We start from the raw sequence: 57,671 nt of genomic DNA on the forward strand, positions 1-57,671 counted from the left end.
TTCAGTTGCTAACTCCAGAATAGATGTCGGTAGTACTAAATTGCCTTCTTCATCCAGACCGCGCAAGAGCGATTCATATCCAAAAATTTGCGATGTATCGTTAATTGAAACAATTGGTTGAAAGTAACTGGTGAATCGTTCTGTTGCCAGCATATCAATTAACCAATCTGATTGGTTTAACTTAATGAAGCGTTGTAATGAGGCTATGTCACTAAAATCATGGAGTTGAGGTTGGATAGTGCCTTGCATGAAAAGAACTTGCGTCTCTTTTAATTCTCTTGGTGCAAGTAGTTTGGCCAGATTACGAGCAATTTCTAGAGACTGTCCGGGTTTACACTCCAAACTCAAACCTGGTCGCTCGTGCATCAGTTCATACTTAAGGGAAAACTGCTGTAGGTAGGAGATGACTTTTATCAGGGTATGTGAAACGGGGAACCAGAGAAAGAGCCTACCTGCTTCCTTAGTCCGGCAGCGTGCAATATTGCGACAAGCACAGGTTTTGGAGATAGGACATATTTGGCTCATAGCTAAATAATTTGAATTTGCTCAATCCGATTTATTCTATTATTCCCACTATTTTTACTGTAAAAGATAAACTATACTTCAAATACATAAAGATTTGATGATTTAAATAAACCGAATAATGTAGATGAGTAAGCAACTTAGCAGCACATACTAAAATTTATACTGAGGACTCAAGTAATTGCCGACATATTTTGTGCAATTAAACAACAAATAAGGAGTTTGTTCAACAATTGAAGTTACAAAAAAAGGCAAAATCAGCCAGATTAAGAACAGCTTTTAGCTAGATTAATTCAGAGTAAATATATCTTTTTGAAGAATCAATCTGCCTAAATAAACAACAAAATCTTTGAAAAAAGTCAATAAACTAAGCCATGAATCAATGAGCTTTCATCCTAAATCCCTCTCCCAATTTTGGGAGAGGGAATTTGAAATTGGCTCCCCTATACTTATAGCGGCTCTCGGTTGAGTGAGGTACAAGAACCCCTCCCCGCTCTTCGAGCTACGGTGTACACACAAGTCGAAAAATCCTCTACAGTGAAACTGTCACGCCCACCCATATCCCGCCCAGAACTGAAGTTCTGGGCTGATAGCGAAACTCCACTGAAAGTGGACTAAATAATTAATTCAGTCCACTTTCAGTGGACTTGGGCTATGAGACTCGGAATTCATTCCGAGGCGGGATCAAAACACAGTGCGAGATTCATTAATAAAGAAAGATATAGACTTGTGTGTACACCGTAGGCAAGCGAGGAGGGAGGCTAAGATGTACCTCATGTGATTAGGAAACGCTATAGACATGCCCACTTCTAGCAATTAGAGTTGCAATTTCCTTAATTAATTCCTCTGGTTCGACGGGTTTGGACAGATGCTTTTGAAACCCTGATTCCAGTGCTTGTTGCTGATTGATTTCTCCGGCATAAGCGGTTAAAGCGATCGCCGGAATTTGTTTGGCTTGGTTTACCTGCAATGCTTTAACTTGGCGCATCAGCATATAGCCATCCATATCTGGCATCCCAATATCACTGAGCAGCATATCTGGTTCTGACTGTGCCAAAATTTGTAATGCTTCTTTTGCTGATGTCACTGCTGTCACCATTGCTCCAGCCTGTTCTAGTACAAATGTGTGGAAGTCACGGGTATCATCGTCATCATCTACAACTAAGATTTGGATACCTGCCAGAATTTCAGCCGGAGGAGAAGGATTTAATGCAGCAACATCTATATCTTGTTTTGGGGTTAAATCTTTTTTAATTAGTGGTAGCCTAACTCGAAAAATAGCTCCTTGCCCTTCACCTAAACTTTCTGCCTGAATCGTACCACCATGTAATTCGATCAAATGTCGCACAATTGCTAACCCTAACCCCAATCCACCAAATTTTCGGGTTGTCGTGCCATCAGCCTGACGAAAATATTCAAACACATAAGGCAGAAACTCAGAGCTGATTCCCTTACCTGTGTCGCTGACGGTAATCTGAGCTTGAGCGTCAACGAACTCTAGTTGAATATCAATTTTTCCTCCTTCAGGAGTGAATTTAACGGCATTCGATAAGAGATTCCAAATAACTTGTTGTAAACGACCAGAATCACCCAAAACCTGCCCGAAAGAAGCATCCAGCATCGTCTGAATTTGAATATTTTTAGCTTCTGCTGCCAAACGGACTGTTTCCAATCCCGCCTCAATCACAAGTACTAGATTGACAGGTAACATCTTCAGGTTGAGCTTGCCTTGTAAGATCCGAGAGACATCAAGCAAATCTTCAATTAGTTGAGCTTGTAATTGAGCATTCCGCTCGATAGTTGCGATCGCTTTCTTCAGCCCTGCGGCGTCAAACTCACGAGTCTGCAAGAGTTTCGCCCAACCAAGAATCGGATTCAGAGGCGATCGCAATTCATGGGAAAGTACCGCCAGAAACTCATCTTTAATTCGGTTGGCTCTTTCGGCTTCAGTTCTGGCAACTTGCTCAAGTTCCAGGAGGCGATCGCGTTCGGCTTCTGCGGCTTTGCGATCGCTAATGTCTGTAACAAAAATGCTTACCCCTTCAGCAAAAGGGTAGACGCGGTTCTCAAACCAGCGCTGCCAAGCTGGATAAAAGTATTCAAACTGAACAACGGTGTTTTGGGCGATCGCTCGATGAACCTGGGTATCAAACTCGCTTTTAACCATATCGGGAAAAACTTCCCAAAATCTCTTACCTAGCAACTCTTCCTTGGGGATGCCAACAATTTCGGCTACCTGTTCATTGACAAAGCTATAACGCCACTCTCGATCCAACACAAAGAACTGGTCTTGAATACCAGCGATAACAGTCTCTAGGTGTGCTTTGGCGACCTCAGCTTCAATTCGCAACCCTTGCTCGCGTTCCATTGCCTCTTGGCGAAGACGAGCCATTTTTAAGGCTGCTTCTACTCGCGCCAACAATTCACGGGCAGAGAAAGGTTTAATCAGATAATCATCGGCTCCCGCTTCTAACCCTTCCACCCGTGCCTCTTCCCCTGCCCGTGCTGACAACAGAATGATGGGAACTTTTTGCGTCTGCGGATCGGCTCGTAATGCTTGCAGCAGTCCAAAGCCATCTAATCCAGGCATCATCACATCTGTCAGTACCAAGTCTGGAACACGCTCACGAGCAGAATCCAAAGCAGCTAAACCGTCTGGCACTGCTTCCACTTCATACTGTTGACTTAATAGCCGATTGACATAATCACGCATATCTGCGTTATCATCGGCCAGAAGAATTCGAGCAGAAGGAGCAGAAGGGCACAGAGGCAGAAGGGAAAATACTTCCTTCTCCCCTGCTCCCCTGCTCCCCTGCTCCCCTGCTTCTTCCGGTAGCCACCGCAGGGCTTCTTCTAAATAAGGTGTTGCACCTAATGCAGTTGAAGCTAAAGTTCGCGGGGCACTAATCCGGTCTGGGGGCAAATGAGCATATCCGGTTGGAATTGACACAGTAAAGCAACTGCCTACTCCGAGAAGACTGGTAACATCAACTGTTCCACCATGCATTTGCACCAATTCTTGCACCAGTGACAATCCAATTCCTGACCCTTCAAAAGTTCGTCCTTGCGCCCCTTTGACGCGGTGGAATCGTTCAAAAAGGTGGGGGATTTCTGCGGCTGGAATACCGATTCCTGTGTCTTTGACTGCAAACTCGATACGGTCATTTGACCACTGTAAACTGACCGCAATTTCTCCAGCCATCGTGAACTTAAAGGCATTCGAGAGCAGGTTAAGAACAATTTTTTCCCACATCTCTCGATCTACATACACTGGTGCTGGCAGGGAAGGACAATTAACTGATAACTGCATCCCTGCCCGTTCTACCGCCGAACGAAAGACACTAGCTAGTTCTGCTGTGAAGGTGGCAAGGTTGGTGGGTTCATAAGAGGCTTGAACCCTTCCGGCTTCAATGCGTGAAAAATCTAGCAAGCTATTGACCAGTTTCAGCAGCCGAAGTCCGTTGCGTTGCACCATTTCTAACTGCTCTCGTTCTTTGGCTGGAAGCAGGGTGGCACAATTGGTTAAGGTGTCTTCTAATGGCCCCAACATTAAAGTAAGTGGGGTACGGAACTCGTGGCTGACGTTGCTGAAAAAGACGGTTTTGGCGCGATCAATTTCTGCCAAGGCTTCAGCGCGTTTGCGTTCTTCCTCGTAAGCTTGGGCGTTAGCGATACTGGCGGCAATTTGAGCCGCAACTAAATCGATGAATCCTTGATAATTGTCGTCGAATAGCCTGAAGGGGTTCAAACCAGCAATTAATATACCAGCTTTTCCGGTTTGACCGGATGCAGCAATGGGTACTGCGATCGCTTGATGGGGCGATCGCTGCCAAACGCCACAAGGTAGACTATCAAAAGACATTTCCAAATCGGAAATCAGTTTGGTTTGATGTGTTCCGATCACTTCCGCAAAGGGCCAAACCCCATCAGCATCAAGAGAAACTGTTTCTGGAACTGCTACGTGGTTTTGCTCAATGCGGCACGTTCCAGCCAGAAAAACTTCCTGCTTATCGGGATCGACCAGATAAATCATTGCGAAAGGGAGATCGTAAGGGTTGCTCTCCAGGCAACTCGCACTTAGCGTACAGGCTTCATCAAATGTCCGCGCGTCTGCTGTCCTCGCCGCTAGTTCGCGCAACAGTGCCAATTGACGCTCGCTGATAATTCGCTGCGTGTCCTCTGTGTTAGCGCAGATGATCCCACCTGTGTCGCCTTGGTCATTAGGAACCGGGCTATATGAAAAAGTATAATAGGTTTCTTCTGGGTAGCCGTTGCGCTCCATAATTAGCAGTAGCGCTTCGTCGTAAGTACCCTCATTCTTCAGCATTGCTGATTCGGCGCGAGGCCCAACCTGATCCCATATTTCCCGCCACACGTAGGAAGCCTGCTGTCCAAGCGCTGCTGGATGTTTGCCGCCGATAATAGTTTTATAAGCGTCATTGTAAAGGTTAATTAGTTCCTCACCCCACCAAACAAACATGGGTTGACGGCAAGTTAGCACAATTCGCACGGCAGTCTTCAAACTCTGCGGCCACTGCTGTGTCGGGCCAAGGGATGTTTTTGACCAATCGTATTCTCGCATCCTAGCCCCCATTTCACCTCCACCGATCAGGAAATTTACGTTGGCATTGCTTGCTAACGTTGACTCGTTCTTCATTAATTCCTCTCGATTGGTCATGTGTTGGTTACAGGCTACATCGGTGGTTGTCTTTTAGGAGAAATCCTCTATAAATTAGACCTTGACGCTTCTAAACAGTCATTTTAAAGGATATTCAAAAGCGTATACAGCTTGAGATGTCAACTTTGCTGTGACTTTTCAAAGCATTGAAATTGCCTTTTCGGGGCAAGTTTTTACTTTGGCTATTTTTATTGTCTCCTTTATATCATCGATATTTCAAGCTACCAAGGGCGATTATTATTAGACATCTCCGAAGAAAGGCAGGAGACAGTCTCTATAAAACAAGCGTTTGGCACGCTGTAAGTCAAGCAAACGGGACTTCCCGAATTTCTCACAAGTGAGAAAAAAATGCTTAGGTTAGCCACCCGCATTTCTCACAAGCAGTAAAAATCAATTTACATTACCTGATGTAAGATATTTTTTTGATACATCATCATTTCAAATTTAAGTAGGCAAAATAATTAAGTATAAAATCAGACTGAAAAATATAAAATAGTTACTAAATTTATTTGAGTACGCAAATATAAAAACTCTGTTCATAAAATAAGCATTTCAAAACTAGACTTGGTTTTATCCAAGTCCTAAATATTCCTCAGCGATCGCTTTATGGTATGAGTAGTGGTTAAATAAATTTAATATATGTATGCCAGCTAAAGATATATTTCATAATAAAGTCATGCCAAAAATCGCTCAAATAGTCAGACAGAAGTCAAATTGTTATTTGATACTGAACGCGATCGCTATCAAGTTATGAACATTGGTTGGCAAGAGCTAACGCGAATATTTGGTTGTATTATTTATGTAGAAATTAAAGATGGCAAAATTTGGATCGAACGCGATGGAACCGAAATCGGAGTGGCGAATGAATTAGTAGAAGCTGGAGTTCCTAAACAAGATATAGTTTTGGCTTTTAAAGCCCCATACAAACGAAAATTTACTGACTTTGCTGCTAGTTGAAGCACATAGGAGTTAGTAAATCTATATACTTATTTTATCTAGTCAAACTCTTTACTGACACTATTTTTTCAGCTTCATCTACCATAATTTGCGCTAGCCCAAACTGTTCAATAACTGCTGCATTCGTCGTCAAATGCCTACTCACTTCAGCCACCCGATAATGACTTTCTTGCGAAGCTAAAGCAGCCGGCAATAATAACTGATCTGCTAAATGTTCATCCACTGGTGCGCCCGTGTAATGAAACTCAAGCAGTTGCTGACAAGCAATCTCTGCAACTGTTTCCGCCGACAATCGCAAACGCCCAAATCCACCAAAGCCAGTTAAGCTATTCTGATACTCAGCAGTTAAAAAAATACCCGCCCCAGGTGCTACACCTCTTTCTCGTAAAGTCTGTACAGCAACTTTTAAATGGGCTGACCGTAACAAATTCTCCGCACGATTAGCCATCCGTTGCGGAATATGGGAAGGCAATTCCGTCACCACTGCTAGTCCTCGCACCTGTTGTAAATCGCCCCGTTCCAACAAGTCGATCCCACCGAGTTTACCACCGCCATCCACCTGTAACTCTACCTCACCCCCACCTTGGGGATACCACCCCCAAGCGCCTAACTTGACTTGGGCTTCTACACCCATGCGTTGCAGTATAGGCAGATAAACTTGCTCAATGTACGTCGCTGTCGGGCTAAAGTTCACATGAGTTCCACCCTTTAGTGTCACCAGGGAATTGCCAGATGCTAATGCCAAAGGTAAGAGAATTGTTTGAAGAACTAGAGCGATCGCACCCGCAGAACCACCTTGTTGTGCTTTACTAACATCAAAGGTATAAATTCCAGCTTGCACAGCACTACCTGGGATGAATTCCAGCAGCATTGAACCCAAAGCATCACCCCGTAGTTGGGCATTACAAATTCTCGCCGCCGCCCGAACTGCTGTTAAATGTTGTGCTGCTAATCCTGGCTTTTTGCGTCCAGCGCGAATGCCTGTAATTCGTATGGGTTCGCCGGTAATGGCGGCTAGACTTAAGGAAGTGCGAAGAACTTGTCCGCCTCCCTCTCCGTAGGAACCGTCAATTTCAATCATGGGCGATTATTGGAATGTTGGATTTTGGGTTATCCCCACGGCTCTTAAAATCAAACCACAAATTATAAACGCCCAGCAACTAGCTTTTTGGAGCTAAGTTACACAAATATACAGAGAAATTTCTGATATGTGTTTCTGTAGTTTGCTAATTTTGAGTATGGAATTGAATAACCTTGCTTTTACCGGGGTTCATCAACCCATAAGGATCGACTATTTCTTTAAATTTTAACTGTTCAGGATCGATAACTTTTCTACCGCCGTCTTCAATAATATACGTATGAGGATTGGCAATACTCACACCCTGTTCTTCGTGATAGCGGATAATTTCATTGAGGCGTTCTTCTGTGGTGTAACGCACAAGTTGCAAAGCGCCAGGAACTACGACACCATTCACCCGAAAAAATTCTAAATGCATCATTACCTCATCACCGAAGTAATTATACATCTGCTCTACTACTTGCAAATTGCCATCATTAGGAAAGAGACTCTGTAAGTATGTAATACCAGCATCTACACTCCGGGCAAGCAAGGTAGTGTGGTTCCAGCTAAATTCTGCTAAATGTGTACCTTTGGCTGCTTCCTCAGCTGATTTTTTATATGTAATCTGGCCGCCGTATTGCTGCACCAAAGTCGGTAAGAATTCCAAACTTGGTTCAGAAATTATCAAAAATACTGAGTGAGTTCCTTCAAGAATATACTCTTGTACTGCGTGAAAATATTGGGAAATTGGGGATGCAAAAACAGAAATCAACTTCTTAATCATGCCATCAGCATTGCCAATTGCCTGACCAAACTTTGCTGCTGTCATAAAGTCGTCAAAGGTGACAATGACTTCTGCCCAAGGATAAGCTGGCCCTAAAGGAATTTCCACTTCAGTGATGATGCCATTAATTCCCCAAGCATGATTTACCTTTTGGACATCATCGCCGCGTAATGCGATCGCACGGGGTTCATCTTCTACAGTGATCACTCGCAATGCTAAGATATTACCGCGATCGCCTAGTAACCCATATTGAATCGAGCCAATACCCCCACTTCCCCCAGCAATAAATCCGCCAATTGTCGCTGTGCGGTATGTAGAAGGAGCCATACGGATTTCCCAGCCGATTTCTCGTGTTTTTTTATCCAAAGCTGCCAACTTCACCCCAGCTTCTACCCGCGCCACTCCCGGTTTTACCCAAAGAATCTCTTGCAACCGCGTCATATCTAAAATTACGCCACCATGCAACGGTACACATTGCCCATAATTCCCAGTTCCCGCACCTCGCACAGTTACAGGTATACGATGTTTTGCACAGGCAGCTGCAACTTTTAAAACCTCTGCTTCATTAGCGGGACGCACTACGATATCCCCAACTTTTCCCTCTAATTTCGACACTAACACAGGGCTAAAAGTGTGATAATCCTGGGATAATTTTGCGACTTGGATAGAGTCGGTAATAATTTCTATGCCTTCTAGAGAATTAATCAGAGCGTCTAATTTTGTCATCATATCAATACCTTATTTTTTAACGCAGAGGAACGCAAAGAATTCACTCCTCTGCGAACCTTTGCGCTTCCCTCAGCGCCCCTCTGCGTTTTAAAATCCTCTCATCTTTCACAGAACTTTCATGCCACTTACTCAAAAAGTCAGATAGCGCAAAGCAGACAAAAATCAATACTTAGTTTCCTCTGTCTGTGCGTCAATAATTACACTCCAGTCATCGTTTTTCACAGCAGCTTCAAGTTGACGCTGACGTTCGGCTTCACTCGCATCTATTGTTTCTAACTCTTTAGAAAGAGTTGTATCAGCCATTGCTTTCCGCAGTTTTAGCTTTTTCTCCTCGTAGGCTTGAAGTTGGGCTTCTGACATTACCGCCTTAGTCGCTTCACCTACCGTACTAGCCCACATTCCGCCATCATTTGCATTACCAGGTGGCATACTTTCGAGTTCTGCTATCCACGCATCTCGCAAATCTTCCATTTCTTGACGTTTGGGAAATTTGAATGCTTGCACACGTACAAAAGCACACCTTTGCTCGCCATTTTGGCGAAGATGGCTGTTTAAGGAAAGCAACACATTCCGAGAATAGCCAATGTACTGCGTGCGGCGTTCTGCATCTAATACTGCGTAAACTCCGGCAATTTTAGCGTTCTGAGCAGCTACACTCCAAGCCTCAAACTCAATGATTTCAGTACCATTGTTTGCCAGTTCAGGAGTTATACTCACCTCAATGGCGGTGTGTTCGTTGTCAGAACTATACAAAAAATCATGCAGTCCACGGTGGTTTATGGGGACATTTTGATGTTCAATTGGCGGATTGTGCTGAGTTTCCATTGCAGTTTCTCCGAGTTATTAATTAGCGATGTCTACGACGAACTTCTCTATGAGAGGCGACGCCAATGCTTACACAAGCAAATAATGCCCTTAAAATATTGAAGCTTAAATCTACTCACATCTCCAAATTCTTATTCTGACAAAGCAAAAACAACTATTAAACTTCTTATGAATCAATTGATACCTAAAAATTGGATGTTCATCAAACAACGGCTTACCCCTTATTTATTTTTATTACCCGCCCTAGTTCTTTTAGGGTTAACTGTCTTTTGGCCTGCACTGCAAGCCTTTTACCTCAGTTTTACCAGTTATGAAGACATTGCCCAGCCGCCACAATGGATAGGTTTAGCCAACTTTCTCAAGCTTTGGAAGGATGCAGTTTTTTGGAAAACCTTGGAAAACACTTTTTTATATCTTGTAGGTGTAGTACCAATTTTAGTAATTGCTCCCTTAGTACTGGCAATTTTGGTAAATCAGAAATTGCGGGGAATGAATTGGTTTAGAGCAGCGTACTACACTCCAGTGGTAATTTCAATGGTGGTTGCGGGAATAGCTTGGAAATGGCTGTATGCAGAAAACGGATTACTGAATCAGTTATTTAAAGCTTTAGGTCTTTTTCCAGAAGGTATTCCTTGGCTAACTAGCCCAGCAAAAATCTTAGGCATTGTACCAATTTCTCTTGCCAGTGTCATGGCTGTCACCGTGTGGAAAGGATTAGGCTACTACATGGTGATTTATTTAGCAGGGTTGCAATCAATTCCCGCTGATGTGTACGAAGCCGCAGCCATTGATGGCTCTGATGGTATCAGCAAACATTGGGATATTACCATACCTTTAATGAAGCCATATTTAGCCTTAGTGGCAGTAATTTCGGCTATTTCTGCAACCAAAGTGTTTGAAGAAGTCTACATTATGACTCAAGGAGGCCCACTCAGTAGTTCGAAGACGATTGTTTATTATTTATATGAGCAAGCCTTTAATAACTTGGAAATTAGCTATGCTTGCACGATTGGTCTGGTGCTATTTTTGATAATTTTAGGATTGTCAGTTTTGCGATTAACTATTAATCAGCAAGGTGATGATATCACAATTTAATATAGACTTAATTTAAATATATTAAATTTAGAAAAATCATCCGATTCGATAACTTTTTTGTTTGCTCTAACCAAAGTAATACGATGTGTCATGATCGGCTTTCCATTCAGGTTTATAGGTGCTAAGAGAGCGCATATACTGGGCACGTTCAAAGGCGCTAGGATTTGGGCAATGCTTTTGACTCATACTTCCTTGCATTTGTTGTACTGATTCGTATTCGTGTTGTTGCATCCATTCGCGCATTTCCTGCTCAATGACTCGAATCTGGTTGATCCCATGTCGTAGCAGTACCGAGCAAAGCATCGTAATCTTGGCACCAGCCATGAGCATTTTTAAAGCATCATCGCCTCGATGAATACCGCTAGTTGCAGCCAAATCAGCATGAATGCAACCATAGAGAATCGCAATCCATCGCAGAGGTAATCGCATTGATTGCGGTGTACTTAACAGCACATTGGGTTCAACATCGAGGAGATTGAGGTTAATATCCGGCTGGTAAAAGCGGTTAAATAGTACCAAAGCATCAGCACCCGCCTCATTCAAACGTTTTGCCATATTTGCCATATTGGTAAAATAGGGGCTGAGTTTGACTGCTACAGGGATAATTACTGCTGCTTTAACTGCACGAAGAATATCAATATAAGTCTGCTCAATTTCATTACTCGTTAGTTCCATATCGGTAGGAACATAGTAAATATTCAATTCGAGTGCGTCTGCTCCCGCTTGCTGAATTTGTTTGGCATAGTTTGTCCATCCACCAACGGATGAGCCATTGAGACTGGCAATAATCGGAATGCCTACCTTCTGCTTGGCTTTGTAGATATGCTCTAAATAAGTTTCTGGCCCCACCCGAAAGTTGATTGAATCAGGGAAGTAAGTCAAGGCTTCAGGAAAACTTTCAGTACCGTGAGTGAGGTGATGATGGAGTTCATAACGTTCTAAGTGCAACTGTTCCTCAAATAGTGAATGCATCACCACTGCTGCTGCACCTGCGTCTTCCATTCGCTGAATGTTATCAATATCCTCAGAGAGAGGTGATGCAGAGGGAACAAGAGGCGATCGCAATTTCATCCCCAAATAAGTTGTAGTCAAATCCATAACAACCTCGATAAAAAAGTGCTAAGTTCTGAGTACTAAGTCAGCATTCTATAGTTGCCGTGCTGCCAAATATTCATACATTTGCCAACGGGTTTTCACATCTGCTTGAGCTTCTTTAAGTAACTGCTGTGCTACTTCTTCGTTACTCTTAGTCAACATTTTGAAGCGATTTTCTAGATACATATATTGCTCTAGCGGTAACTTTGGTGTGCGTGAATCAAGTTGTAGTGGGTTTTCTCCTTGTTTGATGCGGTCTGGATTAAATCGATACAGTAACCATTGACCTGAATCGACAGCAGCTTTTTGATTCTGCATTGCTGTACTCATGTTGATACCGTGGGCAATACAATGGCTGTAGGCAATAATTAGCGATGGTCCTTCATAAGCCTCAGCTTCTAGGAATGCCTTAAGAGTGTGTTCATCCCGTGCGCCCATTGCGACGCTGGCAATATAGACATTGCCGTAAGTCATCGCCATTAAACCCAAGTCTTTTTTAGGTGCAACTTTACCCCCAGACGCAAATTTGGCTACAGCTGCTTTGGGTGTGGCTTTAGACATTTGTCCACCCGTATTAGAATAAACCTCAGTATCAAGAATGAGAATATTAACGTTGTGTCCACTGGCTAAGACGTGATCTAGTCCACCAAATCCAATATCATAACCCCAGCCATCACCACCGATAATCCAGACACTCTTTTTTATTAAGTAATCAGCAATACTTAAGAGTTGCTTTGCTTTGTTTGTCAGTGGTGATTGACTACTGATAATTGTTTCTAACTGTTGCTTCAGGATAACAATTCGTTCGCGTTGTTCCCAAATATCAGCTTCATCTTTTTGTTCGGCATTGAGGATACCATTTACCAGTTCTTCACCCACATCTGTGGTTAGTTGTTTGAGTAATTCAGCGGCAAATTCTGCTTGCTTATCAATCGAAATGCGAAAACCAAGTCCAAATTCAGCGTTATCTTCAAATAACGAATTTGACCAAGCTGGGCCGCGTCCTTCGGTATTGTGCGTCCAGGGGGTAGTGGGTAAATTCCCGCCATAAATAGAAGAACAACCAGTGGCGTTGGCGACAATCATGCGATCGCCAAACAACTGTGTTGCTAATTTAATATAAGGTGTCTCGCCACACCCAGCGCAAGCCCCAGAAAATTCAAACAATGGCTCCTGCATTTGCTGCTGGTTAATATGAGTCAGTTTCAGATGACTTCTATCTGGATTGGGAATATTCAAAAAGAAATCCCAATTTTCCCGTTCTGGTTCCCGTAATAGTAATTGCGGTTCCATGTTAATCGCTTTACGGCGTAGTTCTGATTTATTCTTCGCCGGACAAACATCTACGCAAATACCGCAGCCAGTACAATCTTCTGCTGCCACTTGGATAGTATATTTCAAACCTGTCCAATCGTGGTCTTTGGCATTGGCACTCTTAAACGTCGATGGTGCGTTTTCTAACTGCTGCGGTTCGTAAACCTTACTGCGGATGACACTGTGAGGACACACCATCACGCACTTACCACACTGAATGCAGACATCTGTATTCCAAACGGGTATTTCTTGGGCAATGTTGCGTTTTTCCCATTTTGCTGTACCTGTAGGATAAGTACCGTCTGCTGGTAAAGCACTAACTGGCAGTTCATCTCCTTGACGGGCAATCATTTTACTTAAAACATCACGGACAAAAGCAGGTGCAGCATCAGGAATTGAAGATTGTTTTTCTTTCCCATTCCCTATACTTCGACTCCTTTCGACTTCTCTACGAGACGCTACGCGAACGCTCAAGGCAAGTCGCTCAGTACAAGTTCCCAATTCCCTATTCTCTACCTCATACAAATTATCCAATGTAGTATCTACCGCTTTGATGTTCATCTGCACAATTTCGTCGCCCTTCTTGCTATAAGTCTTGCGGATGGAGTTTTTGATGTAGGCGATTGCTTTTTCTCGTGGCAATACACCTGATAAGGCGAAGAAACAAACCTGCATTACTGTGTTGATTCTTCCTACCATGCCTGCTTGATGAGCGACTTTATAGGCATTAATTACATAAAATTTCAGATGTTTGTGAATAATTTTCTCTTGTACTGATGGCGGCAGATGATCCCAAACTTCATCCTTTTCATAAGGAGAATTTACCAAAAATGTACCATCTGGTATGATGTCTTTCAATATCGGAAATTTTTCAATAAATTCCCATTGATGACAGGCAACAAAGTTAGCTTTACTGATTAAATAGGTCGAGCGAATCGGTTGTGAACCAAAGCGTAGATGAGAAACTGTGACCGAACCTGATTTCTTGGAATCGTAAACAAAATAGCCTTGAGCGTAATTGTTTGTTTCTTCTCCAATAATTTTGATTGAGTTTTTATTAGCACCGACTGTACCATCAGCACCCAAACCATAAAAAATAGCTCTTATTATATTGTCTGGTTCAATGCTAAAGTCAGGATCATAATTCAAGCTGGTGTGGGTGACATCATCGTTAATACCGATAGTAAAATGATTTTTTGGTTCAGCCGTAGCCAGATTATCAAAAATGGCTTTAATCATCGCTGGTGTGAATTCTTTGGAAGATAAACCGTAGCGACCACCAAGAATTTTGGGCGGAGGGGCAGAGGGGCAGAGGGGCAGGGGGGAATTTAACTCTAATTTCTCCTCTACTCCCCTGCTCCCCTGCTCCCATGCTTCATGGATAGCAGCGACTACATCCAAATACAATGGCTCACCAGATGCGCCTGGCTCTTTGGTGCGGTCTAAAACTGCGATGGTACGGATAGTTTCTGGCAAGGCGGCGACAAATCGCATAGCATCAAATGGGCGATATAGTCTTGCTTTCAAAACGCCGACTTTCTCACCACGGGCGTTGAGGTAATCTACTGTTTCATGTACAGCTTCGCAACCGGAACCCATCAGCACAATAACTCGTTCGGCTGCTGGGTCGCCGTGGTATTCAAATAGTTGGTACTGTCGCCCAGTCATGGCGGCAAATTCATCCATGACTTTCTGAGTGATGTCTGGACAAGCTAGATAGTAAGGATTGACAGTTTCCCTGGCTTGGAAGTAGACATCAGGGTTTTGTGTTGTACCGCGCAAAACTGGTTTGTCGGGAGTGAGGGCGCGTGACCGATGAGCGAATACTAATTCATCGGGAATGAATTCTCGCAGGTCATCTTCTGTTAAAGTTTCTACTTTGTTAATTTCGTGGGAGGTACGAAAGCCATCAAAAAAGTGCAGAAAGGGTATCCGTGATTCTAGGGTTGCTCGTGTTGCTATCAATGCAAAATCTTGTGCTTCTTGCACTGATGCGGCACACAACATAGCAAAACCAGTACCACGCGCCGCCATGACATCGCTGTGGTCGCCGAAAATAGAGAGAGCTTGCGCGGCTAGCGATCGCGCGGCAATATGAAATACTGTAGGTATTAATTCTCCAGCAATCTTGTACATATTGGGGATCATCAACAATAATCCCTGCGATGCTGTAAATGTGGTTGTCAGTGAACCAGTTTGCAAAGCACCATGTACAGCACCAGCCACACCTCCTTCACTCTGCATCTGTACTACCGAGGGAACAGTACCCCAAATATTGGGTTTACCCTCACTAGCCCAAGCATCGGCCCACTCAGCCATCGGTGAAGAAGGAGTAATTGGGTAAATTGCAATAACCTCATTCAGTCGATAGACAATTTGAGCAACAGCCTCATTGCCGTCTATGGTTGCAAATGTTTTGTCCTGCATCTTCTTGCACCTGCGAAAGTCTCTAAGGGCTAGTAATGATTAACCTGAACCTACTTTTGACATTAGAATAAGGAGTTGAGAAACTTGTGAAGAACTAATATCATGTCCGCATAATTAGTTATGATTTCCACAGTCATTGCACCCCACCCCCAGCCCCTCCCCGCTCTTCGGGAGGGGAGACAAAGCGCAGCTTTGGCGGGGTGGGGTTCTTGGGGTTTAGTTAAGTAATCAAGCGGACATGATATAAAGGGATCGAGCCAAGAAACTTTGAGACTTTGAATATGCGATCGCAGTGGTTCTTCCTTTTCAATCCGCAGCAGGAAATTTTCTAGATTTTGCCAACTTCATGCATAATTCTTTCCTCGCGGTTTTGATTAAGTGGTTTATTTGATCAATTGCTATCTCTATTCCTTGTTCAGCAAGAGGTGATAGATTCTCACCTAATTCAAAGTTTTCTCCTGGTATTGTCACCCACCAAGCTGGCGGACAATAACCGTATATAGCTTGAGTTAGAGCTAGAAGCGATCGCGGATCAGCTGTATGTCCAGCGATAACATTGGAAGAGTTAGGTAAGAGCGATTGTACTTGCACCTGGGAATTTTCGGACGCTAAACAAGCATCAATAAATACTGCCAAATCACTATTAGCCAACGCTTGGGCAAGTTCGGGGGTGAGTTGGTGGACAGCAATAGATTTCACATTCGATAGCTGCAACGCCCTAGCTACTCGTGGACCAATGCCATCATCACTACGCAACTCGTTACCGTAACCAATTGCGTAGGCGTAGCCAGCACTTCGGCTCATTTCGGCTACGCTTAATGACCAACGCTCTGTTACCGTCGTAGACATCGCCTCTGCGTAGCCCATCACATTACACATACTTTTTAGTTGTTCAACCCTATTTTTAAGTTAGATAAAAAACTTGAGGAACTTGTGAGGAAATCGAGATGTCTTCGACAAGGACAACTCAAAAGCCACAAGCAAAACATGTTCAACTAGAAAACTTGTCGGTCTACTGATTTGAAGATGCATTTGTTCTGCCCCAACCTGAATCCTTGCAAAATTTAAGTTTTAATAAGCACCGTATTTCCTCACAAGTTCCTCAAATTCTTTTTCTAACTTCAAGATAGAGATACTCAACTATTGCATTTAGCAGCAGATAAGGGGATGTATCCAGTTATTTATGCTACGTAACATATTTATAACGGAAATTCTCCAAAGGTGATTAAAGACATTGTTTTACTTCTTCTTTATACAGCTTGATTTACATTGATAACTCGCAGCTTGACTCTATGAGGAATGTCCAAATTATTATTTCAGCCAGAGTTCAAGCAAAAGAGATAAATATCTACTAAAAGTAGTTAGAAAATTTTGAACTTGGAATTGCTTAGGAGCTACAGACCATGAGTACTATTATTCAACCTCAAAGAGAATTTAGTTTTTTTGATTTATGGGATAGTTTTTGCAGATGGATTACTAGCACAGAAAATCGGATTTATATTGGCTGGTTTGGTGTGTTGATTATTCCCACCTTACTGGCTGCCACCACCTGTTTTATTTTGGCTTTTATTGCCGCTCCCGGCGTAGATATGGATGGCATACGTGAGCCAATCATGGGTTCACTGATGGAGGGTAATAACTTAATTACAGCCGCAGTTGTACCGACATCTGCCGCCATTGGTTTACACTTTTATCCTATGTGGGAAGCTGCTTCAATCGATGAATGGCTCTACAATGGTGGCCCATATCAGTTGATTGTGCTGCATTTTCTCATTGGTATTTGGTGTTTATTAGGGCGATTTTGGGAACTGAGCTATCGTTTGGGAATGCGCCCTTGGACAGCAATTGCTTATTCTGCACCCGTCATTGCCGCTACTTCAGTTTTGCTAGTTTATCCCATTGGTCAAGGTAGTTTTTCTGATGGTTTACCTTTGGGAATTGCTGGGACTTTCCACTTTATGTTGGCTTTCCAAGGCGATCACAATATCCTTATGCACCCGTTACATATGTTGGGTGTATCAGGTATATTCGGGGGCGCACTGTTAAGTTCTTTGCATGGTTCTTTAGTGACTTCAACGCTAATTCGGAATACCGATGAAAATGAATCAATTAATGCCGGATATAAGTTGGGTCAGCAGAAAGCCACCTACAATTACTTGGCAGGACACTATGGCTTCTTGGGTCGGTTGTTGATTCCTCCCTTTGCTAGCAAAAATCATCGTGCTTTCCATTTATTATTAGCAGCATTACCAACGGTAGGTATTTGGTTTGCAGCGATGGGTGTATGTTCGATGGCATTTAATATCAATGGATTGAACTTTAATCATTCCATCTTAGATAGTCGGGGTGAAGTAATTAGAACCGACGCTGATATGCTGAACCGTGCCAATCTTGGTATAAATGCAATGCACGCCCCTAATGTTCATAATTTTCCTTTGGTTCTGTCTAGCGGTCAACCTATTCCAGTTTCCTAAATTCAGTTTTGATAAATCTGCAAAAATCTGCGATCGCTGTAAAATCTAACAGACCCTCGTCAAGTGTCTCCAAATGAACTTGTAAATTCGCAGTATCTCCAAGGCTATTCATTGATGTCTGTTTGTCAATGATTTTTATGATCTTTTTGGTGCTGAACAATGTTATTTCTGTTGAAAACCCTCCTGGCTGGGACACTATTAACCCGCAGATCCCTTAGTGCAGATCAAGCGGTTCTAGTTGCGATCGCACTGCCTACAGCTAGGGGTGCTTGCATCTTTCAGGCTAAGGTTTCTGCATCTGCTATTGGTGAAGCATTAAGTATTTTTGCTAGTTTGAGTAAGTAAGTTTTAATTGTAATAGTATTAATCTACCAATATTAGTCATAAAGCTACTTCAATAGCAAGGAGGGGTGGCATGGAACCTGTAGAAGTGAAAACTACAGAAGGCGTTCATGTTGAGATAAATCCTAATGCAATTTCTGAAATAGTAGAAGTAGAAGAAGAACAGCCAGGATTTTTATTTTTCCCTGGAAAAGAAGCAGAGTATGAAATCCACATGATGGACAAAGAAGTCTACCGGGTTACTCAAGAAGAACATAACAAATTGAGAAATTCCTCACAGTGAGTTTTGAATCTAGCCCCATTGGGAACAGATTCAGATTATCAAGCATTTGTCAATAATTCGTAGGGCACAAAAGTTAATTAAATACTGACTCTGGTTGATTTGCTTCTAACCAGTGAAATAAATCTGCGATCGCTAGTGATTCTCAATTTCAAATTAAGCGATCGCAGGTTGTTTACTGGCAAAGATTTCCAGTTTGTTTCTCTGTGGGTTGATTGAAGCGGGATAGTCAGGCTTTATAACCCAATACGGTTCAGTTAAGCATTTCTTTCTTCTCTTTGCGTCCTTTGCGGTTCGTTAAAAAAATTGACTTTGGCAAAGAGTTTTAGCCTTAACTGAACTGTATTGCTTTATAACCCACTCATGTTTTGTAAAGCGATCGCAACTCCAGTTTCGCCTATTGGTGATAAGCGATCGCCTAATTCAAAGTTCACGCCTACCTACTTAGTAGGGGTACAACATATTGTGCTACAAACCCTCTAAACACACCGAGTAATAGCAGCGATCGCGGCATTACAGTTAAAATTTGACCGTCTTGGTAAAAGCGATCCTCTTCAATAAATAGAGACTCTGTAGTATCAATCACCAACTGCCATTTTTTATCCTCTAACCCATTGGGTAGAGAAAACTCAATCATTTGATCGCAACTATTGAGAAATAGCAAAAAACTATCGTCAATAATCCTCTCGTCCGAAGGATCAGGGGTAGAAATTTCTGTACCATTCAAGAAGATAGTCATTGTAACAGCAGGCTTTTGTCGCTGATCTTTTATGATTTCACTACCATCGGGATTAAACCAAGAAATAGCTGAACCCTGATTTAACCAGTTGGTTTGTCGAAACACAGGATGCTGATTGCGGAACTGAACTAGTTGACGAGTAAATTTTAACAGTGCCGTTTTTTCTGCCGTCAAATCCCAATTAAACCAGGAAATCTCATTATCTTGACAGTAAGGGTTGTTGTTACCTTGTTGCGATCGCCCGATTTCGTCTCCCCCCAATAGCATGGGAATGCCTTGAGATAACATCAAGGTAGTTAGGAAGTTACGTTTTTGTCGTTCTCGTAACTGCAATATTTCTGGGTTATCTGTCTCTCCCTCGACTCCGCAGTTCCAGGAATTATTATCATTGCCACCGCTCTTTTCTTGATTTGCTTCATTGTGTTTTTGATCGTAACTGACCAAATCATGCAGCGTGAAGCCATCATGGCAGGTTATGTGGTTGATACTTGCATGAGAGCGACGACCATTCGCTTGATACAAGTCAGGACTACCAGTAAAGCGGTTAGCAAACTCCTCTAGCTTGATGTTTTCACCACGCCAGAAGTCTCGCATAGTATTTCGATATTTATCATTCCACTCTGACCACAAAAGAGGGAAATTTCCGACTTGGTAGCCACCTTCTTCTGAATCCCAAGGTTCAGCAATCAGTTTTACCTGAGAAAGAACCGGATCTTGGTGGATGATGGCAAAAAATGATTCGAGATTATCAAATTCGTGGTTTCGTTTGAGAACATCGACTTTTTTATGTTGCTTGGAGGAGCCTCGCCAAACGTCTACCTCTACTTCTATTACCTCCAACTCCCCTCTACCTAGTGCCGCAGCAACATCAAACCGAAAACCATCCACATGCATTTCTAATACCCAATAGCGCAAGCTATCCACGATCAACTTCAGCACTTGCGGATGGTGAGTATTCAGACAATTGCCGCAGCCAGTCAAACCTTCAATATAGTAGCGAGGATTATCCTCAACTAATCGATAATAAATCGTATTGTCGATGCCTCGTAGAGAAAGAGTCGGGCCTAAGTGGTTGCCTTCTCCAGCGTGATTGTAAACTACATCTAAAATCACTTCTATACCAGCACTATGTAGAATCTTCACCATTTGCTTGAACTCTACAACCTGTTCCCCCAAAATTCCACTCGCACTGTAGCCGGAATAGGGAGCAAAATAGCCAATAGTGTCATATCCCCAGTAATTGCGAAGTTTTTTCTTTGCTAAGTCTCCAGAATAAACAAAAAAATGATGGACTGGTAGCAGTTCAACAGCAGTAATGCCAAGAGATTTGAGATAATCAATTGCGATAGGATGAGCAAGTCCAGCATAAGTTCCGCGCAGTTTTTTGGGAATATCTTGGCGTTGCTTGGTAAAACCCTTAACATGAGTCTCATAGATAACAGTATCCTGCCAGGGAATTTGCAACAAGCGATCGCCTTGCCAATCAAAAGACTCATCAATGACAACAGCCTTGGGAATTAAATGAGAATCATTGGTTCTGGATCGTATTAAATCTTTTTTTTCTTCGGGCGCATTCCACGGATAACTAAATATTTCCTCTGTGTGAGTGACATCGCCAGTAATTGCCTTGGCATAGGGATCTATTAAGAGTTTTGATGAATTAAAACGATATCCTTTCTCCGGTTCATAATTTCCATCAACTCGGAATCCGTATTGCTGTCCTGGTTTAATTCCTGGTACGTAACCGTGCCAAACATAATTTTCTACATTTACAAGTGGCAGAAGTATCTCTCTTTTGTGTTCATCAAACAGGCAAAGTTCAACATTGGTAGCATTTTCAGAAAACAAAGCAAAATTGGTTCCCTTGCCGTCCCAAGTTGCTCCTAGAGGATAAGGTTTTCCAGACTGTGGTGTTATAGCCGCCATAATTAGACCTTCACTTTTTAAGTTCTTATTTTAAGAAGAAAAATAAACCCCAATCTAAGTCACTATTTTGTAATTCAGTTAAATAGTCTTTGTCAATGTTACGGGCTTTTTCTAATTCTTTACGTGCATCTTCTCCCTCTAATTTAAAGAAAAGTAATATAGTTTTATTGTACAAAGCTTCAACTTTTTTTATTTTTTCTGATACATCTGACATATCTTGATTATTATTTAGAAGAGTTTTTTTGAATTTATTATTAAATGTTTCTAAAGCTTTTTCGCTCCATTCTACCCTTATTTTTTCATATTTTTCATCATTATTTTTTGTACTTTCCAGCAATTTTATAATTGCATAAATTGGTTTATCCCAGTTTCTAAAATAATTGTTAAAGCCCTCTTTGGGTGTTGGATCTTTGGTTATTTCATTTTCTGATATAGCTTCTTCATATAAATTATATGCTGCTTCATAATCTCCATTATAAAGTTCAGCATTTCCCCTAGCATATAAAATATCAACAGTATTATGCTCCAATCTTTTAGCAATTTCCCAGGCTGATTTATATTTTTCTATTGCTTCTATTCGCTTCTTTTTAGCATCAGCGTGTATATTTCCCATTCTTCTGTCTATACAATAAGCTGATTTTAAAAGAAAATCACCATATTCAAGAAGACTTTCATATTTATTAAAATTTGCATCAATTGCTTTTTGATAAGTCTCAGATATTTCTTTTTCTTTTTTTTCTCTTTGTTCTTGTTCTTCTTTGGTTTCTACCTTAAAATTGGATTTTCGATTTTCATACCACCATAATTTCTGTAATGAATCACCTAAACTTTTTAAAAGCCAGTTATTTGTAGGTCTAAAAGTCAATGCCTTTTTATATAAGTCAATTGCTTGTCTTTCTATATCTGTTTGTTCTCCTTTTGGATTCGAGGATGACAAAGCAATTCCCTTTTTATACAAAGTTTCAGGATGATTAGGGTATATTTTTAAGGCTTCATCATATTTTGTAATTGCATATTCGTATTGTTTTTGGTTTGCAAATAAGTCTCCTAAACTATGCCAAGCCCAATAATTACTAGGCATATTCTTTAAAGAATCTTCATAACTTATTTCTGCGTCTTGATATCTTTTTAAAGCAGTTAATACATTGCCCATTCTACATTGGATCTTACTCCAGAAAACTGATTCAATATTTTCCATTTTAATGGGTATATATTGAAGAGACTCCTGATACTCTTTTCGTGCTTGCTCATACATTTCTTGTGCTTTTTTTTGAATGGATATATCTTTTTTATAACCTGCTTCTTCAGAAGATAACCGTGCTATGTAAGAAGACATATCTCCTGCTTTTAAAGCATACATTGACGTAGCTTTATATTCTGGATACTTTTCTTTGATAGTTTCAAGTGACTTTTTCCAAATTGTTGATAATGCTTTTATTTCAATAGAAGACTCAGAACTATAAATTTCTTCATCCGATATCAAAGGCATTAATACCATTAATTGAGATGAAGCATCTAGATATTTTTGGATTTCTGTTTTATAATCTTGTTTTTCCTTATCCAAATCTTTTTTTACTTCCTCGTAAATCCAATTTTTTGCCCCAAATATTAATACTGTACCACCTGTACCTATAATTAATGCAACAAGGCTGAATACATGGCTTTCAATCATGTCATGGATTCGATGATTTCTTTCAAGCATCTTATCAAATTGTTCATCATTAAAACTTGTGTTATTTGTTTGAGAGTTTGGTAACGGTTCACCCCTTAATAAAGGTTCCCAAATATGCATTATTTTATAAGTATTGAAACCCGTAATGATTACTGTAATTATTAATATTAATTTAAAGCTAAAACTCCAATATTTATTATTTTGGCTATTCATAAAAAACCTCCACCTGCATACAAAAATTGTCAGAAAGTCATAAATACTTATGTTTCCAAGTACTCAAACGCAAGTTAACAAATAGGCGTTGCATAATAGTGTCAGAGATTCTCTGCTGTTACTCCCGCCAAACCTCATTAACAACACTCCCATCAACACCAACTAATTGAATATGCAAAGGCATTTGCCCCGCCGCATGAGTTGAACAACTCAAACAAGGGTCAAATGCTCGAATTCCTGCCTCAACTCGGTTTAACATACCTTCAGGAATTTCTGAGCCGTGAATAAAATGTCGGGCAATTTGAGCTACTGTGCGATTCATCGCTAAATTATTCTGACCTGTGGCAATTATTAAATTTACTTTCTGAAGTAACCCATTTTCATCAACTTGATAATGGTGAAATAATGTACCCCGTGGTGCTTCACTACAACCAACTGCTTCTAATCGGTTAATGGCAGCATCAGCCCGCAATTTGGTAGACATTAAATCTGGGTCATCTATGATAATTTCTATGCGTTCAATGCAAGCTAAAATTTCAATTAATCGGGCGTAATGATAGAAAAATGATGATGTAACTGTGCCTTTACCTCTATCTCGAAATTCTCTCAATTCTGCATCAGCTAAAGGCGTACCAATATGACTGCAAATATTCAAACGCGCTAAAGGGCCTACTCGATAAATACCATTATCGAGACTACAATAGTCGCTCTGGTCAGGATAACCTAAAGGACGATAGTAGGGAGACTTTAAATAAGAATCTGGTTGAACTACTTCACCGATAAATTCTTGATAATTAGTTGGGTCGAGTTTATCAGCAATAATATTCCCGGCGCTATCTACAAAGCGAATATGTCCGTCGTAGTACTCCCACAAACCATCGGCAGTGACTAAACCCATAAATAAGCTAGGAAAATTCCCAAAGGTTTGTACTTCTTTTTGATAATCATGAAGTAAGTTTTTAAATCTACCTAGTGCATCTAAGATTGTGGCGCGTGCTTCTGGGATGCGATTTTGAATATGAGTACGTCCTTCTGGGGATAAAGGTTCGCGGACACCACCAGGAATCGCCCATGATGGATGTATTTTTCGTCCTCCCAATTGTTCGATAATTTCTTGTCCAAATTGACGTAAGCGAATTCCGCCACGCGCTAGTTCTGGTTCAGCAGCAATTAAGCCAAATACATTGCGTTTTTGAGGATCGCTATCCATTCCTAATAATAAATCTGGGGCGCTGAGGTGGAAGAAACTCAGGGCATGGGATTGGATAATTTGCCCCAAATTCATTAGACGGCGTAGTTTTTCAGCTGCTTTAGGAATTGTAACGGCAAGAATGCGATCGCCAGCTTTGGCAGAAGCTAATAAATGACTCACCGGACAAATTCCACAAATCCGCGCCGTAATTCCTGGCATTTCCCAAAGCGGACGACCTTCACAAAACTTTTCAAAACCACGAAATTCTGTGACATGAAACCGAGCATCGCTGACTTGTCCGTTATCATCCAAGTAAATAGAGATTTTGGCGTGTCCTTCAATGCGGGTAACGGGGTCGATAATGATTTTTTGAGACATAAGCCTCTCTTTTAGGTGGTGAGTTGTTATTTGTTGGAGCTAGTATTCCTAGTCCAATTACGGGCAAGATTAAATAATGAATCACCGGACAACTGCGGCAAATTCACGCCGTAATTCTTGGCATTTTCCAAAGAGGACAACCTTGCCATATTAGGTTTTGATCTCAAAATTGCTAGCTAAAATACGCATCATTGGCTCTTTTAGCCAAGGCGACCAAAAAGCATAGCAAACAAGGTCTTCAGTATGTTTCTCTGAAAGTTTCCTAGCTCGTTCGATGAAAGGATCGTTCAAGCTAACTGTCCATTTACTCAGTTCGGTATTCTGGATATTGAACATCTCAACTCCAACTACATCCGTAAACACAAGTGTTAAATCTTTTTCATCATCAGTCTCAAAATGAACATATAGCGTTCCTTTAACTAAAGATATTTCGCCAATTCGCCCATCTACTAACTGGAAAATTGCCGATTTTTCAGATGATTTTATTGAATCTTTTGAATCTATTAAATCTTTCATCATGTTTGTATCTTTCCCTCCTATTGCTTACTATTTAAGTGAGCAAGTTAATATATTTCTGAGCTTAGCCGCTACACCAGTTGTCATAAATTTCTTTGGCCTCTGGATATTCATTACAGTATTCTTCAAAAGCAGTTGTTACAACTTTCTCTGCTCGTTGATGTGCAATCTCAGCTTGTAATTCCTCGATTGCATCCCAAGCAGCGGCACATTCTTTTGAGCGAATACCTTTCTCGGCGCAAACAGTACGAGTTTGTTTAATTTCGTCCTCAAGCTGTTCTTCTAGTAGAATAGTATGGGGTTTTTCAAGAAAGTTACTATTAGCGAGAATGTCAACCAGGGAAATGATACCCAGTAGTTTGCCCTGAATAACAGGCGCTCTCTGCAAATTATGGTCAGCAAATAATCGTGCTACATATTCTAAACCTAGATCGGGATTGACAACGATACAAGGCTTGGTCATCACTTCATAAACACGCACTTTAGAGGGATCTTTATCATAAGCAATCACTTTATAGACAATATCTTTTTCGGTAATAATTCCGTAGGCATCTTGTTCATGGCGACGATCTACAACCAACGCTTTCCAGTCCCTTGCCCTTAAAAGTTTGACTGCTTCAGTTACCGTTGCATAACTGCGAATCGTAGCAACATCTTTAGTCATAATGTCAGATGCTTTCAACATAATGCTCTCCAAATGTATAATGAAGCTGACGCAAGACGGATTTCATCAATTTAATCATCTTAATATTGAGAATAGATTCGTTCCCAATATTTAAGGTGTATATGAAAAACTGATATTTGAAATATGAATTGATTTAATTTGGTTTAAGTTGCAATACTTTATAACTTACCAAAAAAATCTTGTTTGCAGTTTGAATTAACAGCTAAAAATGTGAGCTTTCTAAATGGTGTTGTGATTGATTAGCCCTGGTGTGCAGCCGCATCCACTTAAAAGCAGTAATGTTTAATAATAAACCCACAAAAAATAACAAGACCATCAAGGCTATCTGATACCAGAGAACTGGCTGAACAAATAAATCTAAAACCAGATGTAGTAAGTTCATGATGCTGTAAAAGACAGTTAAACCAAAATGAATGGTTCGGTAACGCTTGGAATCGGTAAAAGCAGTAACGATAATTCCGAGCATTGGTAGCACAAAAAAGCCCAGCATCAACCACATGATTCCAGAAATATCATTGAGATTTGTTGCTTTTTGAGATTCGACAACAGATAAGTCGTGAAAAAGTGGCATTAATCCTAGTTGTGTATGAAACAGTATTCCTAGCAGAAATGCTGTCCAAAGAGCAATAATTCTTTCTCGATAATTAACTGCCATAATTGCTTCCCAAATTATTTTGGAATTACCTTACTTTCAATTTAGATAAAGAATTTGAGTAACTTGTGAGGTTTAACCAAACTTAATAAATTCACGTCCTTCTAAGTGTGGTTTTTCTCCTCTTAATAGTGGCGCTAGTACTGCTTTAATTTGAGTTGCTGAAGGTGGGCAGCCTGGTAAGTATACATCAACTTTGACTATTGTATGAACTGGTATCACCCGATTTAATAAAGTTGGTACAATACCAGGTTCATGGGGAATTTGACCATGAATATCCACTGCTTCGATGTAACAATGCTGAAGAACAGGTTCGGCACTACCTAAAGGGTTGCGTAAGGCAGTAACATTCCCAGTGACAGCACAATCGCCAAAGGAAACAAGAATTTGCGATCGCTCTCTGACTGTTTGAATCATTTGCAGGTGTTCTTCATTCGCAATTGCACCTTCAACTAATACCACGTCCACTCCTTGGGGATATTCTTTGGTATCAACAAAAGGACTAAAAACTAAATCTACTTGTGCTGCTAAATCAATCAGCCATTCGTCCAAATCGAGAAAAGACATGTGACAGCCAGAACAGCCACCTAGCCAAACTGTTGCTAATTTTAAACGAGTCATTTTCTTTGTTTTATGAGGGCGATAGCAAGCAAATGAATTTTGACGTTAGTACTCAGGATTTTAGTGCAACTTCTTGCCATTCTTGCACGATATATTGAGGGATTGAAATATTTATGAAGCGTTGTCTACTTAGAGGTATACCAATCAATAAACCTTCATTTGGCAATTGAGGTAAGACATCCTTAAAGTCATACTGACCGATAGTTGGTGCTGGTGCTTCATCTAGAAAAATATCGGCAGCAGTCAATACTTTACCTGTATCGCTAGTAATCTTCAAGGGTAAGGAATGGGCTAGTTCCTGAGAGCCAGGAAACCCTACCAATCGGAGATTTACTGAAGATATTTGATTGCTATTAGAATGAATTTGCTTAAATAAGATCACCTGCCAATAATTTCCCAATTCATCATTTAATTTTTGCTGTGAGCGATATACTATTTCTCCTGGCGCATCTTCTAATTTAATCACAGCAGCAATCACCGTTTTAGATGTGAACGTTGCTAAACCCAGATATATATATATTGTTAATATTCCCAGCAATAGAAACCACCAAATAGTTTTTAAAATGCGGCGTAACATGAGATTGACCTCGTTGTGATAATGTAGTTAAACCAGCCATTGTTGCTTCTCTCGTGCTGTAACTATAAAATCAAGTTTGGCGCGATCGCGTTTCATTTCACCAACGCTTGATCCTTTGTCAAAAAGCGCACCTGTCGGGCAAGCATTAACGCACTTACCACAAGAAGTACAAGTGTCTGAGGTTCCCCAAGGCTGATTTAAATCAGTGATTACATGAGAATTTGTCCCCCTACCCGCCATATCCCAAGTGTGCGCTCCTTCGATTTCGTCACAAACACGGACACAACGAGTGCAAAGAACACAACGGTTATGATCGACGCCGAAGCGATCGTGAGAAATATCGACTTTGCGATCGGGAAAATGGTAATCCAAACGCACATGATCCATACCCATTTCAATAGCTAAGTCTTGCAATTCGCAATTACCATTAGCTACACAAACCGAGCAAATGTGATTGCCTTCAACAAACAGCATTTCGATAATTGTGCGACGGTATTTTTGCAGGCGATCGCTATTTGTTTGAACTTCCATTCCTTCAGTAACTTTTGTCACACAAGCAGGTTGAAGTTTATTGCTGCCAGCAATTTCTATTAAACATAGCCGACAAGCCCCAACATCCCCAATCCCTTGCAGGTGACACAAAGTTGGAATGTGAATTCCTGCATCTTGGGCTGCTTGAAGAACGGTTTCTTCTTCGCGGGCGCTAACTAATTGATCGTTGATTGTTAAAGTTTTTACTGACATTTATAACCTCAGTATTTTTAAATAGCTATATCTTCAACGAAACTCAGCTTGCTCAACTGTGGCACAGAAGAATTCTGAGTAACGATGTGTGCCAAGCCACCAACCTGCACCCATCTGGGAAGGAATTGTAAATCCTCCAAATGTTTTTTCTTCCTGGTACTCTCCGCCAAATGGAATGTAAGTATAGCTACCATCTTCTGTTTGATCTCCCCAACGTGGCAGAGAAAGCTTTAGCAGTTTGCCGTTAGCATCTATAAACAGTGTCAGCGTTACAGGTTCATCATCAACTTTTAGACTAGCTTGGATAGTTTTGTCATCTATTGCTTTCCAACTTACGCCGCGCTGAGGTAGTAAAGCAGAAGGTAGCCAGAAAAATTCTCCTGCGAATCGTCCAATGCTAGAGCGAGTAATATCAGAATTGTGGACATTGACGAGGGGAACTAGTCCCCAAAGAGAGAACTGCATTCGACCAGATTTGTTGGTATAGCCATCGCTGCCGATCATTTGGAACAAACGACTACCAATACTTGCTTTCCAGACAAATCCTTTGGTTGAGAGAATTTCTGTAGCTTGCATCGGTATCCACGGTTTATCCTGCGCCATCCTAAAACTGCCACTCATTTCCAAGCTGACTGAGGAAGCAAGAGGAGTTCCTGGTGCAATGCTATGCAAAAAATAGCGTTGTACAGGCGCAGGTAATCCTGCAACCATATCTTTAGTAAAACGATTTCCTGTTGGCAATCCTTCGAGCGATCGCCAAATTCTATCAACTTCCTGTTCGTTCTTTACGCCGATAATAACTAGAATTATGAATGCGATCGCTAGCAATGCACCAATGCTCAAGAAAATTTTGGTAAACATTTGCTCACCTCCATCAAAAATGGAGTTTTTACTTAATTAAGGTTAAATACTCATCCCGAAAATACCGCAATGTACTAAATACCGGATTCGGCGCTGACTGTCCCAAGCCGCACAAACTTGTATGTTTCACCATATCGCACAGTTCCTCTAACAGTTCCAAGTCAGCAAAGGATGCTTTACCTTCACTAATCTTTGTTAACAATTTGTACAACTGCACTGTACCAACTCGACAGGGAATGCATTTACCACAAGACTCATCCATGCAGAATTCCATGAAGAAACGGGCGACATCTACCATATTGGTGCTTTCGTCCATAACAATCATGCCGCCGGAACCCATCATCGAACCTAGTTGACTTAGAGATTCGTAATCTACAGGGGTATCAAACGCGGAAGCGGGAATACAGCCGCCAGAGGGGCCGCCTGTTTGCACTGCTTTGGCTGTACCGCCACCTGGTACACCACCACCCATTTCTTCGACAATTTGCCGCAGGGTTGTTCCCATTGGCACTTCTATAATGCCTGTATTTTGAATTTTCCCAGCTAGGGCGAAAACTTTTGTACCTTTACTTTTTTCTGTACCGATGCTGGCGAATACATCTGCACCTTTGCGAATAATCCAGGGGACGTTAGCGTAGGTTTCAACGTTGTTAATTAAAGTTGGAAATCCCCACAAACCACTCTCGGCTGGGTAAGGTGGACGAGGACTAGGTGTACCGCGTTTGCCTTCAATTGATGCCATTAAAGCGGTTTCTTCACCACAAACGTAAGCTCCTGCACCAATGCGTATATCAATCTTAAAATCAAAAGGAGAGTCAAAAATATTACTTCCTAATAAACCGAGGCGTTGGGCTTGGCGAATGGCAATTTGCAGCCGGTTAATGGCAACGGGATATTCGGCACGAATATAAATGTAACCTTGGTTAGCACCTACAGAGTATGCTGCGATCGCCATTCCTTCCAAAACCCGATGCGGATCGCTCTCCAAAACACTCCGATCCATAAATGCGCCGGGATCGCCCTCGTCGGCGTTGCAGATGACAAATTTGCGATCGCCCTTGGCTTTGGCAACAGTTGCCCATTTTACACCCGTGGGATAACCAGCACCACCTCTTCCGCGTAAACCACTACGAGTCACTGCATCTACCACTTCCGCCGGAGTCATCTCCCGCAGCACATGATAAAGTGCTTGATAACCTTGAGCTGCAATATAAGATTGAATGCGTTCTGGATCAATTTTGCCACTGTTTTCTAGAACAATCGGCATTTGCTGGGTAAAAAATGGCTGAGTTAAATCACCTTTTTGAACTTTTGTTTCTCCACCATTAACAGCAGCGACAATTGATGGTGCATCTTCAGGGGTAATTTTTTCGTAAAGTGTCCCCAGACTTTCTGCTTCCTGGATAGAGTCTTCCCCAGTATTACCCTGAACTTCCACTAATGGCCCATTACAGCACAAGCGCATACAGCCAACGCCGGTTACTTGCACTTGTTCTTCTAACCCGGCGGCAGTGACAGCTGCTTCTAAATGCTGTTTGACAGTTTGAGAATTGGCTGAGAGACACCCAGCTGCAACGCAACAGCGAATTTGCACAGGTTTCTCTACTAAACGTTCTTTTTGGGCAATTTCCTGTAATTCACCTAGATCCATCTTTTAGCTGCCTCCTCTCCCATCATTCCTTTGGCTCTATGCTGAGGTTAGGGGAAAATATTGAGGAACTTGTGAGGAAATTAATTGGTAAGAAAAAAAGAGTATTTGTGTAAGTCTTATATTAATTTTATTGCTAATATTTATTTTTTAATTCTTCCTTTCTTTTTTCTAGTTTGTTAATTAAATTATTTATAGGCTCATTGGTTTCATCATTTTTATCTAAATATTTTTGGATAATTCTTACATCCTTTAACAAAATGTTTAATTTTCCTATAAATAAAGAAGGTATATACTCATTAAAAGTAATATCTAGATAGCGTTTATTTTGATAAATAGCGAGTGGAGATGCTAATTTTTCTGTGTTGTTTACCAGGGGTTGGATAACATTAGCTATATAGGCATAAAATGCCCACCATTTTTCATAGTTTTTCGATGCGATATCTGAAGCTTGTTTCCAAGCATAGTAAGCCTCTTTCCTATTATTGTCTATCTCATTTTGGTTCCCATTGCAGAATATTTTGTAACTTTTAACCCACTGTATTAAACCAAGATTCCAGTAAAGATAGGATTGACTATCAAGAGAGATATCAATAGCTTTTTCTATCTCTTTCACCGCTTTTGATAAATTTTCTGTTATTAATAGTTCAGTTTCACAATTTTGCTCTAAAGCTTTTAATGGCTCTACGGCTTGAAAAAGGTAGGTTAAAGCTAAACCACTGTGGACTTGATGCAATTTCTGGGCATCTTTTAAGTATTTATTAACATTGTTGGCTGTTGTAAATTTCTTTTCAGCATTTTTATAGTCAGCTAATGTATTGTCATCTCCGTATAAGTACATAAGTCCAAGATTATGGTAAGGTTCCCAGAAATGAGAATGCGAGAAATTATCATTTATCGTACAAGCCTTTTCATACTGTTCACACGCCTTTTTAAAATCTCCTTTCTGCAAATATACATTACCAAGACCATAGTAAGCAGAGGGAAAATCTCTATTTACTTTCTTAGCAAGCTGATATTGATTTATCGCATCGTCAAATTTTTTCTGTTTGTAATAGACATTTCCCAGTCCAATATAAGAATCTTGGCTTTTAGGATTAATTTTTAGGGATGACAGAAAAGCTCTTTCCGCTTTACAATATAATTCTTCCTTAAAATAAGCTGTGCCAATTTGATTGAAGAAGTTATCCAGCTTCTCATATTTTTTTTCTGCGTTGTATGCTTTTTGACAATTGTTATCGGCATTATCAAGATGTTCTCTATCTCCAGTTTGTTCATATTGATAATAACTATAAATTGCTTCAGTAAAAAACTTGAAACCTTCCCATGTTCGAGCAGTAATCTTTGGTGCTAAAGACATAGCAACCTTATAAGCTAGATCCTTAATTTTCTCAGTCATTGTATCTATCTGATAATTTTGCCACGTCACCTCCCAAGCCTTTACTTCATTTTGATCGTCTAATCGGACAACCAAACGAGTTGTCGAGCCGTAGTTTTGTAAGCTTCCAGAGATTGCCCTGTTCACACCTCCAAAAGGCCATAGCTGTTTGAGAATTAGAATTATTTTTCCAATGGATAAATTGGTTTTACCAGCTTCAAAAGTCGCAACATCAGTAAGATTGCTGTTTAGATTTTCTTGGGTAGAAGTTAACGGAGGAAAGTGAGGGTTTATCCTCTCTGACTTAATGTTTTCTTCTCCTGTCTTGATAATCTGAAACATTGTAGTGTGGATGTGATTAATTCTATGAAGTTCCTCAACTAATGAATCAGCGATTGCTTTACCCCGATTAGATTTTTCTTTTTCCCCGGTCTTGTTATCTTTTTCTTCAGGCGGTGATGTAGTTGTATCATCAAAGGGAAGAACTACTGTACTTCCTTTACTGCTGGAGAGCCAATTAAGTAAAATAGACACAACTCCAAATAAGAGGAGCAATCCAATAATATTCAATAGAGTAGCAACATAGTTTCTTAGTTCTTCTAGCTCGTTTGTTACATAAAAATTATTAGTATAATAAATTATATGTATTAAAGTAAAAGTTAAAATACCAATGGTGGATAAGATTATAATAAATCCTAAGTTACTAAATATAAATATAACAAATTCATATATTATTTTTGGGAATTTACGTATCTGTGATGCAGATTTATATATATGGTCTGCCCATTGTTCTTGTTGGATTCTTTTCAAATAATTTTTAATACTTTTTAGATATCTTTTAACCCCTAAGTAAAATTGGCTATCTTTAATACGATAAAAATAAATCAAGGTCGAAAATACATACAATACTCCAACAACAATCGGACTTAATATAATTATTAAATAATAAGGCTTAATATATTTATTCCAAAAGCTTATAATAATATCTTTTAAAAAAGGAATATGCGGATCTTTTCTATGTTTTCCAATAGAGCTTTTAATTTCTTTTAACCATCGGTCAGCTAACAATTTTCTACTTATTTTTAATGCTTTAGCATCGTCATCTGTCACGGTAACGATAATTTTAGTTCCTGCCATAATATTGTTATTATCATATCCTTCCTCAACTTTAATAGAATCAATTGGAGTTGAATAGGTTTCAGCAATATCTTTAATATTTTCAGTAATTCTTTTGGCTCGTTGTTCAGGAGTCAATGAATCGATTTTTTTTGAATAATAAAGAGTTCTTGATCGTCTAAGCAGACAACACCGCTCTGCTGACATGAATTAGTTGTTTGGGAGTGAGCAGATATGGGTACTAAAATAGTAAGAGATGCTACTAATAAAAAATTGATAATGAAAGAAAAATATTTACTAAATTTCATAAATGACGATCCTAAATTATTAGTGAAATTTGAATTACAGGAGGAATGTATTTAAGAATTTTGATTTACATTTCCTCCCGCAGATTTTTTAAACTTTGATGTTATCTAAAGAGGAAATTGAATATTAAGAGTGGGGCGATCGCTCTTTTCCCTCTAGCCAGTCTTTAATGCGATCGCACACTAATTCAGGAGTTTGATTACCTAAAACAGTGCCGTCAAATACTATAGCAGGTGCAATTCCACAAGCGCCTAAACATCTGGCTGTTAACAGTGAAAGTTCTCCATTGGGGGTTGTTTCGCCAGCATGAATTTTGGTAGTGTTTTCTACGGTTGCTAGTAAGTTTTCTGCACCTTTGACGTAACAAGCTGTACCCGTACACACGACACAAGTATGTGCGCCTTTTGGTGCGAGAGAGAAAAGATGATAAAAAGTTGCTACGCCATAAACACGACTAGGTGGTAGTTTCAAGCTGTGGGCGATGTAGTGTAACAAGTCATTTTCTAAATAACCGAAAAGTTCTTGGGCTTTATGCAATACTTCTATTAGTGCATCCTGCTGATATTGATGGCGCTTCATGGTTGCATCAAGTATTTTGAAGCGTTTATCACCACTCAGATGCTCTTTTAGGGGATTTTTTTTATTGATTGTGTGAGAGTCCATGCTGGTATTTGTAAATGTGCGATCGCAACATGCCTGCTAAAATTTTACCTAGGCTTATATCCTTATAAATCAACAATTTGAGGAAGTTGTGAGGTTATATCAAGAAGGGGTAGGGGGTTCAAAAAGGGCGATCGCTATTGTCACGGTTTCGCCCACCATTGCTTGATAGTTTTGGTTCAGAACACAAGTCCATTTGTTCAGAACACAAGTTTGTTGGTTCAGAACACAAGTCCATTCGTTGCTCAACTTAGCCGTTAGAAGCCTACGCACTTGTCTGTGAAGTACCATAGAGCTAGATTCTTAAGGAGTACAAATATGACTCCAGTATCGAATTGGAGTAGCAATGAAAGCACTTAAAGTCATGGCAACGATTAATGAGCAAGGACAACTAACCTTAGATCATCCTCTCATAACGAATAAAAATAGCCGCGTAGAAGTTATTATTCTAATTTCAGAAGACGAAGTTCTAGATGAACAATCTCAAATAGAAGTTTTAGCAGATTTCCGGCAAGCTTGGCATGAAGCCATGACTGGGCAAACTATACCGGTGGCTCAACTTTGGGAAGGGCTTGAAAATGACTGATCAGCCTTTCATTCAAGTTGAAGCTTCGCCAACGTTCAACCGAAATCTACGCGCTCTTGCCAAGAAGTATCGCAGTATTCGGAATGATATACAACCCGTTATCGAACAACTTGAACAGGGAGAGTTGCCAGGAGATCAAATACCTGGGGTTGGTTATGAAGTCTTCAAGTTAAGAGTCCGAAATAGTGACATTCAAAAAGGTAAAAGCGGTGGCTATCGTCTGATTTACTACGTTAAGACAGCAACGGGAATTATTTTGCTGACAGTTTATGCAAAATCTGAACAAGTCGATATCGCCGCAGATGACATTCAGAGCATCACTACAGAATATGAGCAAAGGGCGATCAAAGATAAAGAGGATATCTAAACCAAGCATACTAGCTGCCGCTCAACTTAGCCGTTAAAAGCCAAGGATAAACGCGTAGGCGTAGCCCGCCGCAGGCATCGCCTAGAATAAAAACAGAATTTGTTGTTATGCATCAAGTAATCATTTCTGCTCTCACCACTGAAGTCTCAGCAGTAGGATAAATACGAAAGCCCAATTTTTCGCAGACTCTTTGCATTGCCGAATTTTCAGTCAGAATTTCGGCATTAATTAGCGTTAAATGTTCATCACGCCCCACTTGCAGCAACCTCTTGAGTAACTCGGTTCCTAAACCTTGACATTGGTAGCGATCGCACTTGTCTGTGAGATACCATACCGCTCGATTCTCAAGCTGACGTTGGGTTTTATGCTTCAACTCAACCGACAAAATGTGCGATCGCCCTCTTGAGAAAATGCGTAGGCGTAGCCCGCCGCAGGCATCGCATCAATGCTTCAATTCCACTTTTCTGGAATACTCCATTCATTTTTCCATAATTTTTTCATTCCTGTGACAGTCTTCTCCTTTTTAATATCTTCCCACGCCTCCTTCAAATTTTGCTTTTGTTGTTTACTTAACTTCCAAGATAAAGGTTGCTTATACTTCTCTTCTTTAGGGAAAGAGATAACAAACGTTTGAATATCTACACCTTCTTGTTCCCCTCGTTTTTTCAGTAACTCAACTTCCTTGAAATTACGAGAGAATTGTGTCGAATCCCGCACACTATATAATGCTTCCAATGGGCCTAGCCACACCTTGACCCATCCCCAATCTCCCTTGATTCCTTGATATTTTTCATCTTTATCTTTTAGCAGTTCTGCTTCAGGAGATGCGTTAATTTGTAGTAGTAAAATTCGTTTAATGTTCAGTTGATTACTAAAATGCTTTAGTTGTTCATCTAACCATTCAACTGCGGTAAACATTCCTGAATTATCGAAATACCCTCCATCAGCAACATGATAGTTAAATGTGAACAATTTGCTATCATTACGAGCAATTGGCGACACATAAGGAAAAGATGCTGAGAGTCTAGCTGCTGTCGTGATACTTAAGTCATATATACTTGGATCGGGTTGAGAATTTTTGAGCTTTTGATTAAAATTTGGATTATTAAAGAGATTGTTAAAATCAAAGGCTTTGTGCTTATCTGCATCCTCAATATTTTGGAAAAAAGTCATCGGAGAAATTAAAAAACGACGACCATCCTCAACCAAAGTCGCGTTAAAGACTGGGATAGGAATTTGACCGTTGAAAATCTGCTCTCGTCTTGTAGCTAGAGTAGCGTTAGGATGACACATCTTCTCTTTCCAATCGTCCTCTATTGCATATCCGCGATCGTATTTACCAACAACAAACGGACACAAAATTCGCATCAAGTCAGGCCCAGCGAGTCCCCAACCTACGGCATCTAGATTATCTTCTGTTGCATTCTGGAAAATTTTTTCTAAGTTATCATCAGATGGAAACCCTTCTGACATAAACTGATCGAGAAAGAACATCGTTCCCACAGAGCCACCAGATACCGAACTAATTAATCCGGTTGCCTGAGTAAAAGAAGGGCCTAACTCTTCCTGTAAGCCAGATAAAACTTTTACTGTCCAGCCTGCTGCTTGAATTCCGCCACCACTAGCAGCTACAACAACTAAAGTCTTTTTTTCTCCATGTTGTTTTTTGAGACGTGTTTCAATTGCTGTGCTAAAGTTTTTCATTTCCTCTGGTTGATATTGATTATCAGGTGATTGAGATGGAATTTCAGTTATTTCAAAGTAGTGATCTGTTTCAAACACATAGTACATCAACCCAGAAAACATAATTAAGCTAATAAACACAGGAATGTGCAATGGATCGAACCAAAATGTTAAGCCGCTTAACACACCTGTTAATATCCAAATCAATAATGAAATATACAAAAGTGCGGGGGCTTCATCTAGAAAGCAAAGCGGTTTTTCCTTTCCTGGTTGGAATAACCAAATAACCAATCCATAGATCCCAAAGCCAATGAGACCCAAAGTCAATCCAAAAAAACTCGATTCTTTCATCTGAAATATATACGAACCTAAAACTTTTTGAAAAAAATAAACTAGCCAAACTATAAAGCTGACAAATCCTGCACTCGCAGCTAAACCTGTCAAAATTCCTAAAATCCATTCTTTTTTGTACTTTAATTCAGAACGGGATTGCTGACAAACATAAATCCAGGTTGGTAATAGTAGAATCCCGGTTTTAATATATCTGCACTCTATAAGAAATTGAATTAAACCTGAACTATCATTGTGCAGAATCCACTCTTCCAAAATTCGCTCTGAAGTTATGGAAACCATTAACGCAGCCATCGTAGAACCTACCATTACCGAAGCAAGTTGCCAACGATTGCCTATGACAAATAGATTCTGAAAAAGTGCAGAAGCTAATATATTTGCCAAGATGGGAAAGAAGAATAATATCAATCCAAAGAAGATTGGTACTCGCAAAGGAAACCAAAAAGAGTTCAAAGAAATTATGATGATGATGAGCAAGAATAAGCCCAAGAATAAACACTTCTGTACTGTCAACCGAGGCAACCTCGTGTTTACTGTATCTGTTACGTCTGATTTTGCTCTATTAAACATGGCAATTACCTCTACTTTGATTGTGAATTATCAAGTTATAATTTCTGCTCTCACCACTGAAGCCTCAGCAGTAGGATAAATACGAAAGCCCAATTTTTCGCAAACTCTTCGCATTGCAGAATTTTCAGCTAGAATTTCGGCACTAATTAGCGTTAAATGTTCATCACGCCCTACTTGCAGCAACCGTTTGAGTAACTCGGTTCCTAAACCTTGACATTGGTAACGATCGCTAACTAACATTGCAAATTCAGCTTCATTTGTACCGTGCAATTTACTTAACCTACCAATAGCTAAAAGTTCATGTTCTTCCGTTTCTGGATTTTGATAGTCTGCTACCAGTGCCATTTCTCTGTCATAATCAATGAAACATAGGCGCGTGAGTCGTTCGTGAGCAATGCGTTGACTGAGTTTAATCAAGTGGAAGTAGCGGAAAAAAACGCTTTCTTCAGATAATGTTTTATGTAACTTAATCATTAAAGGTTCGTCTTCTGGGCGAATGGGACGAATTGTTACTTCCATGCCATTCCGCGTTGTCCAAGAGGAAACGTACTGTGTGGGATAAGGGCGAATTGCTAGTTTTGGTAATTGTGCTTCAGTGATATCTAAGTTATGAAGAACAATCCGCGCATCAAGTGCAACTAAAGAGTTTTGGCTGATTTCTTCTGCCTTTACCAAAAGCGGATTAATATCAATTTCTTTAATTAGGCGTTGCTCAACCACAAGCTGGCTAAAGCGTACTAAAAGCTGTTCTAAAGCTTCTAAATTAACTGCTTTTCTACCTCTAACTCCCTGTAGTGCTTTATAAATTCGGGTTTGTTCCATCATCCGCCGTGCCAAAGTAGTATTTAATGGCGGAAGTCCCAAGGCTTTATCTTGAAATACTTCTACTAACTGTCCACCTGTGCCAAATAGTAAAACTGGGCCAAATTGAGCGTCAATGCTACTACCAAGAATCAATTCATAGCTGTTTCTCAAATCTATCATTGGCTGGACAGTGACACCAGCAAAAGAATTTGCGCCAACTTTGGCAGTTACAGATGATGCGATCGCATTATAAGCCTCACGCACTGCATCAGCATTGTGTAAATTTAAATGCACCCCATCCACATCAGTTTTATGGGTGATGGTTTGAGAAAATACTTTCAAAACTACCGGATAACCAATTTCCTCTGCTAGTTTAACTGCCTCCTCAGCATTGGTTGCTATCTGCGTTGCTACTGTCGGAATACCGTAAGCAGCCAGAACTTGCTTTGATTCCACTTCAGTCAGTAAAGTTCTACCAGCTTGACGTGCTTGTTGAATAATCGTCTCTGCAATGGTGCGATCGCAAGTATCCCCATTATCAGCAAGCACAGGGGTTTCATACAACGCACGCAAGTTATAACTATAACGCCACATATAGTAAAATACATTGGCAGCCGTATCTGGAAAGGCGAATGTCGGAATTGATGCTTGGTTGAGAATTTCTGCACCTGCTTCCACATCTGCATCGCCCATCCAACTCGCAAGTACGGGTTTACCGATTTGAGCTAATGGTTTTAGTTGATACGCGATTTGTGTGGGGTCAGTCATTGCTTGCGGTGTGAGAATTGCTAACAATCCATCGCTATTTGGGTCTTTGGCAATAATTTCTAACGCCTTAGCATAACGTGTAGGGTCAGCATCACCAAGTATGTCAATTGGGTTGTTGTGACTCCATTGTGGCGGCAATAGTTGGTTTAGTGCCTGATAGGTTTCTTTTGATAATTCTGCTAATTCACCTCCATCGGTAATCAAAGCATCAGCCGCCAAGACTCCGGGCCCGCCTGCATTGGTAATAATTGTCAGTCTTGGCCCTTTGGGACGCGGTTGCTTTGCCAGTACCTCTGCCATGTCGAACAAGTCAGCAATACTCTTAACCCGTAAAACCCCACTCCGGCGAAATGCGGCATCGAATACGGCATCACTACCTGTCAATGCACCTGTGTGGGAAGCCGCGGCTTTAGCTGCTGCTGCTGTCCTTCCAGCTTTGATGACAATAATTGGTTTTGTCAGCGCTACCTCCCGTGCCGCAGAGAGAAACGATCGCGCATTTCCAATTGACTCCATGTAAATAACAATGCTTTCAGTATGCGGGTCATCACTGAGATAATCAATCAAATCGCCCCAACCCACATCCAGCATTGAACCAATGGAAATAAAGGCACTAAAGCCCACATTCTCGTGAAAACTCCAATCTAAAATTGCTGTACACAATGCCCCACTTTGGCTGATAAAGCCAACCTTACCAGGCAAAGCCATACTCATACTATTGGCAAAGGTGGCATTCAAACCAGTATGGGGATTCATTACACCTAAACAGTTGGGGCCAATCAGCCGCATTTTGCCCCGGCGCACTTGCTGGAGTACTTGCTGTTCTAATTCTGCCCCAACAGTGCCAATTTCCTTAAACCCAGCAGAAAGAACGATCGCTCCCTTAACTCCTACATCGACACATTCACCAATTACACTAGGAACTGTCAGGGCAGGTGTGGCTACAATTACTAAATCTACTGGTTCTGGCACAGCCGCAATATTTGGGTAAGCTTTGATCCCAAGAACACTATGTCGTTTGGGATTAACTGGAAATACCGTGCCGCCAAATGGATGGCTGATGAGATTCCAGAGGACAGTTCTCCCGACACTATTTTCACGTTCGCTAGCACCAATTACGGCAATGCTTTTAGGTGCAAATATGGCATCTAAAGGTTGATGCTGGGTACGTAAAATATCATAGGCGCGATCGCTTCCCAATTGCATAATTTTTTACTCCCGTTGCTTCTTCACTGACGTTGGATATTTTGGATAGGATGGTCAAACACAACCGTCGGTGTCTGTCGCACAATCCACTTACGTAATTCATCTGCCATCAAAATCAACGGTGGACAAATTAGCAACAGCAACAATTGGGAAGGCTGTAAAGCCGCAGTTGCAAAGATTTTCTGCAACGTTGGAGAGTAAATAATCGCCAAAATCAAGGCCCACTCAACCGCAATTCCCAACCAAATTAATCGGTTTGTCAAGAAACCCAAGCTAAAAATTGAAACTCTTTCGGAACGACAAGCAAAAACGTTGCCATCTTGACAGGCGACAATTACCGCTAATGTTGCAGTTGTCGCCTGATGGTAAATTGCCATTGTGGTAGCGCTTGCTGATTGCGAAAGAATACTGGAACTCACCGCTTGCAATTGGGTAATTCCATAACCATTTGCCCACCAAACTAAGAAAAAGCCTATCATTCCAGCTAAACCTTCGAGTAATCCTAAGAAACAGTAGGCACGTAGCATCAAAGGTATATCAAGTAAGGTTTGAGACTTTTTGCGCGGTGGTTGGGTCATGATGCCTTTTTCTGGACGTTCTGCACCTAATGCCAGCGCTGGAATCATATCGGTTCCTAAGTCAATGGCCAAGATTTGCAGAATTACTAAAGCTGGAGGTACTTTTAAAAAGACCATTGCTAGAAATGGCAGAAACTCTGCCATGTTTGATGCCAGAATGTAAGTAATAAACTTGCGGATATTTTGATAAACTGCCCTTCCTTGCTCGATGGCGATGACGATAGTTGCAAAGTTATCATCAACCAAAACAATATCTGCGGCTTCACGGGCAACATCTGTACCATTTTTGCCCATTGCAATGCCGATATTAGCAGCACGTAACGCCGGGGCATCATTGACGCCATCACCAGTGACGGCGACTACATGACCTAACTTTTTATACGCTTGTACAAGTCTTAATTTTTGTTCAGGCATTACCCGTGCAAACACTAAGCCTTGTTGATGTTTGTGTAATATTTGTCGGAGTTGAGCTTCTGAAAGATGCCCTAATTTTTCACCTGTAATAACTCTGGGTTTACCATTGAATTTCTCATTAATCAAACCAATTTTTTCAGCGATCGCAGCTGCCGTCAACCCATAATCACCTGTAATCATTGTGACTTGAATACCTGCACGATGACAAAGTGCGATCGCATCTGCAACTTCTTTTCGAGGTGGATCGATCATGGCTACAAGTCCGATAAATATCAGGTCTTCTTCTAGGGCAGCATTTTCTTGTTCCCGTAATTCTGTACCACCTTGTCTTGTCGCCACACCCAAAACCCGATAGCCAAGGCTAGCAAGTTGATCGTTTGCCGTCTCCACCTCTGCGCGTTCTGCTGCTGTTAGTTCCTGTTGCTGTCCGTCGCGTAAAATAAACTGAGAATGTTGCAATACATCTAAAGGTGCGCCTTTGGTAAATATCTGTAGTGCATTTTCAGTCTTTTGTGTCGGTTGAGCAAATTCTAGACTACTTGCAAGTAAAACTGTCATCATCCGGCGGTGAGAATCAAAAGGTACTTCTCGCAATCGTGGTGCTTGGTGCTGCAAATCCTCCAATTTAAAACCAGCTTTAATTGCCACAACCAACAAAGCTGCTTCGGTGGGATCTCCTAATACTTGCCACTGACTCGAACCTGGGGGATGGTTTAAGCGTGCATTTGAGCAAATTGCTGCACCTGCTAATAGTAATCTGACTTGGGATTCACACTCAAAATTTGTAATTTCGACTTCACCTTTTGGTTCGTAACCCACACCTGTAACATTAATCTTTGCACCAGGAATCCACAACTTGCGGACAGTCATTTCATTTTTAGTTAAAGTTCCTGTTTTGTCAGTGCAAATAACTGTTGTCGCACTCAACGTTTCCACTGCTGAAAGACGACGTACCAATGCGTTTTCTTTGGCCATTCGCTTCACACCAATTGCCAAAGCAAGACTAACTGTTGGTAACAACCCTTCAGGTACAAAAGCCACAATAATCCCAATGCCAAAAATGAAGCTTTCTTTGATTCCCATACCCACCAAAAAATTAGTGAGTAAAAACACAACCACGCCCATGCTGATGGCAATAATTGTAATGATGTGAACCACCCTAGAAATTTGCACTTCTAAGGTGCTGGCTTCACGTTTGACGTTAGCAGTTAGATGTGCGACTTGGCCAAATTCTGTATGCGTACCCGTAGCATCAACCACAGCCAATCCCCGGCCTGCGGCAACAGTGGAACCTGCGAATACTAAGTTAGTCGCATCTAAAGCACGGAGATTTTCTGTAGCAACGGGTTCAGAAGACCGAGGAACGGGTAGAGATTCCCCAGTTAAAATCGAAACATCGACATACAACGATTGGCTTTCCACCAGTCGCGCATCAGCAGAGATTTTATCTCCTTCCTCTAACTGAATTACATCCCCTGGAACTAACTCGCGTGCAGGGATAGTACACAGCGTACTGTCACGATAAGCTTTTACTTGGTTAGGTAATACTTGTTTTAATGCAGATAATGCCTTTTCTGCTTGAAATTCTTGCCAGAAACTAAAAATTGCATTAATCCAAATTACTGCCCAGATAGCCCAACCTAATTCCGGGGTTTGAGAAATAAAAGCTAAAGTGCCTGCTACCCATAATAAAAGCGCCATAAAGTGGGTTAGTTGGTCAATAAAGCGCAGGATTAAAGGGCGGGTTTGCGGTTCGGGTAGTTCGTTGTAACCATGTTGTTTGAGGCGTAAATTAGCTTCAGATTCGCTTAGTCCTTGGGGAGTTGTGATTAAGTTTTTGTAGACTTGTTGAGAGGTAAGTGACCAAATTTGATGATTTTCATTCATAACTGTATGTAATTAAATTGAGGAAAATTCTTTGATTACCTACCAAGAATGTAAAGCTCTGAGTTGAGGCGTTTTTTTCATTTGGTGTGCTTGCATTCTTACCAACACATCATCTACAATTGTCACTGCATCAGCAATATATGCTCCTTTATTCAACATGACACATTCTGCACGTTCGGCCATTGCCACATCGGTGATTTCGGCTCGTGAAGGAATACCATGTTTAACTAGATTTTCTAAAACCTGAGTCGCCCAAATTACAGGTATATGGGCTGCTTCACACAACCACAAAATTTCTTCTTGAATTTTAGCCAAACGTTGATAGCCAATCTCAACAGCAAGATCGCCTCTAGCAATCATGATTCCAAAAGGTTGTACACCAGCTGCTTGCACAATTAACTCTGGTAGATTGCGAACGGCTTTAGGTGTTTCAATTTTAGCGATAATGGCAGGTATTTCTATATTATCGGGTAAGCGATGTCTACGACGGGCTACGCCTACGCGTAATTCTTGTTGCAAAAGCGCAATATCGCCCGCTTCTTGAACAAAGGAGTAGCCGACAATATCTGCATGATGGGCGATAAAGTTCAAATCTTGCCGATCTTGATCAGTAATTGGACTTAGACACAGTTCTGTATCTGGAAAGTTCAAACCTTTATCAGCAAGCAGCTTGTCACCTTTAGATCGGGCGTGTACAATTTGCAGCATTACACCTGTAGGCTCAATGGCACAAACACGTGCCCCAATGTGGCCATCATCAATCCAAACTGTTGCACCTACCTGTAATTGGTCTAAAACTTCTGGGATAGAACAACTTGCCTGGAAATAGTCACGGTGAATCTGAGTTGGAATTTCACGGGTTAATAGTAAATGATCTCCTCTAAATATGCGTTCCTGGTCATTGGGACTGATTACCCCTTCCGTCCGAGGTTTAGAGCCACCTAAATCCATCAAGACTTTACAAGCACGTCCTGTTTCTACCTCGGCTAGTCGGATATTCACAATCATCGCTAACCATTCACTTGAGGAGTCATGAGCGCAGTTAATTCGCATACAGTCACATCCTCGCTGGATCAAATCCTTGACTAACTCATAGTTACTTGCAGCTTCGGTTGGTAATGTAACCATGATTCGCACTCGGCGATCGCTTGATGATATCCCAAATAAATCTTCAGTATGCTGTTGCAGCAGACGTTCACCTTCAAAGAATGCCGCCAGTGGTGGACGTTGGGTTAATGACTGATCAAAAGGCTGACAAATTGCTGCCAATGTTGCAATCACAGCATCTAAGTTAGGTAAAACTCGTGCTTCAATCCGACCCAGAGAGGATAGACCCCAAGGCATCAAAGCCGTTTGCAGAAAGCGTAAATCATGGCGACGCAAAGCTAGGTAGTAAGCTAAATTCAAACTGCTATCAATAAAAGCTGGACGTTGAATATGCGATCGCCATTGGTCAAAAATTGCCTGTCCTTCTTGATAAACGGTGGCACGAAGTTCTCGCAATGCAGTCAGCAAATTTTCAGGTTCTGATAGATCGGCTGCTAAATTTGGGGTTTGTAAGCTAGAGTTTGGCATATAATTATTCTTTGCTACCTTTTTCTGCTGCCGCAATTTCTAACAACGTTTTCAGCACTGAATCAGGATTGAGGCTAATGGAATCAATACCTTGTTCTACCAAAAAACGAGCAAATTCTGGGTAGTCACTTGGTGCTTGACCGCAAATACCAATTTTGCGTTGGCGAAGCCCGCCGGAGGCATCGCACTGTTTTACTGTAGATATTGCTTTCGCGATCATTCCTTTGACAGCATCATCGCGTTCGTCAAATAAATGCGCTACCAACTCGGAATCTCTATCAAGCCCTAATGTTAATTGCGTTAAGTCATTAGAACCAATTGAGAATCCGTCAAACACTTCACAAAATTGCTCTGCAAGTTGCACGTTACTCGGTAACTCGCACATCACATATACTTGTAAACCGTTTTCTCCCTTCACTAAACCATGCTTCGCCATCTCTGCAAGTACGCGCCGACCTTCAGCCGGAGTGCGGCAAAATGGTACCATCAAAATCACGTTGATTAAACCCATTTCCTCGCGAACTTTTTTCATGGCGCGACATTCTAAAGCGAATCCTTCGCGGTAGCGTTCATCATAGTAACGCGATGCACCCCGCCAACCAATCATCGGGTTTTCTTCTTTGGGTTCAAATTGTTTTCCACCTAAAAGATTGGCATATTCATTAGTTTTGAAATCACTCAAACGGACAATTACAGGTTTAGGATAGAATGCTGCTGCGATCGCGCCGATACCTTGGGCGAGTTTATCAACAAAGAATTGCGCTTTATCTTCATATTGTGCGGTTAATTCAGCAATTTTGTATTTGGCTAGTTCATCTTCCAATTCATTAAAATGAATTAATGCTAAAGGATGCACCTTAATGTGGTTAGCAATAATAAATTCCATCCGTGCCAAACCCACCCCATCATTAGGAATAGCGCTATAGCCAAATGCTTCTTCTGGGTTGCCCACATTCATCATGATTTTAGTGCGAGTGTGGGGCAATTTTTCTAATGGTATTTCTTGAACTTCGTAGGGTAACAAACCTGCGTAGACTTTTCCGGTTTCACCTTCAGCACAAGAAACTGTAATTTCTTGCCCAGTTTTAATTACCGTTGTGGCATTACCGCAACCCACAATTGCCGGGATTCCCATTTCTCTGGCAATAATTGCCGCATGGCAAGTACGTCCGCCGGAATTGGTGACAATCGCACTGGCTTTTTTCATGATCGGTTCCCAGTCGGGATCGGTGCGATTAGTTACCAGCACCTCACCAAGCTGAAATTGTTCCAAGTGATGCACATCGAGAATTACTCGTGCTTTGCCTTGTCCGATCATCTCTCCGACGCTGCGCCCTGTAACAAGAGGCAGAGGGGCAGCACTTCGGCTACGCTCAGTAACCGAGGGGTGGAGGGGCAGAGGGGAAAAAGCTTTTGTCTCCCCTGCTGCCACTACAAGATGATAACTACGCAACACATTTTTAGTCTTCTGCGATTGCACAGTTTCAGGGCGTGCTTGGACAATAAATAATTCGTTGGTGATACCATCTTTCGCCCATTCGATATCCATTGGCGTGTAAACACCACGCACTTTTGAGTAGTGTTCTTCAATTACATACGCCCATTGTGCTAGTTGGAGAATATCTTCATCATTGAGGGCAAAGGCGGTGCGATCACTCGCTGTAACTGGAATATTTTTAGTCATTTTCGAGCCGCCCAAGTCATACACCATCTTGATTTCTTTTGTCCCCAGGCGTTTTTTTAAAATTGGGCGGTATCCTTGTTTAAGAGTTGGTTTAAATACTAAATATTCATCAGGATTTACTGCACCCTGAACAACGTTTTCACCCAAACCGTAGGCGGCGGTAATTAGTGCTGTATCTTTAAATCCTGTCTCGGTATCAATAGAAAACATCACACCAGACGTAGCTAAATCGGAACGCACCATTTTTTGAACACCGACAGAAAGGGCAATACTGAAGTGGTCGAAACCTTTGATTTGACGGTAGGAAATGGCGCGATCGGTAAAAATAGATGCAAAGCACTTATGGCAAGCTTCTAATACAGTTTGCAGTCCGTGGACATTTAAGTAAGTTTCTTGTTGTCCGGCAAAGCTAGCATCGGGTAAATCTTCGGCTGTAGCACTGGAACGAACTGCTACATCAGTATCAGCACCATACTTTTGACACAGGTCTTGATATGCTTGGGCGATCGCTTGTTCTAATTCTTCAGGAAACGGAGTTTGTAGCATTAAAGACCGCGCCTGTTTACCTCGTTGCCGCAGATTATTCACATCTTCAACATCTAAGTCTGCAAAAATCTGTCTTAGCTGCGGTTCTATTCCTGCTGCTTCAATAAAATAGCGATACGCATAAGCAGTAGTAGCAAATCCCGTAGGAACTTTTACGCCTTTGGATTTAAGCTGCTGAATCATTTCTCCTAAAGAAGCATTTTTGCCTCCAACTCTAGGGATGTCTGCAATTCCTACTTTTTCCAAAGGCAACACAAGAGCTTGTGATAAAACTTGATGTTCAGTGTTTTGATTAGACAGTGTTTTTAGTTCCATAGTAAAGCTTCCTTAATATAAGTGGAGAGAGTTGCAAGGGCTGCTTTGAGTTAATGAGCATTTCATCTGACACTTATGTTTATAGGAAGATACTTTGAGGAACTTGTGAGGATGTCGGATTGTGACTATCATCCAATTTTGGATTTTATGAAACAGAAGAGATAATATTGCATTTCCTCACAGGTTCCTCACAGGTTCCTCAAACTTTTTGCGTAATTTTATCTATGTCCTGTATGGACAAAGCTATAAGAGGGTAATTAACGTGGAATCTAGAAAATACACTAAATTAATTCACTTTTTACTAGAGGAGTTGGCAATTCCTGCTGCTGCTATCAGCTTGGCTTTGCGTCATGTTGAGCAAACTCCAAGTTTGTTGCCTATAATTCTTTGGCAGTATGGACTAGTAACTGTTACCCAGCTAAACCAAATTTTTGACTGGTTAGAAGTAGCATCCTACATTTAACCAGCAATTTACGTCGTATAAATATTTCTCATCTAATAGTTTTATGAAAAACCGCAAACGAGTTGGTATTCTTACCAGTGGTGGAGACTGTCCTGGGCTTAATGCTGTGATTCGGGCTGTTGTCAGCCATGCAACGCTCACTTATGATTGGGAAGTGCTGGGAATTTCTTATGCAACGCAGGGATTGCTGGAAGGTAAAGCAACTACTCTGAAGATGCACGGTCTAGACCTGCGTGGGATTGACCCCTTGCTTTTTATGGGGGGAACTATCTTAGGAACTATTAACAAAGGAGATACACTGGCTCATGCTAGTGAGATTATTGCCGGTTATCAGACGTTAGAGCTAGATGCACTAATTGGCATTGGTGGTGATGGTAGCTTAAGTATTCTTCACAATCTTGCACACCAAGGAAATTGGAATTTTGTCGGTGTTCCGAAAATGATTGATAATGATGTAGCGTTTACAGAAAGGTCTGTAGGATTTGATACTGCTGTTAATACAATTACAAATGCTCTTAACGCTCTGACTTTTACAGCAGCGAGTCATGACCGGGTGATGATTGTGGAGGTTATGGGTAGAAAAGCAGGTCATTTAGCGTTGCAAGCAGGAATAGCAGGCGGTGCAGATGTGATTTTGATTCCAGAAATACCTTATTCAATTGAGGGAATTTGCCAGCATCTTGCTCAACTGCGCGATCGCTCTTGGCGCAAATTTGCGATCGTCGTAGTTGCAGAAGGTATTGAAGCGGTGAAAGGCTCATCTGATCTTAACGTGCTTTGTCAGCCAACAGCTACGTGCGGAATGGGTCAATACATAGCCGACCAAATTAGCCGTTGTAGTACTCAGAAGATAGAAACGCGAGTTTCAGTTTTAGGGCATATTCAACGAGGCGGTATTCCTTCTGCCTTAGATCGTCTAGTGGCGTCAGCTTTTGGTAAAACCGCAGTGGATTTGGTCGCACAAGGCAAATATGACCAGATGGTAGCTTGGCAAAATGGCCAAGTTGTTGCTGTCCCTTTGGCAGAAGTAATGCTTCAAAGTCCTTCGCCTGTGGATGCTAACGGGTATTTAGTTCCCGTTGCTCGCTCTTTGGACATTTATGTAGGTGATGGTTTTCAGTATTGAAGAGATTTCTTTAAAACCGCTTTTGATATTCCACTACTGCACGACTGTCATCAGTTAAGTTAGTCGAAGCACGCACACGATATTCATTGTTTATCCGGTAATTAATACCCCATTGGAAGGGATCGTTTGTTGTCAAAATTTTAATACTGGAAACGGATATTTTGGAAGAAATGTCAACCCCAGCCTCCGCTGCTAATTCCAAAGTTGAATTGTTTCTTCCAGCTTCAGGATTCTCAGATATCACGGTAGGAAATATCCGCAGTTCACTTAAGCCAAAAGTACTCCCAATCTGGTTAAAAGCTGACTGAAAATTGTTAAACACAGCCGAACCTGCAATGTTAATCAGACCTAAAGTACTGTCTGCACGTCCTTGGGTGTCTACAAATCCGCCTCCTAAAAGAGCAACAATTTCGGTTTGACTACGTGACGGACTACTTGTTAATTCTAGATTTTCATTTAGTTTACTAGCTAAACCGTTGATAGTAGCTTCGACTCGAACACTCTCTAACGCTGATAAACCTGTAGAATTTACCCGGCTGAAGTCATTACTTTGAGTTACATCCAATACTTTGGCAAATAGCCGAATATCTAAGTTGGGGTCGCGGGGTTGAGAAGGACTAAAGGTTGCAGTGTGTTTATAGCCACGAGCAAGGTTAAATTGGGTAGTAAATAAATTTACCCCTCCTTTTTCTAGCTGAATAGTGCCATCGGGTATCGGCTGATTGATTAAGCCGTTAACTATGAGATTACCGCTGGCGCGGAAGTTGAGAATAGGGTCACGGGTAATTTGGACGTTTTTACCTAGTTCCAAATCTAAATTATTAAATCTGGCGTTAGTGTTCCCTGTTCCATTTCCAATTTCAGATTTGCTCTGCTTATTGTCTTTTGTGGGTGATACGCCAATACTACCATTTTCAGATGTCGTGGCGTCGGTAGATTCTGCCAGCAATACTTTACCATCAAATAAATTTACTCTACCGCCAATTATGGGATTAAGGGCAGAACCAGTAATCTGCAAATTGCCACTAGCACCTCCCTGATAAAGTCCCTTGAGATTCAACGCCAGCTGATCGAGATTAACAGTCAGGGGATTTTTGATAGTTACGTTCTCATTGTTGAAGATGGGAATTTCTCCAGCAGCTTCGACCTTTCCACGGCTAAATCTACCTTGAAGATTTTCTACTAAGATGCTGTCAAAATTAAATAGCACTCTACCTGTGACGCGTCTCAATTTACCTGGCAAAGCCTGGGCTGAAAAAGTCGCATTATTGACAGTAGCAATTCCATTTACTTCGGGTTTTTGCAGTGTTCCCCGCACCTTGAGGTCTACTTCTCCTTCACCTCTCTCAAATACCACTTGATTAGTCAATGCGTTTAAAAGCCCTAATCCCTCGTTTTCCAACTTCATATCCAAACTGATTTGCTCGCTGTCTGGTGCGACGGAAGCAAAAGGTAATTTATAAGGGATGCTGCCAGTAATATCAACAGGTTTTGGCCCAGCAACCGCTACAGTACTACCAAAATTTAAGCGTCCATTGGCATAGCTGAAACTTGCTGTTGCTGACTCTATTTTGCTCTGATTTAGTACTCCTTCTGTAATTTGCAATTCCCCTCTAGCTTGGGGATTAGCAATGCTGCCCGCTAAAGCTGCTGTACCGTTAAGATTACCTGTGATTCCAACTGGTAGCTTGACAACATTATTCAATAGTTGTACTGGAAAATTATTCACCCGCAGCTGACCAGATTGTTCATCACCACCAACGTTACCTGTAAACGCAATCAGTCTGTTTTGAGACTGGATTCGTAATGGTCGCAAACTCAAAACACCATTTTCAAAGTTACCTTCGGCAATAACTTGATCGGCAGTATAAAAACGATTTCGTTCTTCCTTTTTACCCCAGGCAAAGTCTTGTCCATTCAAATTAAAATCCACTGATAATCCATTGGGTGTAGCTGTATTTACAGCCACTTCTCCATTGAAAGTCCCCTTTAAGTCTGCCAAATCTGGTATGGGAGTGGAATTAAGTCGCTGTTCTTCCTGTTCTGCCACCAAAGCTTCAATTTCAGAAAACCGTTGGATCTGGGTTAATAAGGGTTCATCTGGCGTTCCTTGGGGATTGGTGGTCAGATCCGCTGCTGTACCGTAAATTTCTGGCGAACCACCTGGCAAATTTTGTAAATCAAATACCCGTGCTACAACCAGAACATCTTGGATCTCACCCTGCTTGACGTTCAGTTTGCCTTGTAATTGAGGCCCTTTAGGGCTTTGAGCCACAGTACCGACAAGGGCGTAGCTACTTTTTCCTTTGACAAATTCGCTACTAGTGAGTGTGGCTTTACCGTCACCGTAGCGGAATTGAGCAGCTATTCGATCGCCTTTAACCCGGCCAATTTGGGGATTTGCGATCGCTAAATTTCCTGTTGTTGCCAATGTCTGCTGATTAAACAGCAAATCCCCAGTTAACAATCCAGCTATCTTACCAGCACCCAGGCGAGTAATGGGTGGCGGAGTCAAATTCAATATTTGTAAGGGGAAATTGGCAACTTTCAGCGCCCAATCATTCCCTTGAACATTACCTGTGGCTGATGCTTGCTGCCATTTTACTAAGAAAGATTTCGGGCGATTATTGGCATCTAAATTGAAGTTCAAGCGATCGCTATTACCCGCCAAGTTCAAACTCAAACCGCGCCCCTGTTCTGAATCAATGTTTCCAGTTAACAAAGGTTCAAAAGCAATATCTTGAACAACCAAATCTCGTAAGTTGATTTGCCCTACTACATTTGGCAAGGGCAGTTTACCAGTGACTTGACCATTAAAATCTACACTTCCCGCCACAGCAACTTGATTGGGAAGATTAATCGGTAACTGTTTTAAGTTGTAATTCTGCGCCTGGACGTTGAGATTTAGGGCAGTAATTTCCGGTATCCCTGCCTTTGTTGCATTGGCTAATATGTTACCAGTCACACTTAAACCGGGAGCAGTTGCTCGCTCAATAGTCAGCCTTTCACCACTCCAAGCGATCGCAGCCGTCAAGGGTTGCTCTAAACCAGGGATACCTTGAGATAGTTGCACCTGTCCAGCAGCACGCACATCAGCTAATTTGGACGATCCGAGCGTACCGGCTAATTGTAACTGACCGCCAAACTGACCCCGCAATTGCTGATTTAACCGATTTAATTCCACACCAGCAGCATCAACTACGGCTTGATAGCGACCATTAGCTACTTGGATATTAGAGGCTGCGATCGTTCCACCTGCAACATCCAGCCGTCCCTGACCGTTAGCTTGGATAGTTTGCGGTTGGAAGGATTCAACAGAACCTGCCACGTTTACTTGACCAGTTAACGTCCCTCGCAACTGTGGTGGCACTGCTGCTAATTGTTGTAAAGGTACATTAGTTGCCTGAACTTGCGCCTGGTATACACCATTACCCACTTGGATATTAGAGGCCGTAATAGTTCCACCCGCAACATTGACCCGCGCCTGACCGTTGGCTTGGATAGTTTGCGGTTGGAAGGATTCAACAGAACCTGCCACGTTTACTTGACCAGTTAACGTCCCTCTAAATTGCGGTGGTACTGCTGCCAACTGGCGCACAGGTACATTATTCGCTTGAACTTGCGCCTGATAGACACCGTTAGCAAGTTGGATATTAGAGACCGTAATAGTTCCACCCGCAACATTGACCCGCGCCTGACCATTGGCTTGAATAGTTTGCGGTTTAAAAGACTCAACAGAACCCGCTACGTTGAACTGACCATTTAATGCGCCTTGCAATTGCTTTGGTACTTTTCCCAACTTCTGCACAGGCACATTCTTAGCCTGAACTTGCGCCTGATAGACACCATTCGCCACTTGGATATTAGAGGCTGTAACCGTACCCCTGCCAATAGCAAGGCGACCCTCTCCAGTCCCACGGAAGGTTTTCAGGCTGAAATCATCTCTGCTACCTGCGATTTGGAACGTTCCCGCCAAAGGATTATCTAAAGCTGGAGGAGACTGTTTTAATATTTGTCCCAACCGCACACCATTAGCTACAAGTTGAGCCGAGAAACTTTGTTCTTGCAGTTGGATATTAGAAACTGCAACTGTGCCGCCACCAATTTGAACTCCTGCACCATCACTGCGAATTGTGGCAATTTCAAATGGCGCTGTGCTGCCTGAGAGGATGAGACTACCATTGAACTGTGCCCCAGCCAAAGAGACATTTTGCAGTTGACTCTTGTCTACAAAAGGTTCTAACTTCACCCCAGAGGAAACAGCCACAGCTTGCCAACGCTCATTGGCATAACTACCAGTTGCCCGGACTGTCCCACCACTGACATTCAGAGCGACATTGCGGAAAGATATGTTGCGATTTGGAGCGATCGCAACTTCACCAGTTCCGGGATAAGTTCCATTGGGAGCTTGAAACTGTACCACAGTTTGGACATTGGTAGGAGCGCCAGTTAGTTGAGCTGTACCTGAGACATTGCCGATTTGAAAGGTAGGTGTTGTTTCGTAGACTTTGGCGATCGCATCCCCTGGAATATTCTTGGCAGCGAAATTTAAATCCAGTCGTGGGCTTTTACCGAGTTGAATTGTACCAGCGCCCGTGATATCACCACCGACTTTAGCTTTACCTTGAATATCTTTTAGGGTCAGTAAAGAGGAACTAGTAACAAGCTCAAACTTACTACTGATGCGATTAAAATCAACTTTGTCAATTCTGGCAGTTTGGATAGTGGCAACTGAGCCGGAAAGAATTGGCTCTTTAGTCGATCCGGTAATCTGCAAAGAAGCTTGTACTTGTCCAGCGATCGCTACAGGTAATTTTACCTTGAGAGTCTCCTGGGCATTCGCCAAACTCACCGCATTTACACGCGCTGCTAACTTCAAACCTGCTTGAGTATCGACGATTCCCGTAGCCACTAAAGGAATTTTGCCGTAGTTGCTAGTCACATTATTTAACTGCAACTCCGTTCCTTGGAAGCGGAGGTTTCCTTGACTATTGCTCAACAATTGCGGGACTTTGGGTATTTGCAGCGTTACCCCTTGCACAGTAGCGTTGCCAAACAATAGAGTTTGTTGTCCAGGTGTCAACCGAACTAACAAATCGCCATTGGCTCGACCCGCCTGTAAGTCTACTGGTAACTTAATCAACCGAGTAATATTCTCAGCTAGAAAATCTTGTGCTTGCACCTGGAAAGTCCCTGCTAGCACCTTAGAACGTGTCTCTCCCTGAATGGAAATATTGCCACCACTGTCTGCTTGACCCCCAACTTCAAACCGTATCAACTGGTTATTTGCTAGAAGTCGAGCAGATCCGTTGAGTTGAGAAAATAGCACCGGCAATTGCTGAGTGTTGTTAGTAGTAGCAGGGCGTTGAGCCGTTACTGAATTAGAATTTGGGTCTTGTCCCTTGCCCCCCTGCTCCTCTGCCCCTCGGTCACTGAGCGTAGTCGAAGTGCTGCCCCCCTGCCCCTCTACCCCCTCATCTCCCTCTCTCTCATCCGGCATCAAGGCCAGCTTGGCATTACGAAACCGCAGGTAGTCCAAATCGGTTTTAATGGCACTGCTTCCACCTGACGACGCAATGGTAGTAGAAACCCAACGCCCTTGGTCATCCTGGTCAATATAAATATCTGGATTGACTAAGGTTACATCTAGCTTTAAATGGCGATTAAAAATTAGTTGTAACAAATCAAAACCCACCTCTACAGATTCGACTGTGGCCCGATCTGCATCTGTAGGTGTGGCTGGGATAGCTGAAGCCCCAAACTGTACTCCTGTCAACGAAAATTGTGTAACTCTTCCCAGTTTTACCGGACGGTTGAGTGTAGTAGTTAGACTTTGTTGTGCTAACGGCGTTAACTCTGTTTGGACAAAAGTCCACAACCGCCAAATACCAACGAGAACTCCTAACAGCAAAAGTCCACTCAAGGCAATGCTACCCCGGCTCAACACCAGCAACCACAAACGTTTGCGGATAGGGGAGGGGGAATGAATATCTTGATTGGTAGATTTAGTCATTTGCTTTCACTGTATTAATTGCCGGATGTCGCTGGCACACACAAGCATTAACTGGCACATTGGTTCAGTATGCCATTTCCAGGATACGCCAACAAAACCCAAGACCCCATTGGTTGAGTTACGGTATTTTCTCGATCCAATACTTATGCTTAATAATATTGGCGTTTTCAGGAAAATCTGAATAGAGTGAAAATTATTCCTGTGACTTTCCTTAAGGCACAATCTCGAACTTTAATATGAATAAACCTTAAAAAGGACAGATGATTACACCAATGCGTGTTTTTGTGTTAATTTTTAACGCTCGAACGGAAAATGAGGGGATTCACACGATCCGGGAAGGCGATGCCAAAAGTGGCAAGCTACGCAATAAAATTCTGATGTTCGAGTCAGAAGACGATGCGACGCGCTTTGCCCTGATGTTAGAAGCTCAGGATTTCCCCGCACCCACACCGGAGCCGATGGATGCTGAAGAAATTAAGGAATTTTGCGAAAGTGCTGGATATGAATGGGAAATCATCCCAGAAAACAGCAATTTAGTTGTAACTCCCCCAGAACTTAACGTCGAAAAAACTGACTGGCAAGAAGATGCCCAGAAGGAGGATACTGTTGAAGATACTTTCCCTCTCAATCAACAGCCGCTAGAAGAACCAGAATTGTCGGATTCTGAACTAGAGAAGATGCGTCGCAAATTGGAAGGGTTGTTGTAAGTAGTCATTAGTCATTAGTCATTGGTCATTGGTCATTGGTCACTTGTACTGAGCTTGTCCTGAGTGTAGCCGAAGGGCGTAGTCGAAGTATTGGTCACTGGTCACTGGTCGCTAACTGACAAATGACAAATGACAACGGACAAATGACAACGGACAAATGACAAAGGACAAATGATAAATGACAAATTTGCAAGAACGCGGGCATCTTTTAACTGAGCTGGTAAATCCTAATAGTCTGAACTTAGACCAGCTCAGTTCTCTGGAATTGGTGGAGTTGTTTAATGACGAAGACCAAAAGGCTGTTGCAGCAGTTGCAGCGGCGAGAATTCAGTTGGCAGAGGCAATTGAACGCACCGCAGAGCGTTTGCGCCACGGAGGACGCCTATTTTATATCGGTGCGGGTACAAGTGGCAGATTAGGGGTGTTAGATGCTGCTGAGTGTCCACCTACTTTTTGTACACCCCCAGAGTTGGTACAGGGGATTATTGCTGGTGGTGCTGGCGCACTAGTACGCAGTTCTGAAGATTTAGAAGACAGCATTGAAGATGGCGAGGCTGCGATCGCAGGGCGGCACGTTACCCAATTAGATGTCGTAGTTGGCATTACCGCTGGTGGGACAACGCCTTATGTCCACGGTGCGCTTCATGCTGCTCGTCAGCGAGGAGCTATAACTATTTTTATCGCCTGTGTTCCTGCTGAACAAGTTAGCTTTGATGCCGATATTGACATTCGCCTATTGACAGGCCCAGAAATAATCGCCGGCTCAACTCGCCTGAAAGCTGGTACAGCCACTAAACTAGCTTTAAATATTCTTTCTAGCGGTGTGATGGTTAAGCTAGGCAAAGTTTATGGCAATCGCATGGTGGATGTAGCAGTAACAAATCAAAAATTACGCGATCGCGCTTTGCGAATTTTGCAAGACCTCACAGGTTTAAGTCGGGAAACTGCTGGTTTTTTACTAGAACGTAGTGGTAAATGGGTCAAGCTGGCCCTATTGATGCACTGGACTGGTTTGGAAAAAGACGAAGGCGATCGTCTACTTTCAGAACACCAAAGTAATCTCAGAGCAGCCGTTATCAGCTATCAAAACCACAAGCAACCTTGAATAAATTTTCTAAATTAATACTTTCTAATCTGGCTGCTACTTGTTTTAGTAGCACGCCTTTTTTTAAGAATAATATTCCCTAGAAAAGTTGACATCAATTAGCATAATTAAGAATAGTAAACTTAAATAAATATTTTTAACCTATATTGTGAATGTGAATAACTAAAGCAAGTCTCTTTGGAGACTGCTAATCTTTTTTAAACAAAAATTCAGAACTTATACGGATATGATTCAGTATGAAAATTCTTAAGATGATATATTAATACACTATGATGTCGACTATGGCAACCTACTTTAGTCATAAATATTAGCAGAAAAGTAAACTCTGCCAATAAAGACTTGATGCTAGATAAATTCTTTACTAGCAATAGTTTTGCTATCTTAACATCCGCCTTGCTTTTAATAATCTTGATTTAGACTGCTATATACCAAATCCATTTGCACTGATTCATATATT

39 protein-coding genes and 1 pseudogene (1 of these 40 only partly in view) are annotated in these 57,671 nt (G+C 41.6%); 11 read left to right on the forward strand and 29 right to left on the reverse strand.

Annotated features, from left to right (window positions below; all coding sequences use genetic code 11):
* Both RMX69_RS03935 and RMX69_RS03940 read right to left on the reverse strand, forming a co-directional pair.
* Window positions 1-525 carry the beginning of an EAL domain-containing protein gene (locus RMX69_RS03935; RefSeq protein ID WP_289795605.1) on the reverse strand. 1,695 nt of this gene lie to the left of the window's left edge, so only the first 525 of its 2,220 coding nucleotides appear in the window; it begins with the start codon at window positions 523-525; the stop codon falls past the left edge of the window.
* Between the two features lie 778 nt (window positions 526-1,303).
* Entirely contained in the window at window positions 1,304-5,179 is a 3,876-nt protein-coding gene (locus RMX69_RS03940) for an ATP-binding protein (protein ID WP_322636577.1), read from the reverse strand.
* 717 nt (window positions 5,180-5,896) lie between these two features.
* Here RMX69_RS03940 and RMX69_RS03945 point away from each other — a divergent pair.
* A pseudogene (locus RMX69_RS03945) lies at window positions 5,897-6,157 on the forward strand (XisI protein); the annotation flags it as partial.
* A gap of 34 nt (window positions 6,158-6,191) precedes the next feature.
* On the opposite strand, the gene rtcA reads toward RMX69_RS03945, so the two are convergent.
* The 3 genes from rtcA to RMX69_RS03960 form a co-directional block, all read right to left on the reverse strand.
* A complete protein-coding gene (gene rtcA / locus RMX69_RS03950; RefSeq protein ID WP_322636578.1) occupies window positions 6,192-7,238 on the reverse strand; it encodes an RNA 3'-terminal phosphate cyclase in 1,047 nt (348 codons plus the stop codon).
* Between the two features lie 145 nt (window positions 7,239-7,383).
* A complete protein-coding gene (locus RMX69_RS03955) occupies window positions 7,384-8,730 on the reverse strand; it encodes an FAD-binding oxidoreductase (protein ID WP_322636579.1) in 1,347 nt (448 codons plus the stop codon).
* 162 nt (window positions 8,731-8,892) lie between these two features.
* Complete coding sequence (locus RMX69_RS03960) at window positions 8,893-9,555, reverse strand: GIY-YIG nuclease family protein (protein ID WP_289795607.1); 663 nt, start codon at window positions 9,553-9,555, stop codon at window positions 8,893-8,895.
* A gap of 168 nt (window positions 9,556-9,723) precedes the next feature.
* On the opposite strand from RMX69_RS03960, the gene RMX69_RS03965 reads away from it, so the two are divergent.
* A complete protein-coding gene (locus RMX69_RS03965) occupies window positions 9,724-10,650 on the forward strand; it encodes a carbohydrate ABC transporter permease (RefSeq protein WP_289795608.1) in 927 nt (308 codons plus the stop codon).
* Window positions 10,651-10,716: 66 nt separating this feature from the next.
* Here RMX69_RS03965 and RMX69_RS03970 read toward each other — a convergent pair whose 3' ends face one another.
* The 3 genes from RMX69_RS03970 to RMX69_RS03980 form a co-directional block, all read right to left on the reverse strand.
* Window positions 10,717-11,748, reverse strand: coding sequence for a dihydroorotate dehydrogenase-like protein (locus RMX69_RS03970; protein ID WP_289795609.1), 1,032 nt, complete (start codon window positions 11,746-11,748; stop codon window positions 10,717-10,719).
* 48 nt (window positions 11,749-11,796) lie between these two features.
* Window positions 11,797-15,486 (reverse strand): pyruvate:ferredoxin (flavodoxin) oxidoreductase, encoded by a 3,690-nt coding sequence (nifJ, locus tag RMX69_RS03975; protein ID WP_322636580.1) that lies wholly within the window; start codon window positions 15,484-15,486, stop codon window positions 11,797-11,799.
* A 306-nt stretch (window positions 15,487-15,792) separates the two neighbouring features.
* On the reverse strand, window positions 15,793-16,290 hold the full coding sequence (locus tag RMX69_RS03980; RefSeq protein ID WP_322636666.1) for a hydrogenase maturation protease: 498 nt from the start codon (window positions 16,288-16,290) through the stop codon (window positions 15,793-15,795).
* A gap of 599 nt (window positions 16,291-16,889) precedes the next feature.
* On the opposite strand from RMX69_RS03980, the gene RMX69_RS03985 reads away from it, so the two are divergent.
* The 3 genes from RMX69_RS03985 (at window position 16,890) to RMX69_RS03995 (ending at window position 18,585) form a co-directional block, all read left to right on the forward strand.
* Window positions 16,890-17,960 carry a Photosystem Q(B) protein 1 gene (locus tag RMX69_RS03985; RefSeq protein ID WP_322636581.1) on the forward strand — a complete coding sequence of 357 codons (1,071 nt, stop codon included), beginning with the start codon at window positions 16,890-16,892 and terminating at the stop codon, window positions 17,958-17,960.
* 159 nt (window positions 17,961-18,119) lie between these two features.
* Entirely contained in the window at window positions 18,120-18,305 is a 186-nt protein-coding gene (locus RMX69_RS03990; protein ID WP_289795611.1) for a hypothetical protein, read from the forward strand.
* A 70-nt stretch (window positions 18,306-18,375) separates the two neighbouring features.
* Window positions 18,376-18,585, forward strand: a complete 210-nt coding sequence (locus tag RMX69_RS03995) for a hypothetical protein (protein WP_289795612.1) — start codon at window positions 18,376-18,378, stop codon at window positions 18,583-18,585.
* A 433-nt stretch (window positions 18,586-19,018) separates the two neighbouring features.
* On the opposite strand, the gene RMX69_RS04000 is transcribed toward RMX69_RS03995, so the two are convergent.
* The 14 genes from RMX69_RS04000 to RMX69_RS04065 all read right to left on the reverse strand — a co-directional run bounded on the left by RMX69_RS04000 (window position 19,019) and on the right by RMX69_RS04065 (window position 34,757).
* Window positions 19,019-21,247, reverse strand: a complete 2,229-nt coding sequence (locus RMX69_RS04000) for a glycogen debranching protein (protein ID WP_409879414.1) — start codon at window positions 21,245-21,247, stop codon at window positions 19,019-19,021.
* Window positions 21,248-21,272: 25 nt separating this feature from the next.
* Entirely contained in the window at window positions 21,273-23,132 is a 1,860-nt protein-coding gene (locus RMX69_RS04005) for a tetratricopeptide repeat protein (protein WP_322636582.1), read from the reverse strand.
* A gap of 118 nt (window positions 23,133-23,250) precedes the next feature.
* On the reverse strand, window positions 23,251-24,702 hold the full coding sequence (locus RMX69_RS04010; protein ID WP_322636583.1) for a Ni/Fe hydrogenase subunit alpha: 1,452 nt from the start codon (window positions 24,700-24,702) through the stop codon (window positions 23,251-23,253).
* Between the two features lie 150 nt (window positions 24,703-24,852).
* On the reverse strand, window positions 24,853-25,221 hold the full coding sequence (locus tag RMX69_RS04015) for a hypothetical protein (protein WP_322636584.1): 369 nt from the start codon (window positions 25,219-25,221) through the stop codon (window positions 24,853-24,855).
* Window positions 25,222-25,282: 61 nt separating this feature from the next.
* Complete coding sequence (locus RMX69_RS04020; protein ID WP_289795617.1) at window positions 25,283-25,903, reverse strand: CBS domain-containing protein; 621 nt, start codon at window positions 25,901-25,903, stop codon at window positions 25,283-25,285.
* 202 nt (window positions 25,904-26,105) lie between these two features.
* Complete coding sequence (locus RMX69_RS04025; RefSeq protein WP_289795618.1) at window positions 26,106-26,558, reverse strand: hypothetical protein; 453 nt, start codon at window positions 26,556-26,558, stop codon at window positions 26,106-26,108.
* A 72-nt stretch (window positions 26,559-26,630) separates the two neighbouring features.
* Window positions 26,631-27,176 (reverse strand): oxidoreductase, encoded by a 546-nt coding sequence (locus tag RMX69_RS04030; RefSeq protein ID WP_322636585.1) that lies wholly within the window; start codon window positions 27,174-27,176, stop codon window positions 26,631-26,633.
* Window positions 27,177-27,228: 52 nt separating this feature from the next.
* Complete coding sequence (locus RMX69_RS04035; protein ID WP_322636586.1) at window positions 27,229-27,753, reverse strand: DUF3122 domain-containing protein; 525 nt, start codon at window positions 27,751-27,753, stop codon at window positions 27,229-27,231.
* Between the two features lie 27 nt (window positions 27,754-27,780).
* The gene (gene hoxU / locus RMX69_RS04040) at window positions 27,781-28,497 is read right to left on the reverse strand and encodes a bidirectional hydrogenase complex protein HoxU (RefSeq protein WP_322636587.1); all 717 of its coding nucleotides are present in this window, start codon (window positions 28,495-28,497) and stop codon (window positions 27,781-27,783) included.
* A gap of 33 nt (window positions 28,498-28,530) precedes the next feature.
* On the reverse strand, window positions 28,531-29,358 hold the full coding sequence (locus RMX69_RS04045; protein ID WP_289795622.1) for a DUF6920 family protein: 828 nt from the start codon (window positions 29,356-29,358) through the stop codon (window positions 28,531-28,533).
* Between the two features lie 28 nt (window positions 29,359-29,386).
* Window positions 29,387-31,009 (reverse strand): NuoF family protein, encoded by a 1,623-nt coding sequence (locus tag RMX69_RS04050; RefSeq protein ID WP_322636588.1) that lies wholly within the window; start codon window positions 31,007-31,009, stop codon window positions 29,387-29,389.
* 133 nt (window positions 31,010-31,142) lie between these two features.
* A complete protein-coding gene (locus RMX69_RS04055; protein WP_322636589.1) occupies window positions 31,143-33,638 on the reverse strand; it encodes a tetratricopeptide repeat protein in 2,496 nt (831 codons plus the stop codon).
* 294 nt (window positions 33,639-33,932) lie between these two features.
* Window positions 33,933-34,469, reverse strand: coding sequence for a bidirectional hydrogenase complex protein HoxE (gene hoxE / locus RMX69_RS04060; RefSeq protein ID WP_322636590.1), 537 nt, complete (start codon window positions 34,467-34,469; stop codon window positions 33,933-33,935).
* Between the two features lie 99 nt (window positions 34,470-34,568).
* Window positions 34,569-34,757, reverse strand: a complete 189-nt coding sequence (locus tag RMX69_RS04065; RefSeq protein ID WP_322636591.1) for a hypothetical protein — start codon at window positions 34,755-34,757, stop codon at window positions 34,569-34,571.
* A 55-nt stretch (window positions 34,758-34,812) separates the two neighbouring features.
* Here RMX69_RS04065 and RMX69_RS04070 point away from each other — a divergent pair, with 55 nt between their 5' ends.
* Both RMX69_RS04070 and RMX69_RS04075 read left to right on the forward strand, forming a co-directional pair.
* A complete protein-coding gene (locus tag RMX69_RS04070; RefSeq protein WP_322636592.1) occupies window positions 34,813-35,052 on the forward strand; it encodes a hypothetical protein in 240 nt (79 codons plus the stop codon).
* Window positions 35,045-35,419, forward strand: a complete 375-nt coding sequence (locus RMX69_RS04075; protein ID WP_322636593.1) for a type II toxin-antitoxin system RelE/ParE family toxin — start codon at window positions 35,045-35,047, stop codon at window positions 35,417-35,419. The genes RMX69_RS04070 and RMX69_RS04075 overlap by 8 nt, the downstream gene beginning before the upstream one ends.
* A gap of 112 nt (window positions 35,420-35,531) precedes the next feature.
* Here the strand turns inward: RMX69_RS04075 and RMX69_RS04080 are convergent, their stop codons facing one another.
* From RMX69_RS04080 to ppsA, 6 genes are all read right to left on the reverse strand, one after another.
* On the reverse strand, window positions 35,532-35,804 hold the full coding sequence (locus RMX69_RS04080; RefSeq protein WP_416211616.1) for a GNAT family N-acetyltransferase: 273 nt from the start codon (window positions 35,802-35,804) through the stop codon (window positions 35,532-35,534).
* Between the two features lie 65 nt (window positions 35,805-35,869).
* Complete coding sequence (locus tag RMX69_RS04085) at window positions 35,870-38,023, reverse strand: patatin-like phospholipase family protein (RefSeq protein ID WP_322636595.1); 2,154 nt, start codon at window positions 38,021-38,023, stop codon at window positions 35,870-35,872.
* Window positions 38,024-38,053: 30 nt separating this feature from the next.
* Window positions 38,054-40,801: a bifunctional acetate--CoA ligase family protein/GNAT family N-acetyltransferase gene (locus RMX69_RS04090; protein WP_322636596.1), complete on the reverse strand. Its 2,748-nt coding sequence runs from the start codon at window positions 40,799-40,801 to the stop codon at window positions 38,054-38,056.
* A gap of 23 nt (window positions 40,802-40,824) precedes the next feature.
* Complete coding sequence (locus RMX69_RS04095; protein WP_322636597.1) at window positions 40,825-43,680, reverse strand: cation-transporting P-type ATPase; 2,856 nt, start codon at window positions 43,678-43,680, stop codon at window positions 40,825-40,827.
* A gap of 39 nt (window positions 43,681-43,719) precedes the next feature.
* Complete coding sequence (locus RMX69_RS04100; RefSeq protein WP_322636598.1) at window positions 43,720-45,255, reverse strand: pyruvate kinase; 1,536 nt, start codon at window positions 45,253-45,255, stop codon at window positions 43,720-43,722.
* A 4-nt stretch (window positions 45,256-45,259) separates the two neighbouring features.
* Window positions 45,260-47,800, reverse strand: a complete 2,541-nt coding sequence (ppsA, locus tag RMX69_RS04105) for a phosphoenolpyruvate synthase (RefSeq protein ID WP_322636599.1) — start codon at window positions 47,798-47,800, stop codon at window positions 45,260-45,262.
* A gap of 262 nt (window positions 47,801-48,062) precedes the next feature.
* Between ppsA and RMX69_RS04110 the strand changes: the two genes are divergently transcribed.
* Together RMX69_RS04110 and RMX69_RS04115 are read left to right on the forward strand one after the other, a co-directional pair.
* The gene (locus tag RMX69_RS04110) at window positions 48,063-48,263 is read left to right on the forward strand and encodes a DUF2949 domain-containing protein (RefSeq protein WP_289795633.1); all 201 of its coding nucleotides are present in this window, start codon (window positions 48,063-48,065) and stop codon (window positions 48,261-48,263) included.
* 43 nt (window positions 48,264-48,306) lie between these two features.
* Window positions 48,307-49,389, forward strand: coding sequence for an ATP-dependent 6-phosphofructokinase (locus tag RMX69_RS04115; RefSeq protein WP_322636600.1), 1,083 nt, complete (start codon window positions 48,307-48,309; stop codon window positions 49,387-49,389).
* A 10-nt stretch (window positions 49,390-49,399) separates the two neighbouring features.
* Here the strand turns inward: RMX69_RS04115 and RMX69_RS04120 are convergent, their stop codons facing one another.
* Entirely contained in the window at window positions 49,400-55,402 is a 6,003-nt protein-coding gene (locus RMX69_RS04120; RefSeq protein WP_322636601.1) for a translocation/assembly module TamB domain-containing protein, read from the reverse strand.
* A 260-nt stretch (window positions 55,403-55,662) separates the two neighbouring features.
* Between RMX69_RS04120 and RMX69_RS04125 the strand changes: the two genes are divergently transcribed.
* Entirely contained in the window at window positions 55,663-56,109 is a 447-nt protein-coding gene (locus RMX69_RS04125; protein ID WP_289795635.1) for a DUF3110 domain-containing protein, read from the forward strand.
* 178 nt (window positions 56,110-56,287) lie between these two features.
* Window positions 56,288-57,214: an N-acetylmuramic acid 6-phosphate etherase gene (gene murQ / locus RMX69_RS04130; RefSeq protein ID WP_289795636.1), complete on the forward strand. Its 927-nt coding sequence runs from the start codon at window positions 56,288-56,290 to the stop codon at window positions 57,212-57,214.
* The last annotated feature ends 457 nt before the right edge of the window (window positions 57,215-57,671 follow it).

This window comes from Nostoc sp. EspVER01, from assembly GCF_034530635.1.
GTDB lineage: Bacteria > Cyanobacteriota > Cyanobacteriia > Cyanobacteriales > Nostocaceae > Nostoc.

What these genes read in the sequence shown, in the direction of transcription:
- RMX69_RS03990 (WP_289795611.1), top strand. Translation starts at nt 18,120, where the DNA reads ATGTTATTTCTGTTGAAAACCCTCCTGGCTGGGACACTATTAACCCGC.
- RMX69_RS03980 (WP_322636666.1), bottom strand. Translation starts at nt 16,290, where the DNA reads ATGAGCCGAAGTGCTGGCTACGCCTACGCAATTGGTTACGGTAACGAG.
- ppsA (WP_322636599.1), bottom strand. Translation starts at nt 47,800, where the DNA reads ATGGAACTAAAAACACTGTCTAATCAAAACACTGAACATCAAGTTTTA.
- RMX69_RS04020 (WP_289795617.1), bottom strand. Translation starts at nt 25,903, where the DNA reads ATGTTGAAAGCATCTGACATTATGACTAAAGATGTTGCTACGATTCGC.
- murQ (WP_289795636.1), top strand. Translation starts at nt 56,288, where the DNA reads ATGACAAATTTGCAAGAACGCGGGCATCTTTTAACTGAGCTGGTAAAT.
- RMX69_RS04100 (WP_322636598.1), bottom strand. Translation starts at nt 45,255, where the DNA reads ATGCCAAACTCTAGCTTACAAACCCCAAATTTAGCAGCCGATCTATCA.
- RMX69_RS04065 (WP_322636591.1), bottom strand. Translation starts at nt 34,757, where the DNA reads ATGGTACTTCACAGACAAGTGCGTAGGCTTCTAACGGCTAAGTTGAGC.
- rtcA (WP_322636578.1), bottom strand. Translation starts at nt 7,238, where the DNA reads ATGATTGAAATTGACGGTTCCTACGGAGAGGGAGGCGGACAAGTTCTT.
- hoxU (WP_322636587.1), bottom strand. Translation starts at nt 28,497, where the DNA reads ATGTCAGTAAAAACTTTAACAATCAACGATCAATTAGTTAGCGCCCGC.
- RMX69_RS03985 (WP_322636581.1), top strand. Translation starts at nt 16,890, where the DNA reads ATGAGTACTATTATTCAACCTCAAAGAGAATTTAGTTTTTTTGATTTA.
- RMX69_RS04090 (WP_322636596.1), bottom strand. Translation starts at nt 40,801, where the DNA reads ATGCAATTGGGAAGCGATCGCGCCTATGATATTTTACGTACCCAGCAT.
- RMX69_RS04070 (WP_322636592.1), top strand. Translation starts at nt 34,813, where the DNA reads ATGAAAGCACTTAAAGTCATGGCAACGATTAATGAGCAAGGACAACTA.
- RMX69_RS04025 (WP_289795618.1), bottom strand. Translation starts at nt 26,558, where the DNA reads ATGGCAGTTAATTATCGAGAAAGAATTATTGCTCTTTGGACAGCATTT.
- RMX69_RS04115 (WP_322636600.1), top strand. Translation starts at nt 48,307, where the DNA reads ATGAAAAACCGCAAACGAGTTGGTATTCTTACCAGTGGTGGAGACTGT.
- RMX69_RS04030 (WP_322636585.1), bottom strand. Translation starts at nt 27,176, where the DNA reads ATGACTCGTTTAAAATTAGCAACAGTTTGGCTAGGTGGCTGTTCTGGC.
- RMX69_RS04010 (WP_322636583.1), bottom strand. Translation starts at nt 24,702, where the DNA reads ATGTCTCAAAAAATCATTATCGACCCCGTTACCCGCATTGAAGGACAC.
- nifJ (WP_322636580.1), bottom strand. Translation starts at nt 15,486, where the DNA reads ATGCAGGACAAAACATTTGCAACCATAGACGGCAATGAGGCTGTTGCT.
- RMX69_RS04035 (WP_322636586.1), bottom strand. Translation starts at nt 27,753, where the DNA reads ATGTTACGCCGCATTTTAAAAACTATTTGGTGGTTTCTATTGCTGGGA.
- RMX69_RS04045 (WP_289795622.1), bottom strand. Translation starts at nt 29,358, where the DNA reads ATGTTTACCAAAATTTTCTTGAGCATTGGTGCATTGCTAGCGATCGCA.
- RMX69_RS04085 (WP_322636595.1), bottom strand. Translation starts at nt 38,023, where the DNA reads ATGTTTAATAGAGCAAAATCAGACGTAACAGATACAGTAAACACGAGG.
- RMX69_RS04015 (WP_322636584.1), bottom strand. Translation starts at nt 25,221, where the DNA reads ATGATGAAAGATTTAATAGATTCAAAAGATTCAATAAAATCATCTGAA.
- RMX69_RS04120 (WP_322636601.1), bottom strand. Translation starts at nt 55,402, where the DNA reads ATGACTAAATCTACCAATCAAGATATTCATTCCCCCTCCCCTATCCGC.
- RMX69_RS03995 (WP_289795612.1), top strand. Translation starts at nt 18,376, where the DNA reads ATGGAACCTGTAGAAGTGAAAACTACAGAAGGCGTTCATGTTGAGATA.
- RMX69_RS03960 (WP_289795607.1), bottom strand. Translation starts at nt 9,555, where the DNA reads ATGGAAACTCAGCACAATCCGCCAATTGAACATCAAAATGTCCCCATA.
- RMX69_RS04125 (WP_289795635.1), top strand. Translation starts at nt 55,663, where the DNA reads ATGATTACACCAATGCGTGTTTTTGTGTTAATTTTTAACGCTCGAACG.
- RMX69_RS04075 (WP_322636593.1), top strand. Translation starts at nt 35,045, where the DNA reads ATGACTGATCAGCCTTTCATTCAAGTTGAAGCTTCGCCAACGTTCAAC.
- RMX69_RS04005 (WP_322636582.1), bottom strand. Translation starts at nt 23,132, where the DNA reads ATGAATAGCCAAAATAATAAATATTGGAGTTTTAGCTTTAAATTAATA.
- RMX69_RS04000 (WP_409879414.1), bottom strand. Translation starts at nt 21,247, where the DNA reads ATGGCGGCTATAACACCACAGTCTGGAAAACCTTATCCTCTAGGAGCA.
- RMX69_RS04095 (WP_322636597.1), bottom strand. Translation starts at nt 43,680, where the DNA reads ATGAATGAAAATCATCAAATTTGGTCACTTACCTCTCAACAAGTCTAC.
- hoxE (WP_322636590.1), bottom strand. Translation starts at nt 34,469, where the DNA reads ATGGACTCTCACACAATCAATAAAAAAAATCCCCTAAAAGAGCATCTG.
- RMX69_RS03940 (WP_322636577.1), bottom strand. Translation starts at nt 5,179, where the DNA reads ATGAAGAACGAGTCAACGTTAGCAAGCAATGCCAACGTAAATTTCCTG.
- RMX69_RS04050 (WP_322636588.1), bottom strand. Translation starts at nt 31,009, where the DNA reads ATGGATCTAGGTGAATTACAGGAAATTGCCCAAAAAGAACGTTTAGTA.
- RMX69_RS03965 (WP_289795608.1), top strand. Translation starts at nt 9,724, where the DNA reads ATGAATCAATTGATACCTAAAAATTGGATGTTCATCAAACAACGGCTT.
- RMX69_RS03955 (WP_322636579.1), bottom strand. Translation starts at nt 8,730, where the DNA reads ATGATGACAAAATTAGACGCTCTGATTAATTCTCTAGAAGGCATAGAA.
- RMX69_RS03970 (WP_289795609.1), bottom strand. Translation starts at nt 11,748, where the DNA reads ATGGATTTGACTACAACTTATTTGGGGATGAAATTGCGATCGCCTCTT.